This is a genomic window from Streptomyces kronopolitis, assembly GCF_014646275.1.
In the GTDB taxonomy this organism is placed as follows: Bacteria; Actinomycetota; Actinomycetes; order Streptomycetales; family Streptomycetaceae; genus Streptomyces; species Streptomyces kronopolitis.
The window spans coordinates 167,214-224,542 of the sequence record NZ_BMND01000006.1 but is presented as its reverse complement, the minus strand read 5'-3'; the positions used below and the strand labels follow the sequence as shown (position 1 = coordinate 224,542).

49 protein-coding genes and 2 pseudogenes (2 of these 51 cut by a window edge) are annotated in these 57,329 nt (G+C 70.2%); 28 read left to right on the top strand and 23 right to left on the bottom strand.

The annotated features are described in order from the left end of the window. The 6 genes from IEY78_RS10330 to IEY78_RS10305 form a co-directional block, all read right to left on the bottom strand. Positions 1–1,986: the 5' portion of a SpoIIE family protein phosphatase gene (locus IEY78_RS10330; RefSeq protein WP_229699845.1), read on the bottom strand. 678 nt of this gene lie to the left of the window's left edge; only the first 1,986 of its 2,664 coding nucleotides appear in the window; the start codon lies at positions 1,984–1,986; its stop codon lies beyond the left edge, outside the window. 171 nt (positions 1,987–2,157) lie between these two features. Next, a complete protein-coding gene (locus IEY78_RS10325) occupies positions 2,158–2,619 on the bottom strand; it encodes an ATP-binding protein (RefSeq protein WP_189097389.1) in 462 nt (153 codons plus the stop codon). Between the two features lie 243 nt (positions 2,620–2,862). Continuing rightward, positions 2,863–3,294 carry a (deoxy)nucleoside triphosphate pyrophosphohydrolase gene (locus IEY78_RS10320; RefSeq protein ID WP_189097329.1) on the bottom strand — a complete coding sequence of 144 codons (432 nt, stop codon included), beginning with the start codon at positions 3,292–3,294 and terminating at the stop codon, positions 2,863–2,865. Between the two features lie 51 nt (positions 3,295–3,345). Next, entirely contained in the window at positions 3,346–3,525 is a 180-nt protein-coding gene (locus IEY78_RS10315; protein ID WP_189097328.1) for an SPOR domain-containing protein, read from the bottom strand. A gap of 246 nt (positions 3,526–3,771) precedes the next feature. Beyond that, on the bottom strand, positions 3,772–5,520 hold the full coding sequence (locus tag IEY78_RS10310; protein ID WP_229699831.1) for an APC family permease: 1,749 nt from the start codon (positions 5,518–5,520) through the stop codon (positions 3,772–3,774). Positions 5,521–5,719: 199 nt separating this feature from the next. After that, a complete protein-coding gene (locus IEY78_RS10305) occupies positions 5,720–6,472 on the bottom strand; it encodes a GntR family transcriptional regulator (protein WP_189097327.1) in 753 nt (250 codons plus the stop codon). 335 nt (positions 6,473–6,807) lie between these two features. On the opposite strand from IEY78_RS10305, the gene IEY78_RS10300 reads away from it, so the two are divergent. The 3 genes from IEY78_RS10300 (at position 6,808) to IEY78_RS10290 (ending at position 9,332) form a co-directional block, all read left to right on the top strand. Beyond that, a complete protein-coding gene (locus IEY78_RS10300) occupies positions 6,808–7,554 on the top strand; it encodes a PIG-L deacetylase family protein (RefSeq protein WP_189097326.1) in 747 nt (248 codons plus the stop codon). Between the two features lie 181 nt (positions 7,555–7,735). Then, entirely contained in the window at positions 7,736–8,494 is a 759-nt protein-coding gene (locus IEY78_RS10295; protein ID WP_229699830.1) for a carbonic anhydrase, read from the top strand. A gap of 256 nt (positions 8,495–8,750) precedes the next feature. After that, positions 8,751–9,332: a Uma2 family endonuclease gene (locus IEY78_RS10290; protein WP_189097325.1), complete on the top strand. Its 582-nt coding sequence runs from the start codon at positions 8,751–8,753 to the stop codon at positions 9,330–9,332. 227 nt (positions 9,333–9,559) lie between these two features. On the opposite strand, the gene IEY78_RS10285 is transcribed toward IEY78_RS10290, so the two are convergent. Next, entirely contained in the window at positions 9,560–10,315 is a 756-nt protein-coding gene (locus IEY78_RS10285) for a tyrosine-type recombinase/integrase (RefSeq protein ID WP_229699829.1), read from the bottom strand. A 61-nt stretch (positions 10,316–10,376) separates the two neighbouring features. Between IEY78_RS10285 and IEY78_RS10280 the strand changes: the two are divergent. Together IEY78_RS10280 and IEY78_RS10275 are read left to right on the top strand one after the other, a co-directional pair. Continuing rightward, positions 10,377–10,796: pseudogene (locus IEY78_RS10280) on the top strand (aminoacyl--tRNA ligase-related protein); the annotation flags it as partial. Beyond that, positions 10,796–11,815: a glycosyltransferase gene (locus tag IEY78_RS10275; RefSeq protein WP_189097324.1), complete on the top strand. Its 1,020-nt coding sequence runs from the start codon at positions 10,796–10,798 to the stop codon at positions 11,813–11,815. The pseudogene IEY78_RS10280 and the gene IEY78_RS10275, both read left to right, overlap by 1 nt. Positions 11,816–12,841: 1,026 nt before the next feature. Here IEY78_RS10275 and IEY78_RS10270 read toward each other — a convergent pair. The 4 genes from IEY78_RS10270 to ychF all read right to left on the bottom strand — a co-directional run bounded on the left by IEY78_RS10270 (position 12,842) and on the right by ychF (position 19,540). Then, entirely contained in the window at positions 12,842–15,307 is a 2,466-nt protein-coding gene (locus IEY78_RS10270; RefSeq protein ID WP_189097323.1) for a DEAD/DEAH box helicase, read from the bottom strand. Further along, positions 15,304–16,935 (bottom strand): site-specific DNA-methyltransferase, encoded by a 1,632-nt coding sequence (locus IEY78_RS10265; protein WP_189097322.1) that lies wholly within the window; start codon positions 16,933–16,935, stop codon positions 15,304–15,306. The genes IEY78_RS10270 and IEY78_RS10265 overlap by 4 nt, the downstream gene beginning before the upstream one ends. A 103-nt stretch (positions 16,936–17,038) precedes the next feature. Then, positions 17,039–18,094 carry a hypothetical protein gene (locus tag IEY78_RS10260; protein WP_189097321.1) on the bottom strand — a complete coding sequence of 352 codons (1,056 nt, stop codon included), beginning with the start codon at positions 18,092–18,094 and terminating at the stop codon, positions 17,039–17,041. A gap of 357 nt (positions 18,095–18,451) precedes the next feature. Further along, positions 18,452–19,540, bottom strand: a complete 1,089-nt coding sequence (ychF, locus tag IEY78_RS10255; RefSeq protein ID WP_189097320.1) for a redox-regulated ATPase YchF — start codon at positions 19,538–19,540, stop codon at positions 18,452–18,454. Positions 19,541–19,914: 374 nt separating this feature from the next. Between ychF and IEY78_RS34965 the strand changes: the two are divergent. Next, positions 19,915–20,409, top strand: a pseudogene (locus IEY78_RS34965) (DUF6542 domain-containing protein); the annotation flags it as partial. Between the two features lie 61 nt (positions 20,410–20,470). Here IEY78_RS34965 and ppgK read toward each other — a convergent pair. Together ppgK and IEY78_RS10245 are read right to left on the bottom strand one after the other, a co-directional pair. After that, positions 20,471–21,364, bottom strand: coding sequence for a polyphosphate--glucose phosphotransferase (ppgK, locus tag IEY78_RS10250; RefSeq protein WP_189097319.1), 894 nt, complete (start codon positions 21,362–21,364; stop codon positions 20,471–20,473). A gap of 85 nt (positions 21,365–21,449) precedes the next feature. Further along, positions 21,450–22,481, bottom strand: coding sequence for a 4-hydroxy-3-methylbut-2-enyl diphosphate reductase (locus tag IEY78_RS10245; protein WP_189097318.1), 1,032 nt, complete (start codon positions 22,479–22,481; stop codon positions 21,450–21,452). Between the two features lie 85 nt (positions 22,482–22,566). On the opposite strand from IEY78_RS10245, the gene IEY78_RS10240 reads away from it, so the two are divergent. The 4 genes from IEY78_RS10240 (at position 22,567) to IEY78_RS10225 (ending at position 26,513) form a co-directional block, all read left to right on the top strand. Then, entirely contained in the window at positions 22,567–24,051 is a 1,485-nt protein-coding gene (locus IEY78_RS10240) for an APC family permease (protein WP_189097317.1), read from the top strand. A gap of 94 nt (positions 24,052–24,145) precedes the next feature. Further along, positions 24,146–25,381, top strand: coding sequence for an exodeoxyribonuclease VII large subunit (xseA, locus tag IEY78_RS10235; RefSeq protein WP_189097316.1), 1,236 nt, complete (start codon positions 24,146–24,148; stop codon positions 25,379–25,381). Positions 25,382–25,410: 29 nt separating this feature from the next. Next, positions 25,411–25,719, top strand: a complete 309-nt coding sequence (locus IEY78_RS10230; protein WP_189097315.1) for an exodeoxyribonuclease VII small subunit — start codon at positions 25,411–25,413, stop codon at positions 25,717–25,719. A gap of 200 nt (positions 25,720–25,919) precedes the next feature. Next, entirely contained in the window at positions 25,920–26,513 is a 594-nt protein-coding gene (locus IEY78_RS10225; protein WP_189097314.1) for a malonic semialdehyde reductase, read from the top strand. A gap of 161 nt (positions 26,514–26,674) precedes the next feature. On the opposite strand, the gene IEY78_RS10220 is transcribed toward IEY78_RS10225, so the two are convergent. Further along, positions 26,675–27,211: a DUF4245 domain-containing protein gene (locus IEY78_RS10220; protein WP_189097385.1), complete on the bottom strand. Its 537-nt coding sequence runs from the start codon at positions 27,209–27,211 to the stop codon at positions 26,675–26,677. 226 nt (positions 27,212–27,437) lie between these two features. Between IEY78_RS10220 and glpX the strand changes: the two genes are divergently transcribed. Continuing rightward, positions 27,438–28,469: a class II fructose-bisphosphatase gene (gene glpX, locus IEY78_RS10215; RefSeq protein ID WP_189097313.1), complete on the top strand. Its 1,032-nt coding sequence runs from the start codon at positions 27,438–27,440 to the stop codon at positions 28,467–28,469. Positions 28,470–28,591: 122 nt separating this feature from the next. Here the strand turns inward: glpX and IEY78_RS10210 are convergent, their stop codons facing one another. Next, positions 28,592–28,951 carry a WhiB family transcriptional regulator gene (locus tag IEY78_RS10210; protein WP_189097312.1) on the bottom strand — a complete coding sequence of 120 codons (360 nt, stop codon included), beginning with the start codon at positions 28,949–28,951 and terminating at the stop codon, positions 28,592–28,594. A gap of 235 nt (positions 28,952–29,186) precedes the next feature. Next, positions 29,187–30,077, bottom strand: coding sequence for a DUF1707 SHOCT-like domain-containing protein (locus IEY78_RS10205; RefSeq protein ID WP_373294106.1), 891 nt, complete (start codon positions 30,075–30,077; stop codon positions 29,187–29,189). Between the two features lie 240 nt (positions 30,078–30,317). Here IEY78_RS10205 and IEY78_RS10200 point away from each other — a divergent pair, with 240 nt between their 5' ends. The 9 genes from IEY78_RS10200 to IEY78_RS10160 all read left to right on the top strand — a co-directional run bounded on the left by IEY78_RS10200 (position 30,318) and on the right by IEY78_RS10160 (position 41,743). Next, on the top strand, positions 30,318–31,991 hold the full coding sequence (locus tag IEY78_RS10200; protein WP_189097311.1) for a fumarate hydratase: 1,674 nt from the start codon (positions 30,318–30,320) through the stop codon (positions 31,989–31,991). Positions 31,992–32,181: 190 nt separating this feature from the next. Further along, positions 32,182–32,379 carry a hypothetical protein gene (locus IEY78_RS10195; protein WP_189097310.1) on the top strand — a complete coding sequence of 66 codons (198 nt, stop codon included), beginning with the start codon at positions 32,182–32,184 and terminating at the stop codon, positions 32,377–32,379. Continuing rightward, positions 32,369–32,887 carry a DUF6879 family protein gene (locus tag IEY78_RS10190; RefSeq protein ID WP_189097309.1) on the top strand — a complete coding sequence of 173 codons (519 nt, stop codon included), beginning with the start codon at positions 32,369–32,371 and terminating at the stop codon, positions 32,885–32,887. Before IEY78_RS10195 ends, IEY78_RS10190 begins: the two co-directional genes overlap by 11 nt. Then, a complete protein-coding gene (locus tag IEY78_RS10185; protein ID WP_229699828.1) occupies positions 32,884–33,714 on the top strand; it encodes a helix-turn-helix domain-containing protein in 831 nt (276 codons plus the stop codon). Before IEY78_RS10190 ends, IEY78_RS10185 begins: the two co-directional genes overlap by 4 nt. A gap of 570 nt (positions 33,715–34,284) precedes the next feature. Beyond that, positions 34,285–35,706: a class II fumarate hydratase gene (locus tag IEY78_RS10180; RefSeq protein ID WP_189097307.1), complete on the top strand. Its 1,422-nt coding sequence runs from the start codon at positions 34,285–34,287 to the stop codon at positions 35,704–35,706. A gap of 107 nt (positions 35,707–35,813) precedes the next feature. Then, the gene (gene fomD / locus IEY78_RS10175; protein ID WP_189097306.1) at positions 35,814–36,560 is read left to right on the top strand and encodes a cytidylyl-2-hydroxypropylphosphonate hydrolase; all 747 of its coding nucleotides are present in this window, start codon (positions 35,814–35,816) and stop codon (positions 36,558–36,560) included. A gap of 211 nt (positions 36,561–36,771) precedes the next feature. Further along, entirely contained in the window at positions 36,772–37,455 is a 684-nt protein-coding gene (locus IEY78_RS10170; RefSeq protein WP_189097305.1) for a class I SAM-dependent DNA methyltransferase, read from the top strand. 89 nt (positions 37,456–37,544) lie between these two features. After that, on the top strand, positions 37,545–40,097 hold the full coding sequence (locus tag IEY78_RS10165) for a SpoIIE family protein phosphatase (RefSeq protein ID WP_189097304.1): 2,553 nt from the start codon (positions 37,545–37,547) through the stop codon (positions 40,095–40,097). A gap of 185 nt (positions 40,098–40,282) precedes the next feature. Then, positions 40,283–41,743, top strand: coding sequence for a catalase (locus IEY78_RS10160; protein ID WP_189097303.1), 1,461 nt, complete (start codon positions 40,283–40,285; stop codon positions 41,741–41,743). A 99-nt stretch (positions 41,744–41,842) separates the two neighbouring features. On the opposite strand, the gene IEY78_RS10155 is transcribed toward IEY78_RS10160, so the two are convergent. Beyond that, entirely contained in the window at positions 41,843–44,131 is a 2,289-nt protein-coding gene (locus tag IEY78_RS10155; protein WP_189097302.1) for a transglycosylase domain-containing protein, read from the bottom strand. 309 nt (positions 44,132–44,440) lie between these two features. Between IEY78_RS10155 and IEY78_RS10150 the strand changes: the two genes are divergently transcribed. The 4 genes from IEY78_RS10150 to IEY78_RS10135 all read left to right on the top strand — a co-directional run bounded on the left by IEY78_RS10150 (position 44,441) and on the right by IEY78_RS10135 (position 47,314). Beyond that, positions 44,441–45,412, top strand: coding sequence for an SPFH domain-containing protein (locus tag IEY78_RS10150; RefSeq protein ID WP_189097301.1), 972 nt, complete (start codon positions 44,441–44,443; stop codon positions 45,410–45,412). 97 nt (positions 45,413–45,509) lie between these two features. Then, the gene (locus IEY78_RS10145; RefSeq protein ID WP_189097300.1) at positions 45,510–45,773 is read left to right on the top strand and encodes a type II toxin-antitoxin system antitoxin; all 264 of its coding nucleotides are present in this window, start codon (positions 45,510–45,512) and stop codon (positions 45,771–45,773) included. Between the two features lie 68 nt (positions 45,774–45,841). Next, positions 45,842–46,366, top strand: a complete 525-nt coding sequence (locus tag IEY78_RS10140) for a PadR family transcriptional regulator (protein WP_189097299.1) — start codon at positions 45,842–45,844, stop codon at positions 46,364–46,366. A 348-nt stretch (positions 46,367–46,714) separates the two neighbouring features. After that, positions 46,715–47,314 (top strand): dihydrofolate reductase family protein, encoded by a 600-nt coding sequence (locus IEY78_RS10135; RefSeq protein ID WP_189097298.1) that lies wholly within the window; start codon positions 46,715–46,717, stop codon positions 47,312–47,314. 12 nt (positions 47,315–47,326) lie between these two features. On the opposite strand, the gene IEY78_RS10130 is transcribed toward IEY78_RS10135, so the two are convergent. Further along, the gene (locus IEY78_RS10130) at positions 47,327–48,286 is read right to left on the bottom strand and encodes a LysR substrate-binding domain-containing protein (protein WP_189097297.1); all 960 of its coding nucleotides are present in this window, start codon (positions 48,284–48,286) and stop codon (positions 47,327–47,329) included. A gap of 132 nt (positions 48,287–48,418) precedes the next feature. Here IEY78_RS10130 and IEY78_RS10125 point away from each other — a divergent pair, with 132 nt between their 5' ends. Then, positions 48,419–48,973 (top strand): peroxiredoxin, encoded by a 555-nt coding sequence (locus IEY78_RS10125; RefSeq protein WP_189097296.1) that lies wholly within the window; start codon positions 48,419–48,421, stop codon positions 48,971–48,973. A gap of 32 nt (positions 48,974–49,005) precedes the next feature. Beyond that, entirely contained in the window at positions 49,006–49,539 is a 534-nt protein-coding gene (locus IEY78_RS10120; RefSeq protein ID WP_086718421.1) for an alkyl hydroperoxide reductase, read from the top strand. 95 nt (positions 49,540–49,634) lie between these two features. On the opposite strand, the gene IEY78_RS10115 is transcribed toward IEY78_RS10120, so the two are convergent. From IEY78_RS10115 to IEY78_RS10100, 4 genes are all read right to left on the bottom strand, one after another. Next, positions 49,635–51,173, bottom strand: coding sequence for an AI-2E family transporter (locus IEY78_RS10115; protein ID WP_189097295.1), 1,539 nt, complete (start codon positions 51,171–51,173; stop codon positions 49,635–49,637). Positions 51,174–51,300: 127 nt separating this feature from the next. Next, positions 51,301–52,002 (bottom strand): aggregation-promoting factor C-terminal-like domain-containing protein, encoded by a 702-nt coding sequence (locus tag IEY78_RS10110; RefSeq protein ID WP_189097294.1) that lies wholly within the window; start codon positions 52,000–52,002, stop codon positions 51,301–51,303. Positions 52,003–52,406: 404 nt separating this feature from the next. Then, entirely contained in the window at positions 52,407–53,729 is a 1,323-nt protein-coding gene (phoH2, locus tag IEY78_RS10105) for an RNA 5'-3' helicase PhoH2 (protein WP_189097293.1), read from the bottom strand. Between the two features lie 598 nt (positions 53,730–54,327). Beyond that, complete coding sequence (locus IEY78_RS10100) at positions 54,328–55,107, bottom strand: isoprenyl transferase (RefSeq protein ID WP_189097383.1); 780 nt, start codon at positions 55,105–55,107, stop codon at positions 54,328–54,330. Between the two features lie 140 nt (positions 55,108–55,247). Here IEY78_RS10100 and mgrA point away from each other — a divergent pair, with 140 nt between their 5' ends. Then, on the top strand, positions 55,248–56,279 hold the full coding sequence (gene mgrA / locus IEY78_RS10095; RefSeq protein WP_189097292.1) for an L-glyceraldehyde 3-phosphate reductase: 1,032 nt from the start codon (positions 55,248–55,250) through the stop codon (positions 56,277–56,279). 193 nt (positions 56,280–56,472) lie between these two features. Here the strand turns inward: mgrA and IEY78_RS10090 are convergent, their stop codons facing one another. Next, on the bottom strand, positions 56,473–57,207 hold the full coding sequence (locus IEY78_RS10090) for a prepilin peptidase (RefSeq protein ID WP_189097291.1): 735 nt from the start codon (positions 57,205–57,207) through the stop codon (positions 56,473–56,475). A gap of 62 nt (positions 57,208–57,269) precedes the next feature. Between IEY78_RS10090 and IEY78_RS10085 the strand changes: the two genes are divergently transcribed. Beyond that, a protein-coding gene (locus IEY78_RS10085; RefSeq protein ID WP_189097290.1) for a DUF192 domain-containing protein crosses the window boundary here: on the top strand, positions 57,270–57,329 show its 5' portion. Its footprint extends 294 nt past the window's final position; the window shows 60 of its 354 coding nt (coding positions 1–60); its start codon is at positions 57,270–57,272; its stop codon lies off the right edge, out of view.

The window sequence follows — 57,329 nt, the reverse complement described above, 5'->3', positions numbered from 1 at the left end:
CGGCATCCCCGGGGGCACGTCGAGCAGCAGCGCGTCCTCGCCGTCCTCGACCAGCACCGGCGGCAGATGCCCGGCGTTGGCGAACGTGCAGCGCCGGGTGATCGGGTCGTAGACGGCGTAGACGCAGGTGGCGAGGTAGACCTCGGAGAGATCGGCGGTCCGCGCCGAGCGCCCCGGCTCGGCGCCCTCCGGGGCCCCGGACCGGCCGCGGGCGCCACGGGCGGTGGACCGGCCCTCGCCGTCGCCGCCGAGCCCGCGGGCGATCTCGTCCAGCGCCGAGAGCACCTCGGCGGGCTCCAGGTCCAGCAGCGCCAGGGTCCGCACGGCGGTGCGCAGCTCCCCCATGGCGACCGCGGCGCGCAGTCCGCGGCCCATCACGTCGCCGACCACCAGCGCGGTGCGGTGGCCGGGGAGTTCGATGACGTCGAACCAGTCGCCGCCGACCTCGGTCGCGGTGGTGCCGGGCAGATAGCGGCAGGCGATGTCCAGGCCGGCCGCCTCGGGGTCGCCGGGCGGCAGCAGGCTGCGCTGCAATATCAGCGCGCGCTCGTGCTCGCGGCGGTAGAGGCGGGCGTTGTCGATGCAGACGGCGGCGCGCGCGGCCAGCTCCACGGCGAGCGCGGTGTCCCGCTCGCCGAACGGCTCGCTGCCCTTGGTGCGGGAGAACTGCACCAGCCCGACGACGGTGTCCCGGGCGACCATCGGAACGGCGAGGGTGGACTGCACCACCGCGCCGAACTCCGGCCCCCCGTCGTCGCTCTCCCGGCCCGGGATGATCTGCGCGTGGCCGGTCCGCAGGGCGCCCGCGCAGGGGGAGTTGAAGGGGTAGCGGTGGACGGCGCCGACCGCGACCGGGCCCGGGGTGGCGCCGGGAGCGGTGGCGAGCGGGGCGTCCGAGACGGCGCTGGCGAAGGCGACCCGGCGCAGCTCCGCGCTGCCGTCGCTCATGCCGGGCGGGGCCTCGTCGCCGGCCAGCAGCCCCTGGTAGAGGTCCACCGAGGCCAGGTCGCAGAACTGCGGGACGGCGACGTCCAGGAGGGTGCGGGCGGTGGTCTCCAGGTCGAGGGAGTTGCCTATCCGGGCGCCGGCCTCGTTGAGCAGCGCGAGGTTGCGGCGGGCGTTGGCGGCCTCCCGCTCGGCACGGCGCCGGCCGGTCACGTCGGCGGCGAGCGCCGCGACGCCGATCGGCCGGCCGCTGGCGCCGTGCAGCCGGTAGAGCGACACCGACCAGCGGCGGCGGTCGCCCTCGCCGCCCGGCAGGCCGATCAGTTGCATCTCGGCGACCGGCTCGCCGGTGTCCAGGACGCGGCGCAGGGCGGCGGTCATCCGCTCGGCCTCGGTGCGCGGCAGGAAGTCGTGCGGGCCGCAGCCGCGGTACTTGCTGGCCGGGCCGCCGAAGACGGTGGCGAAGCGTTCGTTGACCCGCAGCAGCTTCAGGTCCGTGCCGAACAGGGTGAAGCCGATGGGAGATTGACCGAAAACGGCCTGCGAGGCGGCGAGATCGGTCTCGATGCCGCGCAGCGCCCGGACGTCGACGACCAGGCAGACCGCAGCACGCTCACCGTCCTCGTTGCGCGAGGGCATCACATAGATCTCGGCGAGTCCGTCGGTCGCGCCGTCCGCTTCCCTGCGGTAGGGCACCAGGCCGGTCCACTCCCGGCCGTCGAGTATCTCGGACACCTTGCGGTGGCCGGTGTCGCGCAACTCGCCGGGGACGAAGGCCTCCACGGGGTCCTTGCCGAGGGCGTAGCGGGCGGGGATGCCGAGCATCTGCGCGGCCCGCTCGCTCCACTGGTCGATCCGGCCGTCGGGACCGAGCGAGAAGGAGGCCACGCGGATGTAGTCGTAGATCGATCCGGGCCGGCTGCTCTGCCATACGGGCGCGCCCGCCGGCTCGCCCGCGCGCGGGCGGCCGGCCGGGTCCCCCGGGCGGTCCGCACCGCCCTGACCCCCGCTCTGTGCGGGTTCTTCCCCGCCAGATGACATCTCGCTCACGAGCCCCGTCCCCTCCAGCTCATCGTGCCCGGACCGGACCCGCCTGAGTATCCAGCACCTCGGCAATCCGGAACACGGTCTTCACGATCACAGCACAGTCTCGATCGCAGGCCATCGACAGAATGTCGATGAAATGGCAACGATCAGGACTTCATCTGTCTCCTAACCAGCCACCGACAGCTCGAACCACACAGTCTTGCCACTCTTTCCACGCCGGGTCCCCCAGCGCCGCGAACTGCACGCGACCAGCTGCAATCCTCGGCCCCCCTCGTCGTCGGGCGCGGCGTCGCGCTCCCGCGGCGGGTCGGGCAGCGGATCGGAGACCTCGACGAGCAGCCCGCCGGTGGTCAGCAGCACCATGCGGACCCCGATCGGCCCGCTGGCATGGCGCAGCGAGTTGGTGACGAGCTCGCTCACGAGTAGTACGGCCATGTCGGCGGCGCCGTTCAATCCCCAGTCGTCCAGCACCCGGCGGACCACGGTGCGGGCGGTGCGCACGGCACCGGGATCGGCGGGGAAGCTCCATTCGGCGGTGGGGGAACCGGTGGCCTTGCCGCGCCTGCGGGCATTGCCGGAGACCGGCTCCGGGACCTCTGCCGCTGCGCTCTCGCTCACGCCGATCACATCCCAGCCCGATGACTCCCCCGTCACATTCCACGGATGGAAGGGGTCATTCAGGACATACCCGATATCCCGCGCGAAGTACCGCATGCGGCGGTGCACTGTGCCGTAAATGAAACATATCGGCGCACTCGGCCGGGGCGCCGAGAAGGGCTGCCACAGGCGCGGGAGCGGCCCGGGGCGCACGGGTGCGCGCGGCGGGCCGGACGGGCGGTGCGGGGGCGGCCAGGGCCCGACGGCGGGGCACTACGGGCGCGCCGGGGCGGCGGGCGGCACCCCGTTCTTCGCAGCCAGTCTGCGCATCACCTCGGCGACCGCGGGGCGGTCCTGATCCAGCCAGTCGACCTGGCTCTCCTCGCCGGGCCGCAGCCAGCGCAGCTCGTCGTGGTCCTCCAGGGGCTGCGGCACCCCGGACACCAGCCGGGCCGTCCACACCTGCAGGACATAGCCGGGCCGCAGCACCCACTCCCCCGGAATCCGGTCCAGGACCGCGGCCTCGACCCCCAGCTCCTCGCGCAGCTCACGCTCCAGCGCCCGCTCGGGGGTTTCGTCGTCCTCCACCTTGCCGCCGGGCAGCTCCCAGCGGCCGGCCAGCGCGGGCGGCGCGCTGCGCCGGGCGGCCAGCAGCCGCCCGCGCTCGCACACCGCTCCGCCCACCACTACGCGCACGGTCGTCATGCGCGGCAGCCTACGTCCCCCGCCCCCGTCCCGCCTGCCGCTCGCGAGCTCTCAGGTGGCCGCCCGATCGGCCTTCTCGACCACGTAAAGCTGCTGGTGGCCGCGTGTGCCAAGCCGGTCGGCCACCCGCTCCGCCTCCGCTCGGGTGGCATAGCGGCCCACGCGATAGCGGTTGCCGCCTTCGTCCTGGCGGATGACGAGCCAGGGGAGCACCGCTCCGCCGTCGGTCATTGCGCCCCTCCGTCCGCCGCGTGGCGCTCCCTTGCGCGCCCCTGGTCCGCTGATGCCGAAATCGCAATCCGCATATGCCCGAGCCTACGCCCGACCTTCACTCAGCGGATATGGCTTTTCACAAAGAGATACCGAACCGGCCACCCGCGGGCCTCCGGTGTACCGGAGACGGCCTGCGGATGGCCGGCTGGTGGCCCGATGCGCTCGGGCGGGCGGACAGCTGTCGCGCGGACGGCGCGGGCGGATTCAGGACCCGACGGACGCCTTGGCGCCGTCGGTCTCGGCGGCCTCCTTCGCGGCGGCCTCCTCCTCGGCGCGGAGCTCGGCCTCGACCGTGAGCAGCGAGGGGTTGCGCCAGGAGCTGCGCACGCCCCAGTAGTAGAAGGCCAGGCCGATCGCGGCGACCAGGACGATGTCCCAGCCCTGCGGAAGGTAGCCCTTGCCGCCGAACTCCTTGCCGCCCAGGTACGACACCGCGGCCATGACCAGCAGGTACGCCACCATCCAGGCACCGGCCTTGAGATGCGGGCGCAGCTCGGCCCACGGCTTACGGCCCTGGGTCAGCGGCTTGCCGATCTCGTACCAGGCCCAGACCGGCAGTCCGACGGCCATGATCAGGATGACCTTGCCGGTCAGCGGCCAGCGGCCCCAGTAGAGCACCAGCGAGCCGAAGATCATGGCGATCGGCGCGACGATCGGCATCGCGCGCAGCTTGACCGGGCGCGTGAGGTTCGGCGAGATCCGGCGCAGCGACATCACCGCGACCGGCCCGGTGATGTACGAGATGACCGTGGCCACCGAGACGATCTCGGCCAGCGAGCCCCAGCCGCGGAAGACCGCGAGGAAGAGGAAGGCGATCACGAGGTTGAGCACCAGCGCCGGACGCGGCACACCGGTCTTCTTGTCCACCTTGCCGAAGATGCCGGGCAGGTGACCGTTCTCCTGCACACCGTGGATCATGCGCGAGGTGGTGGCCGCGTAGATCATGCCCGTGCCGGACGGCGAGACGAAGGCGTCCGCGTACAGCAGCAGCGCCAGCCAGTTCAGGCCCCAGGCCACGGCGAGGTCGGCGAGCGGCGAGTTGAAGCCGAGGGAGGCCCAGCCGCCGCCGGCGGTCAGCTTGTCACCGGGCACCGCCATCAGGAACGCGATCTGCAGCGCGACATAGATGACCAGGGCGATCAGGATCGACCAGACGACGGCCTTCGGCAGCGACTTGCCGGGGTTGCGGGCCTCACCGGCGAGGTTCAGCGGGGACTGGAAGCCGTTGTAGGCCCAGACGATGCCCGAGACGGCGACGGCGGTGAAGACCGAGCTCCAGCCGTTGGGCGTGAAGCCGCCGTGGTGGACGATGTTGCCGGTGTCGAAGTGCGCCATCATCAGCGCGGTCGCGGTCAGCGCCGGGACGACGACCTTGAAGACCGTGATCGCGGTGTTCGTCTTGGCGAACAGCGAGATCGCGAACCAGTTGAGGAAGAAGTAGAAGATCAGCAGGATGCTGGCCAGCCCGACGCCGGTGCCGGTCAGCTCCTTGCCGTCGTAGAGCGCGTGCGTCCAGCCGAAGTCCCAGGAGCTCATGTACTGGACGGAGGCGGTGGCCTCACCCGGGATCACCGAGACGATCGCGATCCAGTTCGCCCAGGCCGCGAGGTAGCCGGCGAGCGAGCCGTGGGAGTACTGGCCGTAGCGGACCATGCCGCCGGCCTTCGGGAACATCGCGCCCAGCTCGCTGTACGTGAGGGCGATGGTGAGCGCGACGAGCGCACCGATGACCCAGGCGAGGATCGCGGCCGGGCCGGCGATGGCGGCGGCCCGTTCGGCTCCGAAGAGCCAGCCGGAGCCGATGATGGACCCGAGACCAGTGGCGGTCAGGGCGATGGTCCCGAGGGACCGACGGTAATTCGAGTGCGAGCCCTGCTCCGCGCTCGGGTTCTTCGTCGTGCTCACGTGCTTGGTCTCCTGGTCTTCCCCCGTGCCGTGCACAAACTTCGCCATCGTAAGAGCGAATCGAGGCGTCGGCTTCCCACAGCTGCCAAAAAAAGCCGCCCAGTTGAGGGTCTGTGACTTATCCAACACAAGGTTTCGGCCAAATTTTGCGCACAAACCAGCCCAAAACGGTCCCCTGGCCGAGAACCGCAGGCGAACACTTGGCGTCTCGCGCACGCGCACAGGAGGGACGGGAGCGTCTCCGCGGCTACTTCACCGGCAGGTGGTAGGTCACCCGGTGGCGGTCGGCGAGGGTGACCACATCGGCCGTCTCGACCGGCCGGCCGCCCGCGAAATACGTCCGCGACACGACCAGCACCGCATGCCCCGGCACTCCGCCCAGCGTCATGGCCTCCTCGGCCAGCGCCGGCCGGGCACCGACCTCCTCGACGACGTTGTCCACCACGACGTCGATGGCCGCCATCCGCTCGACCACCCCGCGCCCCGCCAGCGGCCCCTCCTCCGGCAGCATCACCGGCGTCCGCCCGGTCACCTCCAGGGGCTCCCAGGACGTCGAGAGCATGGCCGGCTCCCCCTCGGCCCGGAAGACATAGCGCGTCCGCATCACCTTGGCCCCCTGCTCGATCCGCAGCCGGCCGGCGACGGCCGGTCCGGCCGCCTCCTGCTCGCTGCTGGACTCCCAGGTGCCCCGCACCCGCTCGTCCGTCTGCTCCTGCCGGAACGGCGTGCAGCCGCCCGACGAGTGGAAGCCGACGCGGGCGATGCGGCGCGGCACGGGCTGCTCGCGCACATAGGTACCCGACCCCGAGCGGCCCTCGACCAGCCCCTCGGCCATCAGGACCTTCCTGGCCTCCAGCGCGACGGTGTCCGAGACGCCGTACTCCTCGCGGATACGCGCCTGGGAAGGGAGACGGGTGTGCGGCGGCAGTAAGCCGTCGACGATTTTCTGGCGCAGGTCGCCGGCGACTCGGAGGTACGCGGGCTGCTCACCGAAAGGCACATGCCCCTCCCAACAGCTTGACAGTCAGCAACAGCGTGGCAACCGCCTGTCGCCGACCGCAAGCTTGGGCCAGATATTCGCCTGATGTGATGAATCCCAGCTCAGCCCGTGTAAAACCCGAGATCGGGGGCCGGCGCCGCCGCCCGGCCCACCCCGCGCCACCCCTCCCCTTCTCCCCACCCACCCGGTAGCCGTCTCCCAGGCGTGTCACGATCGAAGCGGGGCCACCCGCGCACCCGGGACGCGACCGGAGAACGCCGGCGACAACGGCGTACGGAGAATCCGGCGCACCCCAAGGCGGGCGGCGCCACCCGGACGGGAAAGGAAGGGACCCCATGCCCGCCGAACACCTCTCCCCCATGCCCAAGGACTGGCAGCGCGCACTCGCCGTCGTCGCCCACCCCGACGACCTCGAATACGGCGCCGCGGCCGCCATCGCCGAATGGACCGCCGCCGGGCGCGAGGTCAGCTACCTCCTGGTCACCCGTGGTGAGGCCGGTATCGACGGGCTCGCGCCGGCGGAGAGCGCCGCGGTCCGCGAGGAGGAGCAGCGGGCCGGCGCGGCACTCGTCGGCGTGCACACCGTCGAGTTCCTCGACCACCACCACGACGGCGTCATCGAGCCCGGCCGGACGCTGCGCCGCGATCTGTCCGCGGCCATCCGCCGCCACCGCCCCGAGCTGCTGGTGACCCTCAACCACCACGACACCTGGGGCGGCGGCCGCTGGAACACCCCCGACCACCGGGTGGTCGGCCGCGCGGTCCTCGACGCGGCAGGCGACGCCGGCAACCGCTGGATCTTCCGCGACCTGACCGCGGCGAAGGGCCTGGCGCCCTGGAACGGCGTCCGCTGGGTGGCCGTGGCGGGCTCCCCGCACCCCACCCACGCCGCCGAGGTCGGCCCCGGCATCGACCGCGCGGTCGCTTCTCTGGCGGCCCACGCCACCTACATCAAGGGCCTGCGCGGCGCCGGCCAGGACCCGCACACCTACGCCCGGACCTTCATCGAGCAGATGCTGCGCAACGGCGGCGAGCGCTACCGGGGCCACCCGGCCACGCTCTTCCAGGTCTTCCCCCGCTGACGCGGGTGCGGGGCGGCGCCGCTCCCCGCACCCGATGCGCCGACCGGGCCGGTTCTGTGGGCCGTCGGTGGCACACCGGACCGCGTCCGCTGGCGCCTCCCCCCGAGTGCCCGCCTCGCGCTGAACAATCCCCCTGGCCACGACCCACGCACCCGTCTCAGCCGACCGAGGGGAACGACCGATGGACTCAGCCGCACACCCGGACCGCAGGGCCATGCTCGCCGGGGGCCTCGTCGTCGCCACGGCCGCCCTCACGGGCTGTTCGTCGAAGCGTGCCGCCCCGCTGCCGGCCGGCGCGTCGCCACAAGGCCGGGCCGCTTCGCCGCAGGCCCGGCCGACCACCCCCGCCGCGGCCTTCGCACGGCTGATGGCCGGCAACCAGCGCTGGGTGAGCGGCAACCTCCAGCACCCCGACCGGGACCCGAGCCGCCGCGAGTTCGTGGCCGAGAAGCAGCAGCCCTTCGGCTCGGTCCTCTCGTGCATCGACTCCCGGGTGCCGCCGGAGCTCCTCTTCGACACCGGGCTCGGCGACCTCTACGTCATGCGCACGGGCGGCGAGGCGGTCGGCCCGGTGGTCACCGGTTCCGTCGAGTACGGCCCCATGACCAGCGGCACCCCGCTCATCGTCGTCCTCGGCCACCAGCGCTGCGGCGCCGTCGAGGCCTCGTACAACTCCCTGCGCGACGGCAAGCCGCTGCCCGGCAACCTGGAAGCGATCGCCAGGGCCCTGCGCCCCGCATACGAAGAAACGGTCCGCCAGGGCGGCGCCGCCGACCCCGTCGACACCATGGCCCGCAACCAGGTCACCCTCACCGCCGCCGCCCTACGCACCAACCAGGACCTCTCCCCCCTCGTCAAAAAAGGCACCCTCGCCGTCATCGGCGCCTACTACTCCCTCGACACCGGCAAGGTCGAGGTCTTGTCGGGGGCGCCTTCCTGATCGTCGCGGCGGGCGGGGCTGTGCGACGGCGGCAACTCCCGCACGGGCGCCGGTTTTCAGGCAAGGGCCCACAACGCGGCCGTCGTCGAGAAGACGAGAGCCGCCACGGCGGTGACCACCGCGGCGACCTGGACCGATGAGTCACTCATGGCCGGATGCCAGGCGTGTGGGCGGTTATGGTGCGACGGGTTCCGAAAACTCCCGGACCGGGATCGTTGACTCTCCAGCTTGAGCCGCGGCCCGCTACCGTGAAGCCATGACCGCACTGCCCGACTGGATGCGCCCGCCCCGCGCGGAAGGCTGGTTCGCGGAGGATCTCGACCGCCTCCCCGAGGCACCCCGCCACACCGAGCTCATCGACGGAGCCCTCGTCTTCATGATGTCGCCCCAGCGGTCCTGGCACGGCCGCCTCGTCACCGCCCTGACCACCGCGCTCATGGCGCAGGCGCCAGCAGACCTCGAGGTCGAGCGCGAGATGACGATCCGCCTCGATGCCCGCAACCGTCCCGAGCCGGACCTCCTGCTGACAGATCTGCCCTACGACCCCGACCGGACCTGGTACGCCCCGGAGAACGTGAAACTCGTCGTCGAGGCCGTATCGCCCGAGTCTGCGCACCGCGATCGCACAGTAAAACTCCGCAAGTACGCGGAGGCCGGCATCCCGCACTACTGGTGCATCGAGGACGAGGACGGGGAACCCGTCGTCCACGTCTACGAACTCGACGAACCCACCGGCGCATACGCGCCCGCCGGGATCTTCCGGGGCACCCTCCAGCGCCCGGCGCCCTTCGAGATCAACCTGGACCTCGACAAGCTGACGCCGCCCCGCAGCAGCTGAAAGTCAGCACCAAGTCGGCACGGAAGGCAGAAGGGGTCGGGCTCACTTGAACCCGACCCCTTCTGACCCGTAGGTCTGGTGAAACCAGCTAGCGTGCGGCGATGGGGCGCTTACACGTTGAACCGGAATCCGTAGTGCAGAGCTGTCACCTGCGGAAACGCACTCTGCGAAGGTCGCATCCAGCACAGATCCAGTACGGTCAGAACTTAACCAGCACATCCAGCACGTCAGGCTGCCGGACCGTACTCGGAGGGCTCCTCCGAGGCGTCGCTCTGGACCTCGACGGGGACCGGGCCCATGGCCTTCTGCATGATCGCGCGGCACCGGTCCCATGCCTCGGGAACGAGGTGTCCGTAAATGTCGACGGTGGTCTTGATCGACTTGTGGCCGAGCCAACGCGAGACCTCGTGGATCGGGATGCCTGCGGCCAGTGCGGTCGAGGCGAAGAAGTGGCGAAGGCTGTGCGGGTGGTACTTCGGCTTGCCTTCGGCGTCGACCAGCCCGGCCGCCTTGCACGCCTTCCTGAAGTGGTAGCTGTACGTGTTGGCAGTGGGCATGATGCCCTTCCCGCGCTCGCGGGGCGCGAAGTACACCTCGACCTGCCGCGTCTTCCCCGCCGCGTTCCGGAAGGTTAGCGGGATCGGTTCCCACTGCTCCACGTGGGCGTCGATCTCCTCGCAGACGAACGGCGCGGCCGGCACGTCGCGGTACTCGCCCTCTTCGCGGTGCTTGAGCGGCACGAGGCGGGTCTTGCAGTCCTCGCGATGGGCCTTCGAGCTGATCTGCCAGCGCACGCGGATGACGTCGTCGCGGAGGCATCCGGCGTGGAAGGCGAGGGCCTCGCTGACCCGCAGGCCAGCCCCGGCCTGGAGCCAGACGGTCAGCTTGTACTGCGGCGACATGTGCTCGTGCAGGAGGCGAACCTCGGGGAGGGTGGGAATCTCGTCCTCGTCGACCGCATGGCTGGCGGGGGCGTTCTTCACATCCTTGGTCGGGTCCTCCTGGATGATCGTCTCTTCCTTGGCGGACCAGAAGATGTGCTGCGACCCCGAGGATGCCGACGCTGAGCTGGAGAAGATGATCGGCCACGCCGAGGCGTGTCTGAAGGAGCTCGGTCTCGCGTACCGCGTGGTCACCCTTGCCGCTGGCGACACCGGCTTCTCCGCCCAACTCACGTACGACCTTGAGGTGTGGCTGCCCAGCCAGAACACCTACCGCGAGATCTCGTCCGTCTCGAACTTCGGCACCTTCCAGGCGCGCCGCGCGAACATCCGCACCCGTGGCGCGGACGGCAAGCCCAAGCTGGTGGCCACGCTCAACGGCTCGGGTCTTCCGATCGGCCGCACCCTGGCCGCGGTGCTCGAACAGGGCCAGCAACAGGACGGCTCGATTGTCCTGCCTGAATCACTCGTCCCTTACCTCGGCTTCCGCCGTATCTCGGCGGACGGAACCCCGGAGGCATAGTGCTCGTCGGCGTCTGCGACTTTCCTGGTAGCTACGCTTTTCCCCCAGCCGGATACGGCGGGATCGAACGATGGCTTTGGGCGGTCGCAGTAGGCGCCCGTGCCGCAGGCGCCGACGTGCATCTCCTCGGGCCGGGCTGGCTCACGGACCTGGAAGCCGAATGGGTCCGCAAGCCAGTCCGTCTTGAGGACGTCACGCCAGGATCTCAAGCAGAGCGTGACCTGCGCAGCGCGGGATACGACCTCCTGGTGGTCGGCCACGGGTACCCCTCACTCGCCGCTTGGACACGCACGTGGAGCGAGCTCGATTGCGACGTGGCGACATTCCAGCACTCGCCGATCTTTCAGCACACTGAGACGGCGTTCGACGGTAGGCGGTCGCGGCTGTACTGCTACTCGCCCGAGATGATCGAGCGGTACGCAGCTCACCAGCCGATACCGGAACTCGCCGTCCACCTCGGGCTCAACGAGGAGGAGCCGCCCTCGGTTGGCGGGCGTGACCTGGTGTGGCTTGGCCGAATAGATGAGGAGAAGGCCCCGCATCTAGCTCTGAGAGCAGCACAGATACTCGGCCGCCGGATACGCGTCGTGGGGCCTGTTTTCGACGAGGACTACGTACGCCGACACGAGAAGCTCTTCACCGCCGATCACGTCGAGCTGGTGGGCGAGCTTGGCGGCCCCGCCAAGACCGCCGCTCTCCGTGACGCATCCGTGTTCGTCTACACGTACGCGCGCACCTACGTGGAGGCCGGAGCCGCAGTGTTCGGCGAGTCCCTGCGGGCCGGCACCCCCATGGCGGCGCTGACCTGGCGCAGGGGAACGTGCGCCGAGGCCGCCCTGTGCGACCAGACCGGGTCAATCGCCGTCCTCGATCCCGAAGTGGACGACGAGAAGGCAGCGGTCGAACTCGCTGAGGCAGTCGAACAAGCCGAGGCCCTCAACCACCGACAGGTGCAGGAGATCGGCCAGCTACGGTTCGACCCCGCGCGGCACTTTAAGGGGATGGCGGCCCGGCCGTGATCGACGGGGCAGTGAGTGAGCAGCTACCCGGACTACTGCGCCAAGCGTTGGGAGTTCATTGGGAGTTCTCCCTCAACGGGGACTTCTTAGAGATCCAGCACCCTCATCGCGGGTCCCCATACTGCCCGCCCCGTCGTCCCCCTTCGTGGGCAGAGCTGCTCGGAGCGCTCAAAGAGGGCTTCGCTGCTCAAGGAATCAAGCGGGACGCCTGCCTGCCCCTGCGTTGGGGGCGGGAGACGGAACTGACCATTTCGGCTGTCCAGGCCCTCGACCCGCTCCTCAAGGAAGGCCGCTTAGAGACCTACCGCCGCGGTTTCATCCCTCAACCCGTGGTGCGATTCACCGGCCAACGCACCGCCTCCGGAGAGCTGTGTGACGGGTTTCTGACCTCCTTCGTCAACGTCTCCTGTGTCCAACCAGTCGGCAGCATCGACGAATACGGAGCAATACTCGACGCCTGGCTATCCGTGCTATCCCAACTCGGCTTCCACGTCCGACACATAAGCATCTACGGCCGACTCGCGGTGTGGCAGCGTCGCCAAGTCAAGGGAATCACCCTCCGGTTCCGGCACTTGGACCTCACCCTGGGCGACATTGTTCTCCTCTGGAACGCGGAGAATCCACTGCGCATGGGCGTCGACCTCGGCACCAGCCTTGAACGCTTGGCCTGGGCTCGGACACTGCGAAGCTGGCACGAGCTCATATTTGGACCGCTTGCCGGAGCGGCGCCTCCTTCCGCATTGGATGCCATACGCACGGCGACGCTTCTCCTCGGCCACGGCATCACCCCTTCGGCACGTAGTGCCGGCGGGGTGACCCGCCGAGTGCTCGGGACACTCACGCCAGAATCAGTACGCCTTGGAGTAAGCGCCGCAGTTCGGTCATCCCACCAATACTGGACGACGGTCACGGCGCTAGCCGTTCCGTGGCCCACCGTTGCCTCCATCGTCGAGACCGAGGTCAACCGCCGATAACGTCATCAGGCCCCAGCCTGGCGACTGGGGCCCGCGTCATAATGCCTACTTCCTATCCACGGGCACCTGTGACTGTCAGTAGGGTGTCCCAACTGTTCGACTGGCTCAGGTGAGCCTCCGTAGCGAACAGGTACTTCCACGTCCCGAACTGCCCGAGTTCAGTCACTTCCTTTGCCCACGCCACGGCGGCGGCCTTCTTAGCCAGGACCGACTCGCTCGTGGCCTCCGCGTTCGACTTCCCCTCGACGAGCCAGCGCACGCCGTCCTTGTCGATGGCGATGAAGTCCGGGTAGTAGCAGGACCCGTTGTCCAACTGGATGTACGTGCCCCCACGCGATTCGAGACGCAGCCACCACTCGACCTTCGGGCTGACGTCCATCATGTTGGCGAGCTTGACCTCGGTGGACAGAGCATCGAAGTGCACCACGGGGAGAATTGAGCTGCCCCAGTCCGTGTACCCCATGCCGCGGATCACCTTGTCCGTGATCTGCATCTTCGACATCGTCGGCTGCGGCCACGACTGAATGGGAGGCGGAACAGTGACCGTCACGATCTCGTGCTCAGTCTCCACGAGCTTCAGCTTGAAGCTGGAGACCACGAGCTTCTCCAGCTGAGTCAGCGCGAGCTCCGCCCGAGCCTCCTCCCAAGGAGTGCTGTCTTCGCCGTCGGCTTCGATGGCTTCGCCGAGGAACGCGTGCACGAGGCGCTGCGCATGTTCGACTTCATCGTGCGTGAGCTTCAACTGCGGCAGGTTGAGAATCCGATCTTCGAGGTCTTCCCTGACTTTTGCGATCGGCCAACTCCGTTGCGTAGCCACACCGGACTTCTGATCCTGAGCGTGCACGGTGACGTTGCCGTCCAGATCTCGCGAGGCGTTCAGGGCCTTGCGCTTCAGCTCAACCTCTATTTCGTGCTTGAACTGCTTCCCCTTCTCCGCGACAGAATCGGAGCTCACGAAGGACAGGCTGTAGGTGTCCGGCTTTTCGAGCAGCCGCTTGCTGGGGAACTTGATGGCCGGCGCGCCGTCCGCAGGTTTCATGACCTGCTGGATCTGCTTCTTCTCGACACCGGCTTCGGCGAGCCGATGCTCCATGTCAGCCATACCGATGTACGCAGCTTCAGGCACGTCCGTGCCAAACCCGTCATCCCTAACCGGAGCATCGGCGGTGAAGACCAACATTCCCTGCGTCTGTACTTCATTGTACGCAGGTAGCGGGCGAGTGCCGCCAGCTTTGCCCGCCAGGCTCGATCCGCTGTCCTGTGTGCCCTTCTGAGGAAGGACGTGTTCCAACAGGGCTTCCTTCTCAGCCAACAGCTTCCGATACGAGTCGTGCGCGATGATGTCGACGGTGTCAACCATCGAGAATCCGACGCGCTCACCGTACGGCAAGCGAAGGCCACGGCCGAGGATCTGCTCGGTGAGGGTCTTGGAGGCGAGAGTACGCAGCGCGACGATCACGCTGATGTTCTTTACGTCCCAACCTTCCTTGAGCATATTCACCGAGACCACGGCGCGGACGGGAGAATCGGGCTGCTCGATACCCGCAAGGGCTTCGAGAGCATCGTCCTTGCTTCCAGACGTAACCTGCAACACCGCGCCAGGCTCGTCTATGAAACCTGGGCCAGCCAGGGTGTTCGCAACGTCGGTCGCTTCTTCGACGCTCTGGCAAACCACAAAGAGGACAGGGTTGACCATCGGCCGCCCATTCCTCTCGGCCCATTCCCGAGTGGTCTCCTCTTTTACCTTCCGGAGGTGACAGGCGTCTGCGAGCTGGGTATTGACGTCCGTATGGCCATCTTCCCGGTAGACAATAACGGGAATCTTCACGAGTTCGTCAGCGATAGCCTCGGCGAGAGAATATTGAAATACAACCCGCCCGGGGGCATTATAGTCGGCCTCGTCGGGGGTCGCCGTCAGACCCACGAGCGCCCGCGGACCGAGGTCTCGGACCGCTTCAAAGAACTTCTTAGCCTCGCTGCGGTACACATGGTGCTCATCGGCGATGATGACCAGGTCATCGGCATCACGAAGGTGGTCGTAAAGAGCCGTACCAATGGACTCATCGGTCTTGTGAGCTGCCCGGGAAGCCTTAGCTGTCGGCTTGGTCAACAGTTGGACGTTGAAGATGAATACCTTCAAGGCATCCGGATCATGGAGGGCATCACCGACGCGCCCACCCGCGTAGTCGTCTGGCGTGATGACGACCGGTTTATAATTTCCTCCAGGCACAAACTTTGGTTGCCCAGGAGTAAAGTTCGCAACTGTCTTGTTCTGGATGGTCCGGCCGGGTGTAACGATGAGGATATTGCGAACGCCTTGCTCGGCAAGATAGTCGATCAAGGCCCGGCAAATATAGGTCTTTCCGACGCCAGTGGCAAGGTCGCAGACGATCTCGCGACCATCGCCAGTCTGAATCTCGTCGACGACCTTAGACACGGCACGTCGATTAGGGTCCCGCAATTGCATACGTGCAGCCAGGTCAATAATCGACGCCTGGTCATGCTCGATCCAGCTCAACGCAGTACACGTCCCTTCATGTCCAGAAGATCATGGGGTGCCTTCTTGATGCGGGACCCCGGGCTGATGGAGGCCAGGAGCTGAGATGCTTCACGCAGATAGCTCTTACCGATGATCACCACCCGCTCGTCTTCTTCGAGACGGTCGACGATCGCTTGGACTGAACTCTCCGTGACGAGACCGTCGATCACCGCCAAGCGCTGTCGCCCCTTGCGCCCCACGAATGGCGGCTCAGGAGCCAGGTCCATCGCGAAGCCGGGCATCTGAGCGCAAGCCGCTTCACAGAAGGAGGCTTCAACAACCCAAGGCGCCAGGAGTACCCGGCCAGCAGCGTATTCGTACATGGAAGGTGAGACTTGCAAATGCCGGAACCCCCCGCCCTTCTCCCAGCCGACCGATTCTGAGATCCCGCCCGAATCTTCGCCGTTCACGACCTTTTCCAGGCGTGGGCGAATGAATGCTTGAACCGTCTCGACTTCTCGCTCGACCGTTACCCAACGGCGCTCCATCTTGTGCGCCACGGCAGCCGTGGTGCCAGATCCACCAAAACAGTCAAGGACAATATCTCCGGGCTCGGTAGCCAGATGAATCACCCGCTGTAGCAGGCGTTCGGGTTTCGGCGTAGTGAACGGAGTCCCTCCGTCGAAAAGCTTCTTGCTCTCCGCCTTAGCCGTTCGCGACTGGTCAACCTCGGACGTCGGCCAGAGAGTTCGCGGCGGCGTTCCATCCGCTCTGCGATCAGTCAGAAATTTCTTCAGCTTCGGGAAGGAGTAGTTCCCCGTTTTCCCCCAAAAAAGGAGCCCTTCCGCGACATGACGTTCGTACTCATCTTTGCCGTACGCCCAGACACGCTCACGGCGGGGCCACACTTCCTTTCCGGTAAATGGGTGGACAATGGGATAGTAGAGGTTCGGCCTCTCATCCGCCGTCTTCGGGCACTTGTAGTCGACTTCACGCCACGGGCCGCGAGGGTCGTTGTCCTGATTCTTGTACGCCTTATCTGCCGCAGCAGTGTGGGCGACCTTTCGGGGCTTAAACGAGTCCGGATTTCGCGAATAGACGAGAAGGTAGTCCTGATCAGTGGAGAACAACCTCGCATCATTTCGAGCGCTGGTCGTCTTTTCCCAAACCACAGTGGACACGAAGTTGGGGCGGCCAAAAACTTCATCCATCAAGACTTTGCAATAGGCCATCTCCGCGTCATCGAGATGCACCCACACACTTCCATCCGGAGCCAGCAGGTCTCGGATCAGCAGCAGACGGTCTCGCATCATCGTGAGCCAGACCGAGTGCTCCAGGCCATCGTCATAGTGAGTAAATGCCTGCCCCGTGTTAAAGGGCGGGTCGATGTACACGAGCTTAACTTTGCCCTGATACACATCGGCGAACTCGGGCAGGCGGGTGAGCGAACGAAGTGCATCAGCGCTATCGCCAGCGATCAGGAGATTGTCCTGCGCCCGCTTCCCTTCGTCGTTCACCTCTCCGACTGAGGCAACGTTCTGCAAGAGGCGAGTTTCAGTAACCCGGAAGTCGTCGCGGTCGATCCACTCGTAGCCGCCGTTTGGTGCACTGATCAGCGACCGGTCCTTGTTGATCCAGGACAGGCCGAGACGCCCCGAGTTACCCATGATCTTCCTTCCAGCATCGTGACATTGAGAAGCGTACCGGGGCGGACTGACAACGGGGGCCGCTTCACACCTCGCCCCGCATGACCGCCTCAGCCGCGCAACCTCAACCGCTCTCGGTGCCAGGGACGCCGTCCCCCTGCCTTGCGGAAATGACTGCCTCGACAACCTCGCCTATGGCGACACGAGGGACCTCTTCCGCGGCGACAGCAGTCTCCGTGTCCGTGGCAACCGTCACCTCGTCCGTCTGTGGGTTCGTGACAGTCACCGAGACCGTGGAGAGCGGGGCGTCGGGTGTCTGCTCGACAGGCGCCGTGACCTCCACGGTGACGGTCATGCTGTCGGCCATCTGCGACTCGGCGGTGACCGTGACCGTGTCCTCTTCCGGGTCGTGCTCCACGCCCCAGGTCGGCTCGGTACCCGGCTCTGCGACATGCGCCATCCAGAGACGGAACGGCAGCAGATCGCCCACCAATTCTTCCACCGGGTCGGGTATCACCGCGTCCAGCTTGTCGGTGAGCTTGTGCTTCCCTTCGCCGTTTCTGGACGGCGCCGCATGCTTGCCCTTCGCCTGGTTTCCCTTTGACTCTCGTGCCGCAGCCGAGCCGCGACTCTTCGCCCCCTTCTTGATCTCCTGATCTTCCGTGGGGGCAACCTCGCGATACATGGGTCCGCTGGCGAGGACATGCGCCTCTTTCCCGTCAGACTCCTTGGGCGGCGTCACGCTCAGAGAGCGCGGCTTGGACTTGGGCTTGGTGGCTTCGGTCGGCTCGGCCTCGCCGTAAGCGAGGTCATGGGCCTGCTCTTTGGTCATTCCTCGCCGGAGGGCTTCCTTGGTGACGGCCTTGCGCTGCTCCTCGGTCAGCTCGACGCCGGCAATGCCACCTTGGCCGTCGAAGAAGGTCGGCACACGGCCTTCGCCGGGGGTTTCGGTCACAACGTCGTTGTGCACGGGCTCGACTTCGCGAGGAGCCGCGTCGGGCGTCGTGCGGGCCGGACCCCGACCGGACTCGTGCGCGGTTGGGCGCTGCATGGCGAAGGTGCCCGTGAAGACGACCGCACTGGCCAGCATCCCGTACCCAAGCATCGCGGCCTTCCTCTGCGGCTCGCCCTTGTCGGGCAGGTCCAGGGCACGAGACACAAGCGGACGGCGTACGGGCATGGCAGAACCCCCTGTCGCGGAATGGCAGCTTCCGGGCCAAGTAGAATATGGCACGCTTGTTCGATTCGAAGGAGTATTTACGCTCATTCCGAAGTCATCCTCCGGTTGCAGGAGGAACCCTCCCGAAGGATGATGTAGACCGTGTTACCGACGAGTTGCCAGACGCCGACGGGTCAGCACGGGAGCCCCTCCGGCAATCCAGCACCCCCAGCACGGTGCGGGTGATCAGGGGTGATGACGGGTGACGAGGTGTCAGATTATCCAGCACGGGAAAAACCTAAGGGCCCGACTTCGAAGAGTCGGACCCTTTCTGACCTGCATGTTTGCCAGATCAGCGACGTGGTGATAAGTCAGCCGCTACACGTTGAACCGGAACTCCACCACATCCCCGTCCTGCATGACGTACTCCTTGCCCTCCATGCGGGCCTTGCCGGCGGCGCGGGCTTCGGCTACGGAGCCGGTTTCCACCAGGTCGGTGAAGGAGATGACCTCGGCCTTGATGAAGCCCTTTTGGAAGTCGGTGTGGATGACTCCGGCGGCCTCGGGGGCGGTGGCGCCCTTCTTGATGGTCCAGGCGCGGGTTTCCTTGGGGCCGGCCGTCAGGTAGGTCTGCAGGCCGAGGGTGTCGAAGCCGACGTGGGCGAGGGTGGCGAGGCCGGGCTGGTCCTGGCCGACGGACTGGAGGAGTTCCAGGGCCTCGTCCTCGTCGAGCTCGGCGAGGTCGGCCTCGAGCTTGGCGTTGAGGAAGATGGCCTCGGCGGGGGCGACCAGGGCGCGCTGCTCGTTCTTGAAGTCCTCGTCGGTCAGTTCGTCCTCGTCGACGTTGAAGACGTAGAGGAAGGGCTTGGTGGTGAGGAGGTGGAGGTCGTGGAGGAGCTCCTCCTTGCCGGAGCCCTGGACGATGCCCGCCGAGAAGAGGGTGTCGCCCCGCTCCAGGATCTCCTTGGCCGCCTCGACCGCCTTGACCTTCGGCGCCACGTCCTTCTTGATCCGCGACTCCTTCTGGAGGCGCGGCAGGACCTTCTCGATCGTCTGGAGGTCGGCGAGGATCAGCTCGGTGTTGATCGTCTCGATGTCGTCCCGGGGCGAGATCTTGCCGTCGACGTGGACCACGTTCTCGTCCTTGAAGGCGCGGATGACCTGGCAGATCGCGTCGGACTCGCGGATGTTCGCGAGGAACTTGTTGCCCAGGCCCTCGCCCTCGGAGGCGCCGCGGACGATGCCCGCGATATCGACGAAATCGACGGTCGCCGGGAGGACCTTCTGCGAGGAGAAGATGCCGGCCAGGGTGGCCAGGCGCGGGTCGGGCACGCCGACGACGCCGACGTTCGGCTCGATGGTGGCGAACGGGTAGTTGGCCGCCAGCACGTCGTTCTTGGTCAGGGCGTTGAACATGGTCGACTTGCCGACATTCGGCAGACCGACGATTCCGATCGTGAGCGACACGGTGGCGACTCGACTTCCGAAGGGGAGGTGGTGGGGTGGGCAGCCGCTCCGGGAGTGCTCCCTGGAGGGCCGATCCACCAGTCTACGGGGCGGGCGGGCGCGCGTGGCCGCCACCGGGACCGGCCGCACCCCGGTCCGCGCCCCCGGTCCGCGCCACCGGTCGCGAACTCGGCCGCAAGCTCGGCCAAAGCGCGTGTCCCGTAACCGGTTAATCCCACTTAGCGGCCTACCGTGGCCGGGTGGAGCAACACGAAGCGCGCACGCCCCAGTACAGTCCGCCGCGGTCCGCACGGCCGCCCGTGGACTCCGACGCCCGGCTCCCGCGCCCCGCGGAGGCCGTGGCACCCGACCCCGACGACGCCTTTCTCTCCGCGATGCGGGCCTCCGGGTTCGCCTCGGTGCCCGCCTCCGCGCCGGCGGCCGTGCCCGCCTCGGCGCGCGGGCGCGCGTCGGCCGGGACCACGTGGGCCCCCGCCCGGCCCGCCCAGGCCCCCGCCCCGTCACCGCCCGAATCCTCGGCCGTCCACCAGGCACAGCCCCGGCGCCTGCCCGCCCCGCCGCCCGGGCGGCCGGGCCGGATCCCGGCCGCCCGGCTCACCGGTCTCGGCTGCTGGCTGCTGGCGACGCTGGCGCTGCTGGGGTTCGCCTTCCTGGACCGCCTGCTGCTGGACGGCGCACCGGGCGCGTACGGCGTCTGCTACCTGCTCGTGGGCATCGCCGCGGCGGTGTGGGTGCGGCCCTACGACCTGGTCTGTGCGCCGGTCACGCTGCCGATCGCGTTCACCCTCGGCGCGCTGCCGATCCAGCGCGGCGGGGACGGCTTCGAGGGCCTGCTGATGGGCCTGTTCACCGTCCTCGCGCTGAGCGCCGGCTGGCTCTACGCGGGCACACTGATCTGCGCGCTGCTCGCGCTGGTGCGCCGGGTGCTGATCATCGCCCGCCGTCGGGCCAACCGACCGGCGAATCGACCGCGGAGCGCACCGCTCGGGCAGCCGGGGCGGCCGACGGCGCGGCCTGCGAACCGGGAGCGGCCGCGGCCGGGGAACCGTCCACGGCAGGTGGCCCGCCAGCCCGAACGGCGTGCGCAGCCATCGCGGCCCCCACAATCCCCGCGTTGTTCTGAAGCTGAGCCGGCACGATCTCGGCCCTGATGCCCTCGATCAGCGGCAGGAACTTGTCCGCCTTGCGGCTGACCCCGCCGCCGATCACGAACAGCTCGGGCGAGAAGAGCATCTCCACATGGGCGAGGTACTTCTGGACCCGGTGCGCCCAGTGGTGCCAGCCGAGCGACTCGTCCTCCTTGGCCTTGGTGGAGGCGCGCTTCTCGGCGTCGTGCCCGTGCAGCTCCAGATGGCCCAGCTCCGTATTGGGGACGAGGCGGCCGTCGGTGAAGACGGCGCTGCCGATGCCGGTGCCGAGGGTGAGCAGGATGACCGTGCCGGCCCGGCCGCGGCCCGCGCCGTAGCGCATCTCGGCCAGGCCGGCGGCGTCCGCGTCGTTGAGGAGGGTGACGGGGCGGCCGCCGGCCTCGCCGCCCAGGCTGCGGGTGAGCAGCGCGCCGGCGTCCGTGCCGATCCATGCCTTGTCGACATTCGCGGCGGTACGGGTCGTCCCGTCGGTGACCACCCCGGGGAACGTCGCGCCGACCGGCCCGGACCAGCCGAAGTGGTCCACGACCTCTCTGACCCCGTCCGCGACCGCGTCCGGGGTGGCCGGATGCGGGGTCAGTACCTTGTAGCGCTCCTCCGTGAGATCGCCGCGTTCCAGATCCACCGGGGCACCTTTGATGCCCGATCCGCCGATGTCCACACCGAAGACCTTCATGGGAAAAGGCTAGGCGCCGACAGGGCGGCGCGCCCCCGGGATGGGCACACGCCCGGTCCCGGAAGCACGGCGGAGTGGACCGGGGTCAGCCCTCGGTGGCGGCCTTCGCCTCGGCGCGCAGGTCGCGGCGCAGCTCCTTGGGCAGCGAGAAGGCGATGGACTCCTCGGCGGCCGTGAGGGTCTCGACGTCCTCGTAGCCGCGCTCGGCGAGCCAGTCCAGGACGCCGTGGACGAGGATCTCGGGGACCGAGGCACCGGAGGTGACGCCGACCGTGCCGACGCCCTCCAGCCAGGCCTCGTCGATCTCGTCAGCGCTGTCGACGAGGTACGAGGCGCTCGCGCCGGCGCCCAGCGCCACCTCGACCAGGCGCACGGAGTTCGAGGAGTTCTTGGAGCCGACGACGATGACCAGGTCGGCCTCGGCGCCCATCTGCTTGACCGCGGTCTGGCGGTTCTGGGTGGCGTAGCAGATGTCGTCGCTGGGCGGCGAGAGGAGGTTGGGGTAGCGGCCCTTGAGGGCGTCCACGGTCTCCATGGTCTCGTCGACCGACAGGGTGGTCTGGGAGAGCCAGACGACCCGGTCCGGGTCGCGGACCTCGACGTTGGCGACGTCCCCGGGGCCGTCGACCAGGGTGATGTGCTCGGGGGCCTCGCCGCTGGTGCCGATGACCTCTTCGTGGCCCTCGTGGCCGATCAGGAGGATGTCGTAGTCCTCCTTGGCGTAGCGGACGGCTTCCTTGTGGACCTTGGTGACGAGGGGGCAGGTGGCGTCGATGGTGGCGAGCTTGCCGCGCTTGGCCTCGTCGTGGACGACGGGCGCCACGCCGTGGGCGGAGAAGATGACGATGTTGCCCTCGGGCACCTCTTCGGTCTCCTCGACGAAGATGGCGCCCTTCTTCTCCAGGGTCTTGACGACGTACTTGTTGTGCACGATCTCGTGGCGCACGTAGACGGGGGCGCCGTACTGCTCCAGTGCCTTCTCCACGGCGATCACGGCGCGGTCCACGCCCGCGCAGTAGCCGCGGGGGGCGGCGAGCAGGACCTTGCGCCGGCCGCTGCGGGGCGATGCGTCGTCGCCCGGGGTGGTGGCGGGCTTCGGGCTGGGCGAGGAAGTCATGCGTCCCATCGTAAGGGCGTGCCACCGCCCCGGAAGATCGCGCCGTGGCCGCAGACTGGGTGCGCGACGCGGGCGAGGAGGCACGATGCCGGGCAGGGACGGTGGTGGAGCGGGCGATGCCACAGGCCGTGCCGCGCGGGAGGAGGGCGGGGGCGAGCTGCGGCGGACGCTCGGCTCCCGGGATCTGATCGTCTACGGGCTGCTGTTCATCGCCCCGATGGCGCCGGTGGGGATCTTCGGCACCCTCCAGGCCACCTCGCACGGGGCGGTGACGGCCGTCTATGCCGTCGCGACCGTCGCCATGGGGTTCACCGCGTACTCGTACGCCCAGATGGTGCGGGTCGCCCCGCGGGCCGGGTCGGTCTACGCGTACGCCCGGGCGGGTCTGAACGAGAGCGCCGGGTTCCTCGCCGGGTGGATGGCGCTGCTGGACTATCTGCTGGTGCCGGCGGTGGCGTATCTGTTCTCCGGGATCGCGCTGCACGCGGTGGTGCCGTCGGTGCACGCGTGGGTGTGGACGGCGCTGGCGGTGGTCGTGACGACGCTGCTGAACCTGTGGGGGGTGCGGACCGCGGCCCGGGTCGGCTTCGCGGTGCTGGCGATGGAGATCGTGGTGCTCGGGGTGTTCGTGGTGTCGGCGCTCGTCGAGCTGCTGTCCCACGGGGCGCGGCGGGGCTGGGCCGAGCCGCTGACCGGTGCGGGCGGCTTCGCGGCCGGGGCGGTGCTGTCCGCGGTGTCGGTGGCGGTGCTGTCGTATCTGGGCTTCGACGCCATCGCCTCGTTCGCGGAGGAGGCCGCGGGGCGGCCCGCGGGCGGCGGCGGTGCGGACGCCGGGGGCGGCGACCGGCGGGACGGCGGGCCGGAGCGGGTGGCGCGGGCGGTGCTGACGTGCCTGGTGGTGGCGGGGGTGCTGTTCGCCGCGCAGACGTACCTGGCGGCGCTGCTGATGCCGATGAGCGCGGCGGAGCTGGCGGCGCACCCGGCACAGCAGGGCAACGCCTTCTACGCCACGGTCGACGCGACGCTCGGCCGCCCGCTGCACGGTCTGGTGGCGGCGAGCAAGGCGGTCGGGGCGGCGTTCGCGGCGCTGGCGGGGCAGGCGGCGGCCGGGCGGCTGCTGTTCGCGATGGCCCGGGACCGGCGGCTGCCGCCGGGCATGGCGAAGGTGGCCGCGGGCAGCGGGGTGCCGCGCCGGGCGCTGCTGGGCGCGGCCCTGGTGACGCTGGTGGCGGCGGTGGGGGCGGCGCGCCGGGACGACGGACTGGCGCTGCTGTCGTCGATCGTGAGCGTGGGGGCGCTGACCGCGTTCGGGCTGCTGCACGCGTCGGTGATCGGCTGGTTCCGCTTCCGGACCCGCGAACGGGCCGGGCTGCCGGGCGTGCTGCGGCACGTGGTGGCGCCGTCGCTGGGCCTGGCCGTGGTGGCCGCGGTCCTGGCCGAGGCGTCCGTTACCGCGCAGCTCGTCGGCGGGTGCTGGCTGGTGGTGGGGGCGGTGGTGCTGGTGGTGCAGCACCGTCGGGGCGGCCGAACCGGTGGTGGAGGGGCGGGGGACGACGCCGGGCGGGACTGAGCGCCGGGGGACGGGGCGGCAGGGCGGGCTCCGGGCCCGGCCGCCGCCCGCGCGGCCGCGGCCGCTGTCGGTGGCCGCCGCTACTCTCGCTCGTATGGCTGTCTCCACGTCCCCCGAAACGCCGATCCCGGTCGGCGAGGTGTCCCGGCTCATCGGCGGCTGGATCGACCGGCTCGGCGCCGTATGGGTCGAGGGGCAGATCACCCAGCTCTCCCGGCGGCCCGGCGCGGGCGTGGTCTTCCTGACGCTGCGCGACCCGTCGCACGACATCTCGGTGAGCGTGACGTGCTACCGCCAGGTCTTCGACAGGGTCGCCGAGGTGGTGAGCGAGGGCGCCCGGGTGGTGGTGCACGCCAAACCGGAGTGGTACGCCCCGCGCGGCCAGCTGTCCCTGCGGGCCGCCGAGATCAAGCCGGTCGGGGTCGGCGAACTCCTCGCCCGGCTGGAGCAGTTGAAGAAGTCGCTGGCGGCGGAGGGGCTGTTCGCGGCGGACCGCAAGAAGCCGCTGCCGTTCCTTCCGCAGCTGATCGGCCTGGTCTGCGGCCGGGCGAGCGCGGCGGAGCGGGACGTCCTGGAGAACGCCCGGCACCGCTGGCCGGCCGTCCGCTTCGCGGTGCGCAACGTCCCGGTGCAGGGGGTCCATGCCGTCCCCCAGGTGATCGGCGCCGTCCAGGAGCTGGACGCGCTGCCCGAGGTGGACGTGATCATCGTGGCGCGCGGCGGCGGCAGCGTGGAGGATCTGCTGCCGTTCTCCGACGAGCAGCTGATCCGGGCGGTGGGCGCGGCCGCGACCCCCGTCGTCTCGGCGATCGGCCATGAGCCGGACACCCCGCTGCTCGACCTGGTCGCCGATCTGCGCGCCTCGACGCCGACGGACGCGGCGAAGAAGGTCGTGCCGGACGTGGGCGAGGAGCTGGCCCGGATCGGCCAGCTGCGGGAGCGGGCGTGGCGCGCCATCGACGGCTTCGTGCAGCGCGAGGAGCGGGGGCTGCACGCCGCGCTCCAGCGGCCGTGCATACAGCGGCCGCAGCGGATGATCGAGGACCGCGAGGAGCAGGTCACGGCGCTGCTGGAGCGCGGCCGGCGGACCCTGGGGCATCTGCTGGACCGTGCCGACTCCGAGCTGGCGCACACCCTGGCCCGGGTGGTCGCGCTCTCCCCGAAGGCGACGCTGGAGCGCGGCTACGCGGTGCTGCAGAAGCCGGACGGGTCGGCGGTGCGCGGCCCCGGCGAGGTGGGCGCGGACGAGGAACTGCGGGCCCGGGTGGCCGAGGGCGCGTTCCGGGTGCGGGTGAGCGGCGATCCGGGCGCCGACGCGGCCCCGGCATAGGACGACGACGGACTCTTAGGGTGGGACACATGGCGAAGGCGAAGACGGACGGCGCGGCGGACGCGGAGCAGGGCGCGGCGGTGGGCGCGGGCCCCGGCGCGGCGGCGGCCGTGGAGCCGGTGGACTCCACGCTCGGCTACGAGCAGGCGCGGGACGAGCTGATCGAGGTCGTCCGCAGCCTGGAGGCGGGCGGCACGACGCTGGAAGAGTCGCTCGCACTGTGGGAGCGCGGCGAGGCGCTGGCGAAGGTCTGCCGCCGCTGGCTGGACGGTGCCCGGGAGCGGCTGGACGCGGCGCTGGCGGAGTCGCCGGACGGGGCGGAGGCGGGGCGCGCCTGACCTCGGCGCGCAGCCGGCCCTCTCCCCCCTCGCCGCGAGCGGCTGTGTGAAGCACCTCACAATGCCGCAGATTTAGTTGAAACTTAACCTATCTGCCTTAGAGTAAAAGACGATAGAACCCCGGAGTGGGTGCGGCGGCCGTACGGTCCGCCGCGCCGCTGACGGCCGACCGCTTACCACGCTGACCACGAGGTGCCCCTATGTCTCTCGCCCTTGACGCCGCCGCGCAGGACCTCCTCTTCCGCGAGGCCCAGACCGCCAACACGTTCACGGACGAGCCGGTGACGGACGAGCAGGTCCAGGCCGTCTACGACCTGGTGAAGTTCGGCCCGACCGCCTTCAACCAGTCGCCGCTGCGGATCACCCTGGTCCGCTCCCAGGAGGCCCGTCAGCGCCTGGTCACGCACGCCATGGGTGCCAACGGCCCGAAGACCCTCAGCGCGCCGCTGACCGCGATCCTCTCCGTGGACCTGGAGTTCCACGAGAAGCTGCCGCACCTCTTCCCGCACGCCCCGGGCGTCAAGGACGCGTTCTTCTCAGAGGCCGCGCCCCGCGAGGCCGCCGGCACCCAGAACGCCACCCTCCAGGCCGGCTACTTCATCGTCGGCGTCCGCGCCGCGGGCCTCGCCGCCGGCCCGATGACCGGCTTCGACTTCACCGGCATCGACAAGGAGTTCTTCGGCGACGGCAAGCAGAAGTCCTTCCTCGTGATCAACATGGGCAAGCCGGGCGCCGAGGCGTTCTTCCCGCGCTCGCCGCGGCTCACCTTCGACGAGGCCGTCACCACCGTCTGAGCCCCGCCGGGGCCCCACCGGGGCCCCTCATGACGAGGAGGCCGCCGCATCCCTGCCGGGTGCGGCGGCCTCCTCGTACGCCAGGGCCCCACCGGCGATTTCCCGCCGGTGGGGCCCTGTGTTCACGTCATTCGCGGGCCGCGGCCGCGCGGCCCGGGGGCTCAGCCCTTCTTCGCCACCAGCGCGGCGGCCAGGTCGGCGAGCCGGCCGTACGGCGCGGTGCCCGTGACGACCGTGGTCACCCCGGGCTCCTCGCGGACCAGCGCCCGGTACTTGTCGCCCTGGTAGCGGTCCCACTTCTTGCTGCCGACGGCCTGCTTGCCCTCGACCTTGGTCGCGCCGAGCGTGACGCCCTTGATGAACGCGCGCGGCGCGGCGTCGCTCTGCTCGACGGAGGCGTACTGCTGCTCCGGGTCGAGCATGCCCAGATGCCAGGCGCCGCCCTTGCCGTCCTCGCTCGCCCGGTAGGACACGGAGGTGGCGCGCCAGGTCCCGGGCAGCCCCTGGGGTGCGGCGACCGCGTACGGCGCCGCCCGCCGGGCCGTGATCAGCTCCACGCGGTAGTCGACCGCCTTGACCGCGGTGCGCTCCGCGTCGGCGCTCTCGTCGTGCGGGATGAAGACGTAGATCACCCCGACGAGAATGCCGATCACCGCCAGTGACAGGACCATGTCCCGCACCGTCTGCCTGCCTCGCATACCTGCCACGCCCCTATCGTCCCCCATCCCCCGGGCGGCTCCGACACACCCCCCGGCAAAGCCCGCCACCTGCGCGAACGTCCCGGATCCCGGCCCCCGGGCGGCCGCTCATGCGTAGGGCCCTCTGCTCATTTTGGCGACCGGAAGATAATGTGAGCCTCTGGGGGAAACCCCCGCACCGCCGCCCTCCTCCTTCACGGCCGTCGCCGTACAGAAAGGTCGCTCGATGACCGAGCATCATCTCCCGTCCCCGCTCGAGGTCAGCCCCGAGGCCCCGGACCGCAACCTCGCCCTGGAGCTCGTCCGGGTCACCGAGGCCGGTGCCATGGCCTCGGGCCGCTGGGTGGGACGAGGTGACAAGAACGGCGCGGACGGCGCGGCGGTCAAGGCCATGCGCGCCCTGATCCACACGGTGTCGATGAACGGCGTCGTGGTCATCGGCGAGGGCGAGAAGGACAACGCCCCGATGCTCTACAACGGCGAGCGCGTGGGCGACGGCACCGGCGCCGAGTGCGACGTGGCCGTGGACCCGGTGGACGGCACGACGCTGACCGCCAAGGGCATGGCCAACGCCGTGTCCGTGATGGCGGTGGCCGAGCGCGGCTCGATGTTCGACCCGTCCGCGGTCTTCTACATGGACAAGATCGCCACGGGCCCGGAGGCGGCGGACTTCGTCGACATCACGGCGCCGGTGGCGGTGAACATCAAGCGGATCGCGAAGGCGAAGAAGTCCTCGGTCGAGGACGTCACCGTGGTCATCCTGGACCGGCCCCGCCACGACGGCCTGGTCAAGGAGGTCCGGGAGGCCGGGGCCCGGATCAAGTTCATCGCCGACGGCGACGTCGCCGGCGCGATCATGGCGGCCCGCGAGGGCACCGGCGTGGACCTGCTGCTGGGCATCGGCGGCACGCCCGAGGGCATCATCGCGGCCTGTGCGCTGAAGTGCCTGGGCGGCGCCTTCCAGGGCAAGCTGTGGCCCAAGGACGACGAGGAGCGCCAGCGCGCGCTGGACGCCGGGCACGACCTGGACAAGGTGCTGGAGATCGGCGACCTGGTCCGCGGGGACAACGTCTTCTTCGTCGCCACCGGCATCACCGACGGCGAACTGCTGCGCGGGGTGCGCTACCGCGCCGAGAACGCCTACACCCAGTCCCTGGTGATGCGGTCGAAGTCCGGCACCATCCGCCAGATCGACTCCCAGCACCGGCTGTCCAAGCTGCGCGCCTACAGCTCGGTGGACTTCGAGCGCCCCAGCTAGCGACGACCCCGCGGCCCCGCCGGTCGCGCACGCGCCTCGCCCCCGCCGGGGAGTCCCCGGCGGGGGCGAGGCGGCCCGGACGCCCGGTGGCGCCCGACGAGCCGAAGCCGATGTCGCGGTGGTCAGCCTGCCGCGGGCATCGGGGCCGCACGCGGGAGTTCGGCCTCCCGGCGCCGGCGCCGGGTCAGCACGACCCGCCGCTCGGCCGCGGTCAGTCCGCCCCAGACGCCGTACGGCTCGGGCTGGAGCAGTGCGTGCTCCCGGCACTCGACCATCACCGGACAGCGGGCGCACACCCGCTTGGCGGCCTCCTCCCTGGCCAGCCGCGCGGCGGTCGGCTCCTTCGACGGAGCGAAGAACAACCCGGCCTCGTCCCGCCGGCACACCGCCTCCGCATGCCAGGGGCCGGCCTCGTCACGATCAGGCACTTGCGGGGGCGGAACGACAGCGGCATCCTGCAGAGTCTGATGCGGTAGCAGCACGGTCTACTCCTGACGACGGCTTCGGCGAGAGAATCACCCTTGCCCGTCTCGCTGCGCACGGCCTTTTCGCACCCCGCAGCCGCACGAGAGACGATGCACCAGCCCTACCCGCTGTGCGCACGCTTATGCACACCGTGGCGATCGTGCGACTACAGGAAGAACGCCGCCGACGGCCGCACCCGCACGGGCAGTTGGCCCGCGGCCCGGGGAAGCGGCTCCGCCCCGGGCCGTACGGTCAGCCGTCGAAGCGGTCCCGGCGTGCGCGGCGCGCGGAGCGCAGCTGGTCGTGCAGGTCGCGCCGCTCCTCGCGCAGGTACTCGTGGCGCTCGCGGTGCTCCTCGAAGAGCCGCGCATGGCGATCGAGATGGTCCTCGCGCAGCTGCTGCCGCAGTTCCCGGCGGCCCTCGCGCAGCCGGTCGCGCAAATCGCGGATCCAGGCGCCCCGCTTGGGCCGGGCTTCCACACTGCCCAGCACGGCGAGGCCGTTGACCAGGACCTGCGGGGCGTCGGCGTCCTCCGCGTCGTGGGTCGTGACCTCGAAACTGCCCAGCACGCCGGAGCCGTTGCTGCGCAGCGTGACGTTCTCCGGCACCCGGATGTCGACGCTGCCGAAGATCGAGGTGGCGTTGATCTGGACCTGCTGCTGCGGGAAGACCGCCTCGGTCAGGTCGATCTCGACGGAGCCGAAGAACGCGAAGGCGTTGATCCGCGCGGGAACCCGCCAGCGGCCCTTGCGCACCGAGGCACTGAACACCGCGACGAGGTTCTGGTCCGGCACCGGGGCGCCGGAGCCGTGGAACTGACCCACGGAGTCCGGACGGCTGCCGGCCGCCGCGGGCAGATCCCGCAGGACGGGCTCCAGCTCGCCCATGGTCTTGGCGCGGTAGACCGTGTCGATCCGCTCGGCGTGCTCCTCGGGATCCAGCCGGCCCTCCGCGAGGGCCTCGCGGAGGATCTCGGCGACCCGGTCGCGGTCCGCGTCGGACGCGCGCAGGTCGCCCTCGGCCACCGCGGTCGGCGGCTGTTTGGTCAGTTTCACCGGCGGCCCGTCCGGCCGCCGGTCCGTCTTCTGCAGCGATCCGGGCGGGGTGTGTGAGCCCGGTCGTCCCCCGTTGTCTTCAGTCACCGCCCCAGAGTAGCGAAACGCGATAGATCGCGACCAGGGTCCGGGGCGGGAGAGGCGGGAATCAGGCCACGGCGGGCGGCGGGGCGACGGGACGGCCGGGGGCCCGTACCGGCGGCCGGACGGGGCCGCGCGCACCTACTGAGCCTTACCTCACAGCCGTGCCGGGCCGCCGGGGTTCTACGCTGTTCAGGCGCTGCCGTAGATGCCAGCCGGACCCCTCCGAGTAAGGAATGACCTTCGATGCCGGAATTCGCCTACACCGACCTTCTCCCCGTAGGTGAGGACACCACCCCGTACCGCCTCGTCACCGCGGAGGGCGTGAGCACCTTCGAGGCCGACGGCCGGACGTTCCTCAAGGTCGAGCCGGAGGCGCTGCGCAAGCTGGCCGCCGAGGCGATGCACGACATTTCGCACTATCTGCGCCCGGCCCACCTCGCCCAGCTCCGCAGGATCCTGGACGACCCCGAGGCCAGCGCCAACGACCGCTTCGTGGCGCTCGACCTGCTGAAGAACGCCAACATCGCCGCCGCGGGCGTCCTGCCCATGTGCCAGGACACCGGCACCGCGATCGTGATGGGCAAGCGCGGCCAGCAGGTCCTGACCGAGGGCGGCGACGAGGAGGCCCTCTCCCGCGGCATCTACGACGCCTACACCCAGCTGAACCTGCGGTACTCGCAGATGGCCCCGCTGACGATGTGGGACGAGAAGAACACCGGCTCCAACCTCCCGGCGCAGATCGAGCTGTACGCGACCGACGGCGGCGCCTACAAGTTCCTCTTCATGGCCAAGGGCGGCGGCAGCGCCAACAAGTCCTTCCTCTTCCAGGAGACCAAGGCGGTCCTCAACGAGGCCTCCATGATGAAGTTCCTGGAGCAGAAGATCCGTTCGCTGGGCACCGCGGCCTGCCCGCCGTACCACCTCGCCATCGTCGTCGGCGGCACCTCCGCCGAGTACGCGATGAAGACCGCCAAGTACGCCTCCGCGCACTACCTCGACGAGCTGCCCGCCGAGGGCTCGCCCACCGGCCACGGCTTCCGCGACAAGGAGCTGGAGGAGAAGGTCTTCGAGCTGACGCAGAAGATCGGCATCGGCGCCCAGTTCGGCGGCAAGTACTTCTGCCACGACGTCCGCGTGGTCCGCCTGCCCCGCCACGGCGCGTCCTGCCCGGTCGCCATCGCGGTGTCCTGCTCCGCCGACCGCCAGGCCGTCGCGAAGATCACCGCCGAGGGCGTCTTCCTGGAGCAGCTGGAGACCGACCCGGCGCGCTTCCTCCCGGAGACGACGCACCAGGAGCTGACCGAGGGCGCCGGCCCCGACCTCGATGCGGTCGCCATCGACCTCAACCGCCCCATGGACGACGTCCTGGCCGAGCTGACCCGGCACCCGGTCAAGACCCGCCTCTCCCTCACCGGCACCCTGGTCGTCGCCCGCGACATCGCCCACGCGAAGATCAAGGAACGCCTGGACGCCGGCGAGGAGATGCCGGAGTACCTCAAGAACCACCCCGTCTACTACGCGGGCCCGGCGAAGACCCCCGAGGGCTACGCGTCCGGCTCCTTCGGCCCCACCACGGCCGGCCGGATGGACGCCTACGTCGAGCAGTTCCAGGCGGCCGGCGGCTCCAAGGTGATGCTGGCCAAGGGCAACCGCTCGCAGCAGGTCACCGACGCCTGCCACGCCCACGGCGGCTTCTACCTCGGCTCCATCGGCGGCCCGGCCGCCCGCCTCGCCCAGGACTGCATCAAGAAGGTCGAGGTCCTGGAGTACGAGGAGCTCGGCATGGAAGCGGTCTGGAGGATCGAGGTCGAGGACTTCCCGGCCTTCATCGTCGTCGACGACAAGGGCAACGACTTCTTCCAGGACCCGGCCCCGGCCCCGACGTTCACCAGCATCCCGGTCCGCACCGCCAACTGAGCCACCACCTCCGAGAGAGCCCCCGGCGTGCGCCGGGGGCTCTCTCGTTGCCTTCCGCTCCCGAATCCGTACCGCCCCATGCCCGGAGTGCCTGGTTTCCTGTTCCCGAAACCGGAAACCCTTGCGCCGTTGGCCGGTTGCTCGCCAGCATCGACCGTGACACACGCTGAAGGCCGGGAAGGGAATTCCTGTGAAGGTCACCAAGCTGGTAAGCACCTGCGACTTGAAGGACTGCCCGACCATCTATGCCACCGACCGGGGAACTCTGCTGGTGCAGGGGGAGACGCCGGGCGATCACGAGCTCGATCTCCCCGCACATGAAACCGTCGTCGAGATCCCTGAGCAGCTCTTTTTCGATCTGATCCGGAAGGGGCTCCGTGGCGCCTAAGACCCTCAGCGAACTGTTCGACACCTTCGAGCAGGAGGCCTTCCGCCTGGAAACCCTGGACGACTACAGCAAGTCGGGAAATGTGGACGCCTATCGGGCGTTCCTTGCCGGGGAGCGCCAGCCGGCCGACTACAACGACGCATGGGTGACGGAACTCCGCTCGCACACCACCAAGGGCAAACGGATCTACCGGGTGCACATCGTCTCTCGCCCCCTCACCCCGTACCTGCGGTTCGAACTGGCATGGGGCTATCAAAAGAATGCGACAGGCGGTGAAGAGTTCTTCATCCTCGACATCACCGGTCGACCGAACCCCTTGGAGGGCGTTCCGGATTTCTGGTTGATGGACGGCCTGACACCAGGGGTCCTGAACTATACGGAGGACGGAGCGTTCCTCGGGGCTGACATCCTCACCTCGGAACGGGCGGAGGAATTCCGCGCGTACCGCGACTCGGCGATGGCTCGCGCCCAGCCGTTCTCCGAATGGTGGGCAGAGCACGCCGAGTGAAGAGAGAAGAACTGGGGGCGGCACTGCGGGCGCTACGGCAAGCTTCCGGGAAGGAAGCCAAGGCCGTCGCCCGCGGCGCCGTCATGTCCGCCAGCAAGTTGAGCAAGATCGAGACTGCGAAGGCCGCCCCGTCGGTCGTTGACGTGGAGCGCATCCTCACGGCCATCGGCGTGTCCGATGAGGTCAAGGCAGAGTACCTGGAGGCCGTCCGAGCAGCGGCAACCGAAGCCACAGCGTGGCGCCTCATCCGCCGCATGGGCGTGCACAAGGCTCAGCGGCAGACAAGGGCACTGGAAGCCCAGATGAGAGTGCTGCGGCTCTTCCAGCCGGCGTTGGTTCCCGGCCTCCTGCAAACGCCGGAGTACATCAGGGCCGTCCTCTCCCGCCACAGCCTCGGCGAGGATGTACTCACCAAGACCGTCAGCGCGCGCAGGGAACGTCAGCAGGTCCTCCATGACTCGGCCAAGGAATTTCATTTCGTAATCACGGAACCTGTACTGCGCTGGCGCATCGTGACGGCTTCCAGGATGGCCGAGCAGCTCGATCGGATCGCGTCTCTCTCGCGGCTGTCCCATATGGATGTCCGCATCGTGCCCCTGTCAGCGCGTCAGCATGACATCGCCAATCACTCCTTTGTCATCCGGGATGACCGTACTGTGTCCGTCGAGACCGTACACGCCGAAGTGCTGGTGACCGACCCCCGCGACGTCGCCCTCTATGCCCGCAAGTTCGAGGGGTTCGCAGCCTTGGCACTTTCCGGTGACGAGGCGCGCGAAATGCTGGAGAGCATCAGAGACGAGTTCGTGCGCGAACAGGAAAGCGGCTAGGCGAATCCCGCTCCCCGCCGGATCATGGCTTTCACCAAGCAGCCGAGCCGGGGAGGCGACGCCATGAGCGACGCACGTACGACGATGAAGTTACCTGTGCACCTTTCGCTTCCACCCGCGCCGCCCACGCCCACCGAGAATCGCGATGTCTGCATGGCGCCGGCCGAGCAGCGCGCAGAGGCTGAGGACGGGGACGACTTGTCGAGGGTCGCGGAATGCACCACGCAGCTGCGTAACCACCCGCACGTAAGAGGAGGTGGGCGGATGAACGCTGCTGCCGTGGATACGTATCACGCACGCGTTCCCGACGCTGAAGGGTGGCGTGGAATCCCCTTCCGGCATCCCCGGGACAAGGAGGCGACCGCTCAGGACGGTGGGAAGCACGACGGCGGGCCGATGCCACCCGGAAGCTCCTCGGGAGCCCTCCCCACAAGGCGGCGACGGCACGTAGGGCCCGGCAGGCCACCGCCGCGCCCCGGACGTCGCACGGGGCGCGGCGGATGCCCGTCGGGCAGGTGACTTCCGTGCGTGTCCGGGAACAGATCGCCGTTCGCGGGCACTGACATAGGTATGAGCGATCACAGCGACGCCGGTGGTGCCGGCGGGTTCAGGACCGAGCACGACTCCATGGGCGAGGTGCGGGTGCCGGCGCACGCCAAGTGGCGGGCGCAGACCCAGCGGGCGGTGGAGAACTTCCCGGTCTCCGGGCAGCGGCTGGAGCGGGCGCACATCGAGGCGCTGGCCCGGATCAAGGGCGCCGCCGCCCTGGTCAACGGCGAGCTGGGCGTGCTGGACAAGGACATCGCCGGGGCCGTCCAGGAGGCGGCCGCGGCCGTCGCCGCGGGGCAGTGGGACGAGCACTTCCCCGTCGACGTGTTCCAGACCGGGTCCGGGACCTCGTCGAACATGAACGCCAACGAGGTCATCGCGACGCTGGCGAGCGAGCGGCTGGGCCGCGAGGTGCACCCGAACGACCACGTCAACGCCAGCCAGTCGTCCAACGACGTCTTCCCGTCCTCGATCCACATCGCGGCGACCTCCGCGGTGCTGAACGACCTGATTCCGGCGCTGGAGCATCTCGCGGAGGCGCTGGAGCGCAAGGCCGAGGAGTTCACCGAGGTCGTGAAGTCGGGGCGGACGCATCTGATGGACGCCACACCGGTGACGCTGGGCCAGGAGTTCGGCGGCTACGCGGCGCAGGTGCGGTACGGCATCGAGCGGCTGCGGGCCTCGCTGCCGCGGCTGGCCGAACTCCCGCTGGGCGGCACGGCGGTGGGCACCGGCATCAACACCCCGCCCGGCTTCCCGGCCGCGGTGATCGCCGAGGTGGCGCGGGCGACCGGGCTGCCGCTGACCGAGGCGCGCGACCACTTCGAGGCGCAGGGGGCGCGCGACGGGATCGTGGAGACCAGCGGGCAGCTGCGGACGATCGGGGTCGGGCTGACGAAGATCGCCAATGATCTGCGGTGGATGGCGTCCGGCCCGCGGACCGGCCTCGCGGAGATCTCGCTGCCGGACCTCCAGCCGGGCTCGTCGATCATGCCGGGGAAGGTCAACCCGGTGGTCCCCGAGGCGGTGTTGATGGTCGCCGCGCAGGTCACCGGCAATGACGCGACGGTGGCGGCGGCCGGGGCGGCCGGCAACTTCGAGCTGAACGTGATGCTGCCGGTGATCGCGAAGAACGTGCTGGAGTCGGTGCGGCTGCTGGCCAATGTCTCGCGGCTGCTGGCGGACCGCACCATCGACGGGATCACCGCGCACGTCGATCGCGCCCGGGAGTACGCCGAGTCGTCGCCGTCGGTCGTCACCCCGCTCAACCGCTACCTGGGCTACGAGGAGGCCGCCAAGGTCGCGAAGGCGTCGCTGGCCGAGCGGAAGACCATCCGTCAGGTGGTCCTGGAGGGCGGCTACATCGAGCGGGGGCTGCTGAGCGAGGAGCAGCTGGACGAGGCGCTGGACGTCCTGCGGATGACCCGGCCGGCGCAGACGTAAGCGGTGTCGTTGCACACGGCAGACCTGGCGGCACACGTTACCCGCCCGTCACGCATGGTGCGGCTCAGGTCACGGCGCGCGTCATGCGGCGCCTCTAAGATCTGCGCATGACAGCGGACACGGTGGACACGGCGGAGGGCGGGGCGGGGACGGCCGGCGGGCGCGGGACGCCCCGGGCGCGGCGGGCGAACGGCGCGGCGGACGCGGGCCGCTGGGCGCCCGGGGACCACGTCCTGTGGCGCTATCGCGACAACGCCGACGCCCGCCGGTTCCACATCTGCCGTCCGATGACCGTCGTGCAGGACACCGCGGAGCTGCTGGCGGTGTGGATGGCGCCCGGCACCCCGTGCATCAAGCCGGTGCTCGCCGACGGCACGCCGGTGCACCGCGAGCCGCTGTCCACCCGCTACACCAAGCCCCGCCGCACCACCCGCGACCAGTGGTTCGGCACCGGCGTGCTGAAGCTGGCCCGGCCCGGCGACCCCTGGTCGGTGTGGCTGTTCTGGGAGCGCGGCTGGCAGTTCAAGAACTGGTACGTCAACCTGGAGGAGCCGCGCCGCCGTTGGTCGGGCGGCATTGACTCCGAGGACCACTTCCTCGACATCTGCGTCTATCCGGACCGGCACTGGGAGTGGCGCGACGAGGACGAGTTCGCCCAGGCGCAGCGGGACGGGCTGATGACGAAGGCGCGGGCCGCCGAGGTCAGATCGGCGGGCCGGGCCGCGATCGCGCAGATCACGGCCTGGCGCGGCCCCTACTCCGACGGCTGGGAGGACTGGCGGCCCGACCCGTCCTGGCGGATCCCGGCGCTCCCGGAGGAGTGGGACCGCGCGCCGGATCGTTTGCGGTCGTAAGGGAGTGAAGTGAACCGACGGGAGTGAAGGGGGCGAACCGTGGAAAGGTGCGCCTATGGGCAAAGCTGTTCCACGCGGGGCGCGGAGCGGGGCCGAGCCCCCTTGCTGCGCCCCCGGCCGTCAAACGTAGGATCGTCCTCCGCAAGACTGCACAGGCGCAACTCCAGAACTGGAAAACGAACTTGACCGCGGTCGCAGGAGGAGCGAGGTCGTGAGCGCGACGAGCTACGACGGATACGAGGGCCTGAACCGGTTAGCACTGGACCGGGCCGGCCAGGCCGAGGCGTTCGACGCGATCGGCGACCGGTACGACGAGGCCTTCCCGCACAAGGAGGGCCAGCTCGCCTCGGGCGCCTGGCTGTCCGAGGCGCTGCCGCCCGGCTCGCGCATCCTGGATCTGGGGTGCGGCACGGGCCTGCCGACCGCCCGTCAGCTCTCGGAGGCCGGGCACCGCGTGGTGGGTATCGATCTTTCCCCCTCGATGATCGCACTGGCCCGGGAGCACGTCCCGGGCGCCGAATTCCACCGGCTGGACATCGCCGACCTGCGCGGCGGCCGGCTCGGCGGCCCCGGCTCGTTCGACGGTGCCGCCGTCTATTTCTCGCTTCTGATGCTGCCCCGTGCCGAAATCCCTTACGCACTGGGCCTGCTGCATGATCTGCTACGTCCCGAGGGGCTGCTGGCCCTGTCGATGGTCGAGGCGGATGTGGACGACTTCACGATTCCGTTCCTGGGCAACTCGATCCGGGTATCGGGTTACCTGCGGGACGACCTGCGCCGGGTCGTGCACGACGCGGGTTTCGACGTCGTCGGGGAGGACGCCTACGCATACGCCCCGGCGAGTACGGACGTACCACCCGAGATCCAGCTCTTTCTGCACCTGCGACGCGCCTGAGACGCGGCGCGCCGGGCGCGGCCGCACAGGCGGCACGCCCGTGACGCGGCGCGTTCGGCGCACAGCCCCGGACGGATGGAATCCCACGCGTGACGGAGCACCCCACCTCCCACGAACCGCGGCAGCCGGCCCCGGCCGCCGCGCCCTCGCTGTCCCCTGCCCGCGGGCCGGCCGGCACGGCGCCGCTCGGCGCGGTCCCCGACCCGCGCAGCGCCCTGCACCGGCCGGCCGCGCCGGGGTTCGCCCCGGTGCCCGGCAGCGGGTTCGCGGTGCGCGGCGGTGACGACATAGGCCTCGCCGGTGCCGCCGTCACGGCGTCGGCGGGCACGCCGGGCGGCCGCTTCGACGACGAGCCGGCCGCGGACCACGGCGCGGCACGGCGGGACCCTTCGGCGGACGCGGACGGCGCCGCCGGCCACACCGGTGGGCGTGCCACCGGACACCGCGACGGCCGGGCCGTCGCACCGGACGCCTCGATCCCGTACGGGGAGGCGTATGGCGACGCGTACGGGGAGGTGCCGATGTCGGCGAGCGGACGGCCGGGCGGCGCGGCGGACGGGGGCCGCGAGGCGACCCGGGCCGGGCAGCGGGTGGCGCGGGGCGCGATGGGCCGCGCCGAGGCGTCCGGCCCGGAGGAGGACCCCCGGCACGAGCCGCATCCGCGGCACGGCGGCGAGGGCGTCGGGCGCCCGCGGGCGGGCGGCGCTCCGGACGGCGAGCGGCCGTGGCCGCGTGAGGGCGAGCCGGGCGGGACGGTGCCGGAGCAGGCGCCGCCGCACGACGGGCGGTCCGCGGTCCCCGCGGCCCCGCATGCCGAGGCGTCGCGGGCGGCCGCTGGGCAGGCTCCGGTGGGACCTGCGGGACCGCCGCCGGCCCGTTCGGCGCATCCGGGCGAGAGCGGCGAGGTGGCGGCGGCCCGGCAGGCCGGCGGGGACCGGCTGCGGTTCATCGGCGCGGCGACCCGGCGGATCGCCCGCGGCATAGACCTCGACGAGATCGTGCTCGGCCTGTGCCGGGCGACGGTCCCGACCTTCGCCGACGCGATCCTGGTGTATCTGCGCGATCCGCTGCCGGTGGGCGACGAGCGCCCGACCGGCCCGGTGGTGCTGCGGCTGCGCCGCACCGACCGGATCCCGGAGGAGCCGGACACCAACGGCGGCCGGCTGCCGATGCTGCCGGCCCAGCCCGATCTGGGCCCGGCGATGGGCGGCAGCGCGGCGGAGCTGGCCGAGGTGCAGCCCGGCGGCCCGCTGGCCGAGGTGCTGCGGGGCGTGCGGCCGCTGTTCGGCGAGGCCCAGGCGGCGCGGACGGCGCTGCCGGAGCTGCTGGGGCCGGACCCGCGGCTGCCCGGCGGCCACCGGGTGATCCTGGCGCCGCTGCGCGGGCGCCGGCGAGTGATCGGCGCGGCGGTGTTCCTGCGCCGCCCGGACCGGCCCGCGTTCGAGCCGGACGACCTGCTGGTGGCGGCGCAGCTGGCGACGCACACCGCGCTGGGCGTGGACAAGGCGGTGCTCTACGGCCGCGAGGCCTACATCGCCGACGCGCTGCAGCGCACGATGCTGCCGGACTCGCTGCCGCAGCCCACCGGCGTCCGGCTGGCCAGCCGCTATCTGCCGGCCGCCGAGACGGCGCGGGTGGGCGGCGACTGGTACGACGCGATCCCGCTGCCGGGCAGCCGGGTGGCGCTGGTCGTCGGCGACGTCATGGGGCACTCGATGACCTCGGCCGCGATCATGGGCCAGCTGCGCACCACCGCGCAGACCCTGGCGGGGCTGGACCTGCCGCCGCAGGAGGTGCTGCACCACCTCGACGAGCAGGCCCAGCGGCTGGGCACGGACCGCATGGCGACCTGCATGTACGCGGTCTACGACCCGGTCGCGCACCGCATCACCATCGCCAACGCGGGCCATCCGCCGCCGGTGATGCTGCACCGCGGCGGGCGCGCCGAGGTGCTGCGGGTGCCGTCGGGCGCGCCGATCGGCGTCGGCGGGGTGGACTTCGAGGCGGTGGAGCTGGACGCCCCGGCGGGCGCCACGCTGGTCCTCTACACGGACGGGCTGGTCGAGTCGCGGATCCGGGACGTGTGGACCGGCATCGAGCAGCTGCGGGAGCGGCTGGCGGAGACGGCCCGGCTGACGGGTCCCAATCCGCCGCCGCTGGAGCCGATGTGCGACGAGGTCCTCGACATGCTGGGCCCCGGCGACCGCGACGACGACATCGCGCTGCTGGCGGCCCGCTTCGACGGGATCGCGCCGAGCGATGTCGCCTACTGGTATCTGGACCCGAAGGCGCAGACGGCCGGGCAGGCCCGCCGGCTGGCCCGGCGGGCGCTGGCGCGCTGGGGCCTGGACGAGCTGACCGACCAGCTGGAGCTGCTGGTCAGCGAGGTGGTGACCAATGCGGTGCGGTACGCGGAGCGGCCGATCACGCTGCGGTTGCTGCGAACGGACGTACTGCGCTGCGAGGTCGGGGACGACGTCCCGCAGCTGCCGCGGCTGCGCCAGGCCCGGCCGTCGGACGAGGGCGGGCGGGGCCTCTACCTCGTCAACCGGATGGCGCGGCGCTGGGGCGCGACCCGTCTGAGCATGGGAAAGGTCGTCTGGTTCGAGCTGAGCATGCCGCCGGGGGCGCAGCAGCGCTGACGCCGCGCGGGGCGCCGGCGCCGCATCCCACATGTTGGACCCCGTCTGAGATCGGACGGGGTCCAACTCTTGCCGACATGCCGTCCGGGGAGTTGACTGCTTGGGTGGGCGTAAGGGACTGACCGGCCCAATACGGGACTGACCGACCCTCTACTCCCCGTCGTCGACCCAGGAGGCGCTCCTCCATGACCAGCTCCGCACACGTCCCGCACACCACGAACAACGCCGGCATTCCGGTCGAGAGCGACGAGCATTCGCTGACCGTCGGTCCGGACGGCCCGATCCTGCTCCAGGACCACTACCTGATCGAGAAGATGGCCCAGTTCAACCGCGAACGGGTCCCCGAGCGGGTGGTGCACGCCAAAGGCAGCGGCGCCTACGGCACCTTCGAGGTCACCAACGACGTCAGCCAGTTCACCAAGGCGGACCTCTTCCAGCCCGGAAAGACGACCGAGATGCTGGCGCGCTTCTCGACCGTCGCGGGCGAGCAGGGCTCCCCCGACACCTGGCGCGACCCCCGCGGCTTCGCGCTGAAGTTCTACACCGAGCACGGCAACTACGACCTGGTCGGCAACAACACCCCGGTCTTCTTCGTCCGGGACACGATCAAGTTCCAGGACTTCATCCGCTCCCAGAAGCGCCAGCCGGGCAGCGGGCTGCGCGACCACGACATGCAGTGGGACTTCTGGACGCTGTCGCCGGAGTCGGCCCACCAGGTCACCTGGCTGATGGGCGACCGCGGCATCCCCAAGACCTACCGCCACATGAACGGCTACGGCTCCCACACCTACATGTGGATCAACGCCGGCGGCGAGAAGTTCTGGATCAAGTACCACTTCAAGACGGACCAGGGCATCGACTTCCTCACCCAGGAGGACGCCGACCGGCTCGCGGGCGAGGACGCCGACTACCACCGCCGCGACCTCTACCGCGCCATCGACGGCGGGGACGCCCCGTCGTGGACGCTGTACGTCCAGGTCATGCCGTTCGACGACGCGCCGGACTACCGCTTCAACCCGTTCGACCTGACCAAGGTGTGGCCGCACGGCGACTACCCGCTGATCGAGGTCGGGCGGATGACGCTCAACAGGAACCCGGAAGATTTCTTCATCCACATCGAGCAGGCGGCCTTCGAGCCGTCCAACATGGTGCCGGGCATCGGCCCCTCGCCCGACAAGATGCTGCTGGGCCGGCTGTTCTCCTACCCGGACACCCACCGGTACCGGATCGGCCCGAACTACCTCCAGCTGCCGCCCAACCGGCCGCACGTCCCGGTCCGCTCGTACGCCAAGGACGGCCCGATGCGCTACGAGCCCGCCCGGGTGGCCCGGCCGTACGCCCCCAACTCCTACGGCGGGCCGGCGGCCGACACCGGGCAGTTCGGCGACCCGGCGGGCTGGGCGACGGCGGGCGAGATGGTGCGCGAGGCCACCCGGCCGCGGCGGGACGACGACGACTTCGTCCAGCCCGGCACGATGGTCCGCCAGGTCCTCGACGACGCGGCCCGCGACCGGCTGGTGAACAACGTCGCCGGCCACCTCTCCGAGGACGTCTCCAAGCCGGTCCTGGAGCGCGCGTTCCAGTACTGGCGCAACGTCGACAAGAACCTCGGCGACCGGATCGTCAAGAAGTTCAACGGCGGCTGAGCACGGCGGCGGCCGACGGCCCGCCGCACGCGGACGAGGGGCGCCCGGTCCTCCGGGCGCCCCTCGGCTCGTGTCGCTTCGTCGTGCCTGCCGGGCCGGCTAGTTGAAGCCGGGCAGGCTGTTGGGTTTGTTGCCGCCGGTGCCCTCGGTGCCGGCGCCCGCGGTGTCGCCGCCGGCGTCGCCGCCCTGCGTCCCGCCGTTGGGCGGGCCCGAGCTGGTGCCGCCCGTCGGGGTGGACGGGCCGCCCGAGGGGCGTCCGCTCTGGGAGGGGCTCGGCGGGCCGCTCGGCTTCGACGGCGTGGGCGAGGGCGACTTGCTCGGCTTGTCGCTCGGCGAGGGGCTGCTCGACGGGGTGTCGCTGGGCGTCGGGCTGGGCGTCGGAGCGACCCCGGCACCGAAGGTGGTGTCCAGGTCGAAGTCCGGGCCGGTGCTGCCGTTCAGCGCGGCCTGGGTGTAGTCCGCCCACACCCGGGCCGGGTAGCCGCCGCCGTTGACGCGGCCGCCGCCGCCGGCGCCCTTGAGGGTGACCTGGGCGCCGCCCTTGGGCGACTCGCCGAACATGCCGACCGCGGTGACCAGCTTGGGCGTGTAGCCCACGAACCAGGCCGACTTGTTGTCGTCGGAGGTGCCGGTCTTGCCGGCCGCGCTGTAGGCGGTGTTCTTCACGGCCTGCGAGGCGGTGCCGTCGTTGACCACGCCGGTCAGCACGGAGGTGAGGGTGTCGGCGGTCTTCCGCGACAGCACCTGGTCACCGATCGGCTTCTTGAGCGGGAGCTTGGTCTCCGCGCCGTTGACGCTGTGGGTGGCCTCGGTGACCAGCGTCGGGGTGACCTTCTTGCCGTGGTTGTCGAGGGTGGCGTAGGCCCCGGCCATCTGGAGCGGGCTGGCGCCCATGGTGCCCAGCGTCATGGCCGGCTTGACGTCCATCCTGGAGCCGTCCAGGCCCAGGCTGACCGCGGTCTTCTTGACGTTGTCCAGACCGACGTCCTGGCCCATCTGCGCGAAGACGGCGTTGACGGAGTTGTTCGTCGCCGTCTGGACGTTGATGTTGCCGTACTGCGCCTCGTCCTCGTTGGGCGGCGCGAAGGGGATGTCGCCGCCGACGACCGGACGGCGGTTGTGGCCGTCGTACACGGTGTTGGGGGTGATCGGCACGCCGCTCTGGGTGGTCGCGTTGTTCTCCATCGCGGAGGCGAGGATCAGCGGCTTGAACGTCGAGGCCGGCTGGTAGTCGGCGCGGGTGGCGTTGTTCGTGTAGTGCTTCGGGTAGCCCGCGCCGCCGTACATCGCCACGATGTGGCCGGTCTTGGGGTCCACCGAGGTGGCGCCGAGCTGGGCGTCCGCGTCGACCTTGCGGGTCTTGGGGTTCAGGTCGTCGGTGAGCTTGCGCTTGACGGCCTGCTCCAGGTCCTTCTGCTTCTTGCGGTCGATGCCGAGGGTGACCGTCCAGCCGCCGGCCTCGAACTGCTTCTCGTCGACGCCCTGGGCGAAGAGCTCCTTCTTCGCCTCGGTCACCAGATAGCTGGCCTGGCCGCTGAGTCCGGGCAGCGGCTTGGGGTCCTTGGGTATCTGGAACGTCTGCTTGGCCCGGTCCTGCGGGGAGAGCCAGTGCATCTCGACCATGTTGTTGAGCGTGTAGGCCCAGCGCTGCTTGACCCGCTCCTTGCCGGCCTTGCTCGCCAGGGTCCAGTCGTACTGGTTCGGCGCCTGGAGCAGCGAGGCCAGGTAGGCGCCCTCCGAGACGGTGAGCTTGTCGACGTCCTTGCGGTAGTACGCCTGGGCCGCGGCCTGGATGCCGTAGGCGCCGCGCCCGTAGTAGCTGGTGTTGATGTAGCCGGCGAGGATCTTGTCCTTGCCCAGCTTGTTGTCCACCTTGAGCGAGATGACGATCTCCTGGAGCTTGCGGCTGACCGTCTGCTCCTGGCTCAGGTAGTAGTTCTTGACGTACTGCTGGGTGATCGTCGAGCCACCCTGCTTGCCCTGTCCCCGCAGCGTGTTGAAGATGCCGCGCAGGGTGCCCTTCAGGTCGACGCCGGAGTCCTGGTAGAAGGTCTTGTTCTCGGCAGCGACGAAGCTGCGCTGGACGTCCTTGGGTATCCGGCTGAGCGGCACGTTCTCACGGTTGAGACGGCCCACGCGCGCCATGACCTTGCCGTCGGAGTACTTGTAGACGTTGCTCTGGAGCTTGGCGTCCGCGTTGCCGTCGGTCGGCACGTCCACGTACAGGTACAGCCCGACGAAGCCGAGGATGCCCAGCAGGCACATCCCGAGGAAGGCTCCGAGGATCTTCTTCCAGGTGAAGAAGCGGCGTATGCCGGACTTCTTCTCCGTACGTTTGGCGCGGCGGGCGCTCCCCTGCCGCGCCCGTCTCGCTTCCGCTCGGCCCATCGCTTCAGCAACTCCAGTCGTTCCGCCCCCAGCTAATTCAGCTGTTGAAGCTAACACCGCATCTCTTCACAAATACTCATCGATCAAGGCTTTTCCCGACGTGACAAACAGCACTGGGACAGACGGAACCTTTGGGTGGGTGTTCTGCATCGGCCGTCTCCCACCTGGGGTCTTGCCGCAGGCCGGGCTCCCTCGGACCACTGGACACCCCGGCGGCGCCAGGGCTAAAGTGCTATCACTTTGCTAGGCAAGTGACATCGCTTGATGCGGCAGACATCACGTACCGCATCCGCAGAAACGGGGATTCCCATGTCCGATCAGACACCGGCCGGCCGCGGCACCGGCCCCGACGGCGCACCGGCCGTCGACGCTCCCGAGATGCCCAGCCCGCAGGTCCGCGAGGTCACGGCGCACAGCATCCCGGGCGGCGTCGCCCTGCTGCTGACCGTGCTCGGCGTCGCGCTGGGCATCGCCGCGATCTCCATCGGCTCGGTCCTCGGCTCCGGCGGCCACGGCGCGGCCGTCGCGCCGATAGTCGTCGCGGGTGTCCTGATACTGCTCGGCTCGCTCTTCTGCATGACCGGCGTGAAGATGGTCGCGCCCGGCGAGGCCCGGGTCATCCAGCTCTTCGGGCGCTACGTCGGCACCATCCGCACCGACGGGCTGCGCTGGGTCAACCCGCTGACCACCGCCCGCCGGATCTCCACCCGGGTGCGCAACCACGAGACCGCGGTCCTGAAGGTCAACGACGCCTACGGCAACCCGATCGAGCTGGCCTCGATCGTGGTCTGGCAGGTCGAGGACACCGCCCAGGCGCTCTTCGAGGTCGACGACTTCCTGGAGTTCGTGGCCACCCAGACCGAGGCGGCCGTGCGGCACATCGCCATCGAGTACCCCTATGACGCGCACGACGAGGACGCCCTGTCGCTGCGCGGCAACGCCGAGGAGATCACCGAGAAGCTCGCCCTGGAGCTGACGGTCCGGGTCCAGGCCGCCGGCGTACGGATCATCGAGTCCCGCTTCAGCCACCTCGCCTACGCCCCCGAGATCGCCTCCGCGATGCTCCAGCGGCAGCAGGCCGGCGCGGTGGTCGCGGCCCGCCAGCAGATCGTCGAGGGTGCGGTGGGCATGGTCGAGCAGGCGCTGGACCGGATCAGCCAGCAGGGCATCGTCGAGCTGGACGAGGAGCGGAAGGCGGCCATGGTCAGCAATCTGATGGTGGTGCTGTGCGGCGACCGGGCCGCCCAGCCGGTCCTGAACACGGGCTCCCTCTACCAGTGAGCGGGCACGGCGTGCGGCCCTCCCCGGCCCCGGGCCGGGGGGCGGCCGCGGCACGGCGCGTGCCGGCCGGCGCGGCCGGCGGAAGGGAGGCTGCGGCATGAGCACCGGCACCCCCGAGGAGTCCGGCGCGGCGGGCGTGCCGCCGCCCGCGCGGCGGCCGCAGCGCAAGCAGATGCTGCTGCGGCTGGACCCGGCGGTCCACGACGCGCTGACCCGGTGGGCCGGCGACGAGCTGCGCAGCGCCAACGCGCAGATCGAATTCCTGCTGCGCAAGGCGCTGTCGGACGCGGGGCGACTGCCCCGGGGAACGGGGGGGATCCCCCGCCGGGGGCGTCCGCCGAAGGATCCGGGCGACGGGTAGCCGGCCCGCGCCCTGCGTATACCCCACATGTATACACAGGCGGAACACCCCCGCGTAAGCTGGCCGGCATGGCAATCGGTCACACGCTGCTGGGCCTCCTGGAGTCCGGTCCCCGCCACGGCTACGACCTCAAGCGGGCCTTCGACGCACGCTTCGGCCAGGACCGGCCGCTGCACTACGGGCAGGTCTACGCCACCCTGTCCCGGCTGCTGAAGAACGGCCTGGTCGAGGTGGACGGGGTGGAGGCCGGCGCCGGTCCGGAGCGCAAGCGGTACGCGATCACGGACGCCGGGATCACCGATGTCACCCAGTGGCTGGCCCGCCCGGAGAAGCCCGAGCCCTACCTCCAGTCGGTGCTCCACACCAAGGTCGTCATGGCGCTGCTGACCGGGCGCGACGCCACCGAACTCCTGGACTCCCAGCGCACCGAGCATCTGCGGCTGATGCGCGGGCTGACCGAGCGCAAGCACACCGGCGACCTCGCCGACCAGCTGATCTGCGACCACGCGCTGTTCCACCTCGAAGCCGACCTGCGCTGGCTGGAGTTGACCGCCACCCGGCTGGACAAGCTCGCGGAGACGGTCCGCGGTTGACGCCGGAGGGATCCTCCACCGGCTCCGCCGAGAGGTGCCCCCACCTCGCGGCGGAGGGGCTGTCCAAGGCCTACGGACGACCCCGGCACCGCGCGAGATCTCCGCGGCCGACGATCCGCATGACGCGCGGCTCTCCGGCATCCGCACGGGGCTGTTCGCCGGCGCCGTCCGCACCCTGCCGCTGATCGGCTCGGGCCCGGCCCACTCCATCGTCGAGCGTGGTGCCGGGCCCGGGCCCGGCGCCGGCGCTGTGGCGGCTGATGCGCCCGGATGGGCTGCGTACGGAGTGAAACTGCGAGATCATTTCCGGCACCGCAGTGCCCACCAACTGCCCCAGGGGGACCCTTCATGCGCAGGCTCGTCTACTGCATCGCGTCCACGCTCGACGGCTTCATCGCCGGGCCCGACGGCGCGGACCCCACCGGCCCGGACGGCTTCTGGACGGTCCCCGAGGACTACCTCGGGCACCTGGCCGCCGAACTCCCCGAGATCCTGCCCGCGCACGCCCGGTCGGCGCTCGGCATCAGCGCGGACAACATCCGCTTCGACACCGTCCTGGAGGGCCGGCGCAGCTACGAGATCGGCCTCAAGGCCGGACTGACCGACGCCTACCCCCATCTGCGGCACCTGGTCTTCTCCCGGACCATGGCGCAGAGCCCGGACCCGGCGGTGGAGCTGGTCGCCGACGACCCGGTGGCGACGGTCCGCGCGCTCAAGGCCGCGCCCGGCAAGGACATCTGGCTGCTGGGCGGCAGCGAACTGGCCGGCGTGCTCTACCCGGAGATCGACCAGCTGCTCCTCAAGCTGAGCCCGCTCACCGTCGGCCGCGGCATCCCGCTCTTCTCCCCCGACACCGCCTTCGACCCGCGCGGCTGGGAGCTGACCGAGCACACCCTCCTGCAGAGCGGCGCGGCCTTCTTGACGTACACCCGCCCCGCGGCGGCGTGACGCGCGGGGCGCTCAGTCCTTCGCTATCCGCACCGGCAGTCCGCGCAGCGCGCCGCGCAGCGCCCGGGCGAACTCCCCGAACTCCTCCTGCCGCGCCGCGCCCGCGCGCATGGCCAGCGCGATGGTCCGCGAGGGCGCCGGATCCGCGAAGTAGCCGGTGGTGAGCTGGTCGTTGCGGCCGGTCTCGACCCGCAGCGCGGTGCGCGGCAGCAGGGTCACCCCGAGGCCGCCGGCCACCAGCTGCACCAGCGTGGACAGGCCCGCCGCGCTGGTCGTCACGGGGGTGTTCTCGTCCCGGCCGGCCTCCCGGCAGATGTCCAGGGCCTGGTCGCGCAGGCAGTGCCCCTCGTCGAGCAGCAGCAGGTCCAGCTCCTGGAGCGCCTGGCGCGGGATGTCGCCGCGGCCGCCGAGCCAGTGCTCCTTGGGGGCGACCAGGACGAAGTCCTCGTCGAACAGCGGGAGTTCGGTGATCTGGGGCAGGCCGAGGGGCACGGCGAGCAGCAGCAGGTCGAGCCGCCCCTGGGCCAGGCCCTCCAGGAGGGAGGCGGTCTGCTCCTCGTGCACCTGGAGGTCCAGATCGGGATAGGTGTCGTGGACCAGCCGCAGCACGGCCGGCAGCAGATACGGCGCGACGGTCGGGATGACGCCGAGCCGCAGCACCCCCGTGAACGGCGCGCGGGCCGCCTCCGCCTCCTCCAGCAGATCCCCGACGGCCTCCAGGACCGCACGGGCCCGCGCGGCCACCCGCTCCCCCGCGGGCGACAGCAGCACCTTGCGCGTCGTACGCTCCAGCAGCTGCACCCCGAGGGTCTCCTCCAGCGCGGAGACCGCCCCGGACAGCGCGGGCTGGCTCATCCCGATCTCGGCCGCCGCCTCGCGGAAATGCAGATGCTCGGCCACCGCCGCGAACGCCCGCAGCTGGGCCAGGCTGGGCTGGCGGGCCCGGGCGCTCCCACTCGCCGGTGACGCCACTGATAACCACCTCCGATCAACATCAACCAGTCTAGCTATTTCACTGATCAATGCCTCCTGTGGCACTGTGAGACCCGTCCAAGCCTCAAAGAAAGACCTCAAAAGGGACTTTCTGCGCAACAAGGAGAGTACGTGCTCACTGTCGGTGACAAGTTCCCCGAGTTCGACCTGACCGCCTGCGTTTCGCTGGAGCAGGGCGCGGAGTTCGAGCAGATCAACCACAAGACCTACGAGGGCAAGTGGAAGATCGTCTTCGCGTGGCCCAAGGACTTCACCTTCGTGTGCCCCACCGAGATCGCCGCCTTCGGCAAGCTGAACGACGAGTTCGCCGACCGTGACGCGCAGATCCTCGGCTTCTCCGGCGACTCCGAGTTCGTGCACCACGCCTGGCGCAAGGACCACCCGGACCTGACCGACCTGCCCTTCCCCATGCTCGCCGACTCCAAGCACGAGCTCATGCGCGACCTGGGCATCGAGGGCGAGGACGGCTTCGCGCAGCGCGCCGTCTTCATCGTCGACCAGAACAACGAGATCCAGTTCACCATGGTGACCGCCGGTTCCGTCGGCCGTAACCCCAAGGAGGTCCTGCGGGTCCTCGACGCGCTGCAGACCGACGAGCTGTGCCCGTGCAACTGGTCCAAGGGCGACGAGACCCTCGACCCGGTCGCGCTGCTCTCGGGCGAGTGACACTCCGCTAGCGAACTGGAGGCTGATCTGACATGGCTCTCGACGAACTCAAGTCCGCCGTACCGGACTACGCCAAGGACCTGAAGCTGAACCTCGGCTCGGTCATCGGCAACAGCGACCTCCCGCAGCAGCAGCTGTGGGGCACCGTGCTGGCCTGCGCGATCGCCTCGCGCTCGCCGAAGGTGCTGCGCGAGCTGGAGCCGGAGGCGAAGGCGAACCTCTCCGCCGAGGCGTACGCCGCCGCCAAGTCGGCGGCCGCCATCATGGCGATGAACAACGTCTTCTACCGGACCCGGCACCTGCTGTCGGACCCGGAGTACGGCAACCTGCGCGCCGGTCTGCGGATGAACGTCATCGGCAACCCGGGCGTGGACAAGGTCGACTTCGAGCTGTGGTCGCTGGCCGTCTCGGCCATCAACGGCTGCGGCATGTGCCTGGACTCGCACGAGCAGGTGCTCCGCAAGGCCGGCGTGGACCGCGAGACGATCCAGGAGGCCGTGAAGATCGCGTCCGTCCTCCAGGCCGTCGGCGCCACGCTCGACGCCGAGGCCGCGCTCGCCGAGTAACTCCGGCCGCCGCGCGACACCCGCAGCACGGAACCCCGCAGACCTCTCAGGTCTGCGGGGTTCTGGCCGTTCCGGTCGTGCCGTGCGGCGGCGGGCTACTCCCGCTCCCCTTCCGGCGGTTGCGGCACGGGCGTGGGCGGCGGGGTCGGGGCGAGGGCCAGCGCCGTGGCGCCGCGCGGGGCCACCGACATCCGCAGCGCCTGCTCCCTGGAGTAGGAACGCAGATAGCCGACCACCGTGTTGGTGACCGCCACCAGCGGGACCGCGACGACCGCACCGCCGATCCCGGCGATCAGCCCGCCCGCGGCGACCGAGAGGATCACCGCCAGCGGGTGGACCCGCACCGCCCGGCCCAGGATGAACGGCTGCAGGACATGGCCCTCGATCTGCTGGACGGCCAGCACGACCGCCAGCACCATCAGCGCCGTGAACACCCCGTTGGCGACCAGCGCGATCACACACGCCAGCGCCCCCGACACCACCGCGCCGATCAGCGGGATGAACGCGAACAGGAAGATGAAGACGGCCAGCGGCACGGCCAGCGGCACATTGAGGAAGTAGAGCCCGATGCCGATGAAGATGGCGTCGATCAGGGCGACGACGACCGTGCCGCGCACATAGGCGGTCAGCGTCCGCCAGGCCCGCGGCCCGGCGCCCGCCACGCCCTCCCGGGCCGCGCTCGGGACCAGCTTGAGCAGCCAGTTCCAGATCCGGCGGCCGTCGTAGAGCAGGAAGAGCGTGGTGAACATCGCCAGCAGGATGCCGGTGAACACCTCCAGGACGACGGTGACGCCCTCCAATCCGGCCGAGGTGATCGCCTCGGTGTTGGCGCCGACCGCGTCCTGGAGGTTCTTGGCGATGTGGTTGATCTGGGACTCGGTCACATGGAACGGGCTCTTCAGCAGCCAGCCCTTGAGCTCGGTGATGCCCTCCTGGATGCGGCTGGACACCGAGTCGATGTTGTCCTGGACCTGCCAGACCACGAACCATCCGACCAGGCCCATGATGACGAACCCGCCGATGAAGGTCAGCGCGGTGGACGGCCCGCGCGGCAGCCCGCGCTGGCGCAGCCAGGCCACCGTGGGCTGCAGCAGCGCGGTGATCAGCGTCGCCGCGATGAAGGCCAGCACGACCAGTTCGATGGTGGTGATGACCCGCGCCAGCACCCAGAGGGTGGCGGCCAGCACCAGCAGCCGCCAGCCCGCCTCGGCGGCGACCCGCACGCCCCACGGCACCGCGTCGACCGGATCGGGGCGGGCCGCGACGGCCGGGGCGTAGGACGGCGGCGGAGGAACGGTCTCCGGCGGCGCCGGCTCCGGGGAGGACGGCGCGAGTTCGGTCGCCGGGTGCGGCACCCCGTCCGTCGCCTCCGGCAGCTGCGTACGGGGCACGGTGAGCGTGCCGGGCCCGCCCTCGCGCACCGCCGAGGTGTGTGCCGGGGCGTCGGCGGCGGCGCCCGCGTGCCCGGCAGGCCTCAGCCCTTCCGGATCGCCGGCGTCCTGCACGGAGTCCGACAGGCTCCCGCCATGGGGGACCCCCATGGCCTCCGCGCGGCGGCGCTGCTGCTCCATCCGCTGCGAGAGCCGTGTCAGACCGGCGCCGAGGCCACCGACCCACTGAGGCAATTTGGACATGTACCTTCCTCTTCCCCTCCCGCACGCCACAAACCTGACGGGCACGACGTTACCCGTGCCGACGCACGAAACCCCCGACGCGTGCGCGTTCGGGGGTTTCGGACGTACGGGGGAGGTACCGGCGGGCCTAGTACCAGCTGTTGGCCTGCCAGAACGACCAGGCGCCGCAGGGGCTGCCGTAGCGGTCGTTCATGTAGTTCAGGCCCCACTTGATCTGGGTGGCCGGGTTGGTCTGCCAGTCGGAGCCCGCCGAGGACATCTTGGAGCCCGGGAGCGCCTGGACGAGTCCGTAGGCACCCGAGCCGGCGTTGGTGGCGCGGTAGTTCCAGCCGGACTCGTGGTCCACGATGTTGCTGAAGCACTGGAACTGGTCGCCGGCCATCATCTGGCGCGCGATGGCCTGGGTCTCGGAGACGGAGTACGAGCTCTTGCCGAGCAGGTCGCTGACGTCACGCGAGGAGGAGCGGGACGCGGCCAGCTCCTTCTTCTTGCGCGCGTCGGCGTCCTTCTTGGCCTTCGCCTCGTCCGCGGCGTCCTTCTTGCTCTTCGCCGTCTCAGCGGCGGCCTTGCGAGCCGACTCCTGTGCGGACTTCAGGGCTGCCGTGTCCGCCTGGGTGGACTGGTCGTCCGCCTGCTGCGTCAGGGAAGCCGTCTGCACCTGTGCCTGAGCGCCTGCGGGGATGTCAGCGATCGTCGCGTCGGCAGCGGTCGCCTCGGTGTTGCCGACCGAGGCGGGCTCGTTGCCCGCGGCGACGCCGACCACGGCGCCGACGGTGGTGACCGCGGTGGCGGATGCCACGGCGAATCCCCGGACCGAGATCCGGCTCACACGTTTTCCTTCCAGCATCGCCCGCATAGGTGACCTCGCGGGCGCAATCGTGCCCCTGACGCTGGTCTCCCCTTGTTCCGGACCCAATTGAGCGGGCGGGACCGGCTGGTCACGGGAGGCACTGGCCCGGTACGTCCCCCTCGGGGTCCGCGTGGTGCTCGGGCGGCATACGGCGACTCGCTATGAAGTTCGATCGTTCTACACCGCTGGGGGTGTTGGGTGCCGTATGCGGGGCCTGACAGGACCCAGACTCTGCCCGAACGGCACGCCGGGAATCAATTCCCCGCTGGGTGTGAAAGCTCACACCTCGTTTACCGTCAAGGATTTTCGGATAACCAGGCGCAGCACAACGCCGCCCGGCTAAGCTCCTTCGCTTTGCCGGGCGGCGCGGTGTTCACAACGGGTCAGATCCTGCCGTCCTCCAGCATTTCGGTCACCAGCGCCGCGATCGGCGAGCGCTCCGAGCGGTTCAGCGTGACGTGGGCGAACAGCGGATGCCCCTTCAGCTTCTCGACCACGGCGACGACGCCGTCGTACCGCCCGACGCGGAGGTTGTCGCGCTGGGCGACGTCATGGGTCAGCACCACCCGGGAGTTGGCCCCGATACGGGACAGAACCGTCAAAAGGACGTTCCGTTCGAGTGACTGGGCCTCGTCCACGATGACGAACGCGTCGTGCAGCGACCGCCCGCGGATGTGGGTCAGCGGCAGCACCTCCAACATGCCGCGCCCCACCACCTCTTCGATGACCTCCTTGCTGGTCACCGCGGACAGCGTGTCGAAGACGGCCTGGGCCCAGGGGCTCATCTTCTCCGCCTCGCTGCCCGGCAGATAGCCCAGCTCCTGTCCGCCGACGGCGTACAGCGGGCGGAACACCATCACCTTGCGGTGCTGCCGGCGCTCCAGGACGGCCTCCAGACCCGCGCACAGCGCCAGCGCCGACTTGCCGGTCCCGGCCCGCCCGCCCATCGAGACGATGCCGACGTCCGGGTCGAGCAGCAGGTCCAGCGCGATCCGCTGCTCGGCGCTGCGGCCGTGGATCCCGAAGGCCTCCCGGTCGCCCCGCACGAGGCGGACCCCGCCCTCGGCGGTGACCCGCCCGAGCGCCTTGCCGCGCTCGGACTGCAGAACGAGTCCGGTATGCACCGGAAGTTCGGACACTTCCGGCATCTCGGCGGTCTCCGCGGCGAACAGCGCGTCGACCTGCTCCGCGGGGACGGTCAACTCGGCCATCCCCGTCCAGCCGGAGTCGGTGATCGCGAGTTCGGCGCGGTACTCCTCGGCCAGCAGGCCGACCGAGGACGCCTTGATGCGCAGCGGCAGATCCTTGGAGACGACCGTCACGTCATGCCCCTCGGCCTGCAGATTGCGCGCCACCGCGAGGATCCGCGAGTCGTTGTCCCCGAGCCGGAAGCCCGCGGGCAGGATCCCGGGGTCGGAGTGGTTCAGCTCGACCCGGAGCGATCCGCCGAGGTCTCCGATGGGGATGGGCGCATCCAGCCTCCCGAACTGCACCCGGTACTCGTCCAGCAGGCGCAGCGCCTGCCGCGCGAAGTAGCCGAGCTCCGGATGGTGTCTCTTGGCTTCCAGTTCCGTGACCACGACGACCGGCAGCACGACCTCGTGCTCGTCGAAGCGGGACATGGCGCCTGGATCCGCCAGCAGGACACTGGTGTCGAGGACATAAGTACGCCGGTCGTTGTCACGGCGCTGTTTGCTGTTCACCACGGTGGGACGAACCCCCTCGGATGAGGTCGGGGTGCGACGGCGTCGCGGGGCGGTGTGCTCCTGGGGCCGCCGGGCCACCGGCTACCGCTGGACGGCGTCCTCAGGACCCCCGGCCATCTCGTGACCGGACCGGGCTCGGACCACATTGCGCGGGCCGAGCGCCGGCCCTCCGCGTCGACCGTGCGGTGCGCACGGACCTCCGTGATGTGCAAAGGGCCTCCCGGGCGGACGGCTCCATGTCGTCCGCTGAGATGCGGCGCCCGATGGCTTGTTCCGGACGCCGACCTGGAAGGGATATTCCCTCGAACGCCCGCCGCCATGCCACGGCATATGACGCACGGTCGGTGAACCTTTGGCAACGCCTCTCCCCCGGGGCGGCCGACCGCGGACCGGCCCGCCCCGGGGAATGCGGTGTCAGAAGAGGCCCCGCCGGGGGTTCGTGGTGCCGGCGGGGCGGGGGACACCTCACGGGACTACCGGCGCGTAAGGGTCATACAGGACAGAAGGGAGATATGACTCGAATGGCCCAACTCGCCGCCGGTCACCCCTGTGCCGGGACGGGGCCGGGCCGGACGGTACAGGCCCCGCCCGGCGGTGGCTAGAAGCCGTAGCGCCGGTGCCGGGCGGCGTAGTCGCGCAGCGCCCGCAGGAAGTCGACCTTCCGGAACGCCGGCCAGAAGACCTCGCAGAAGTAGTACTCCGAATGGGCGCTCTGCCACAGCATGAAGCCCGACAGCCGCTGCTCGCCGCTGGTACGGATCACCAGGTCCGGGTCGGGCTGGCCGCGGGTGTAGAGGTGCTCGGAGATCAGGTCGATGTCGACGATCTCGGCGAGCTGCTCGAAGGAGGTGCCGCGCGCGGCGTGGTCCAGCAGCAGCGAGCGCACCGCGTCGGCGATCTCCTGCCGGCCGCCGTAGCCGACCGCGACGTTCACCAGGACGCCCTTGTTGTCCGCGGTGGCCTGCTCGGACTCCTTGAGCACCTGCTGGGTGGCGGTGGGCAGCAGATCGCGGTTGCCGACGTGGTGGACCCGCCAGCGGCCGTCGGCGGCCAGGCCGCGGACGGTGTTCTCGATGATGCCCAGCAGCGGCCTCAGCTCTTCCTCGGGCCGGTCGAGGTTGTCCGTCGACAGCATCCAGAGCGTGACGACCTCGACATCGGTCTCCTCGCACCAGCCGAGCAGCTCACCGATCTTGTCCGCGCCGGCCTGGTGGCCCTGCTCGGTCGTGCGCCCGTCGGCCCGCGCCCAGCGCCGGTTGCCGTCCAGGATGACGCCGATGTGCTTGGGCACCTGGGTGTGATCCAGGCGACCCTCCACCCTGCGCGCATACAGCCGGTAGACCAGATTGCGCAGCGCGGGCGGATAAGGGATGCGCATCCCGGAAGATCGCAGCATGTGTGGTCCAACCCCTCCGTACCAATGGCGGTCACCCCCGTCGCCTCAAGGGAGCAACTTTACTTCTCGGCTGTCTCGGCAGCCCAATCAGGTGGTCACAAGTACGTGATAGGGAGATGAGCATGACTGGCACCGACTACCACGCCGCGGATTCCCGCTACGACTCGATGAAGTACCGGCGAACAGGCCGCAGCGGACTCAAACTCCCGGCTATCTCCCTTGGACTCTGGCACAACTTCGGTGACGACCGCACCCTGAGCTCCCAGCGCGCCATCCTGCGCCGCGCCTTCGACCTGGGCGTCACCCACTTCGATCTGGCCAACAACTACGGTCCGCCGCCCGGGTCCGCCGAACTGAACTTCGGAAAGATCTTCGCGCAGGACTTCCGGGGCTACCGCGACGAGATGATTCTGTCGACGAAGGCCGGATATCTGATGCACCCGGGTCCCTACGGCGAATGGGGTTCGCGGAAATATCTCCTCTCGTCGCTGGATGCGTCACTGCGGCGGATGGGCGTCGATTACGTCGATATCTTCTACTCGCACCGCTTCGATCCCGATACTCCGCTCGAGGAGACGATGGGCGCGCTGGCGTCCGCCGTCCAGCAGGGCAAGGCACTTTATGCCGGTATCTCCTCCTATAACGCCGAGCAGACCCGGAAGGCGGCCGGAATCCTGCGCGCCATGGGCGTACCGGCGCTGATCCACCAGCCCTCGTACTCGATGATCAACCGCTGGACCGAGGACGACCTGCTGCTGGACACCCTGGAGGCCGAGGGCATGGGCTGCATCTCTTTTGCGCCACTGGCACAGGGCCTGCTGACGGACAAATACCTGCACGGCATCCCCGAGGGCTCGCGCGCCGCCCAGGGCAAGTCCCTGGACCCGGGCCTGCTGTCCGACGAGGTCGTCCGCCGGCTGCGCGGCCTGCACGACATCGCCGCCCGCCGCGGCCAGTCGCTGGCCCAGCTCGCCCTGCGCTGGGTGCTGCGTGACGGGCGGATGACCTCCGCGCTGATCGGTGCCAGCAGCGTCGAGCAGCTGGAGGCCAACATCGCGGCCCTGGACGCCCCGGCGATCACGGACGCGGAACTGGCCGAGATCGACGAGTTCGCCAGGACCACGGACGGCGTGAACATCTGGGCCCGGCGGTAGCGGGCAACAAAAAGCGGGCCGGTCCGTGGGGGGGATACGGACCGGCCCGAGGGGGGGTTTCCACCATAACCCCGCGGGCGGGGTGCTGTGTGCACCGGCGCGCGCCGCGGCGTGGCTCGCGGGGGTGCGGGCGTACGGACGGGTTCCTCCCGCACGCGGGGCCGGCCCCTTCCCGGCCCGGGCGGGGGCCCGGTCAGGCGGCGGCAGCGGCCCCCAGAACCAGTCCGCAGAACGCCCCGAAGATCATGAAAGGCCCGAGCGGCATGGCCGTGTCCCGCCCGCCGCGCCGCGAGAGCAGCAGCCCGGCGCCGTAGAGCGCCCCGCTGAACACCCCCGCCGCCCCGCCGGCGACCAGGGTGCGCCAGCCGTACCACCCCAGCGCGATCCCCAGCCCGACCGCCAGCTTGGCGTCACCCAGCCCGAGCCCGCGGGGGTTGACGGCGTGGAGCAGGAGGTAGCAGACGCCGAGCACCAGGCCGCCCAGCAGCGCCCGGTGCCAGGCCCCGGTCTCCCCCGTCAGCCGGGCGGCGAGCCCCAGCGCCCCCGCGCCCACCGCGGCCAGCGACAGCGTCAGCGCGTCCGGGAGGCGCCGGACCCGCCGGTCGACGGCCGTCAGCAGCACCGCGAGCGGCGTCATCAGCAGCCAGGCGGCGAGTTCCGGGCGGGGGCCGGTGGCCGCCGCCAGCGCCGCGCAGGCCAGCGCGGTGACCGCCGCCGTCGCCGGCGCACCCGGGCCGTACGCCCCGCAGTCCGGGCAGTGCCCGCGCCCCAGCCAGCCCCGGGCCGGGCCCGTGATCGCGTGGCCCCCGGGACAGGCCGTGCGCCACTCCTCCCCGGGGCCGACGGCCATCCGGTGGGCGGGCCGCGGCAGCAGCAGCCCGGCCGCGGCCCCGTAGGCGGCGGCGAGCACGATCAGTGTCAGTGCCACGGGCCGGCCCCGAATCCTCGTGGGCGGGACCCCGGGGCCCGGGAGCTGATAGAACGCTGGGCATGGCGCGCTGGAAGAACGGTCCGGGGACCCTGCACGGGGCACAGCTGGGGATACCGCTG

Bases quoted from the DNA above. Each gene is read 5' to 3' on its own strand.
- IEY78_RS10230 (WP_189097315.1), top strand. From the start codon at position 25,411: ATGGCGAAGGCGAAGACGGACGGCGCGGCGGACGCGGAGCAGGGCGCG.
- IEY78_RS10200 (WP_189097311.1), top strand. From the start codon at position 30,318: ATGCCGGAATTCGCCTACACCGACCTTCTCCCCGTAGGTGAGGACACC.
- IEY78_RS10145 (WP_189097300.1), top strand. From the start codon at position 45,510: ATGAGCACCGGCACCCCCGAGGAGTCCGGCGCGGCGGGCGTGCCGCCG.
- IEY78_RS10115 (WP_189097295.1), bottom strand. From the start codon at position 51,173: ATGTCCAAATTGCCTCAGTGGGTCGGTGGCCTCGGCGCCGGTCTGACA.
- IEY78_RS10135 (WP_189097298.1), top strand. From the start codon at position 46,715: ATGCGCAGGCTCGTCTACTGCATCGCGTCCACGCTCGACGGCTTCATC.
- IEY78_RS10290 (WP_189097325.1), top strand. From the start codon at position 8,751: ATGACCGCACTGCCCGACTGGATGCGCCCGCCCCGCGCGGAAGGCTGG.
- IEY78_RS10260 (WP_189097321.1), bottom strand. From the start codon at position 18,094: ATGCCCGTACGCCGTCCGCTTGTGTCTCGTGCCCTGGACCTGCCCGAC.
- IEY78_RS10155 (WP_189097302.1), bottom strand. From the start codon at position 44,131: ATGGGCCGAGCGGAAGCGAGACGGGCGCGGCAGGGGAGCGCCCGCCGC.
- IEY78_RS10225 (WP_189097314.1), top strand. From the start codon at position 25,920: ATGTCTCTCGCCCTTGACGCCGCCGCGCAGGACCTCCTCTTCCGCGAG.
- IEY78_RS10300 (WP_189097326.1), top strand. From the start codon at position 6,808: ATGCCCGCCGAACACCTCTCCCCCATGCCCAAGGACTGGCAGCGCGCA.
- IEY78_RS10295 (WP_229699830.1), top strand. From the start codon at position 7,736: ATGGACTCAGCCGCACACCCGGACCGCAGGGCCATGCTCGCCGGGGGC.
- IEY78_RS10180 (WP_189097307.1), top strand. From the start codon at position 34,285: ATGAGCGATCACAGCGACGCCGGTGGTGCCGGCGGGTTCAGGACCGAG.
- xseA (WP_189097316.1), top strand. From the start codon at position 24,146: ATGGCTGTCTCCACGTCCCCCGAAACGCCGATCCCGGTCGGCGAGGTG.
- IEY78_RS10150 (WP_189097301.1), top strand. From the start codon at position 44,441: ATGTCCGATCAGACACCGGCCGGCCGCGGCACCGGCCCCGACGGCGCA.
- IEY78_RS10315 (WP_189097328.1), bottom strand. From the start codon at position 3,525: ATGACCGACGGCGGAGCGGTGCTCCCCTGGCTCGTCATCCGCCAGGAC.
- IEY78_RS10265 (WP_189097322.1), bottom strand. From the start codon at position 16,935: ATGGGTAACTCGGGGCGTCTCGGCCTGTCCTGGATCAACAAGGACCGG.
- IEY78_RS10100 (WP_189097383.1), bottom strand. From the start codon at position 55,107: ATGCGCATCCCTTATCCGCCCGCGCTGCGCAATCTGGTCTACCGGCTG.
- IEY78_RS10240 (WP_189097317.1), top strand. From the start codon at position 22,567: ATGCCGGGCAGGGACGGTGGTGGAGCGGGCGATGCCACAGGCCGTGCC.
- ppgK (WP_189097319.1), bottom strand. From the start codon at position 21,364: ATGAAGGTCTTCGGTGTGGACATCGGCGGATCGGGCATCAAAGGTGCC.
- mgrA (WP_189097292.1), top strand. From the start codon at position 55,248: ATGACTGGCACCGACTACCACGCCGCGGATTCCCGCTACGACTCGATG.
- IEY78_RS10140 (WP_189097299.1), top strand. From the start codon at position 45,842: ATGGCAATCGGTCACACGCTGCTGGGCCTCCTGGAGTCCGGTCCCCGC.
- IEY78_RS10220 (WP_189097385.1), bottom strand. From the start codon at position 27,211: ATGCGAGGCAGGCAGACGGTGCGGGACATGGTCCTGTCACTGGCGGTG.
- IEY78_RS10310 (WP_229699831.1), bottom strand. From the start codon at position 5,520: ATGGCGAAGTTTGTGCACGGCACGGGGGAAGACCAGGAGACCAAGCAC.
- fomD (WP_189097306.1), top strand. From the start codon at position 35,814: ATGACAGCGGACACGGTGGACACGGCGGAGGGCGGGGCGGGGACGGCC.
- IEY78_RS10120 (WP_086718421.1), top strand. From the start codon at position 49,006: ATGGCTCTCGACGAACTCAAGTCCGCCGTACCGGACTACGCCAAGGAC.
- glpX (WP_189097313.1), top strand. From the start codon at position 27,438: ATGACCGAGCATCATCTCCCGTCCCCGCTCGAGGTCAGCCCCGAGGCC.
- IEY78_RS10320 (WP_189097329.1), bottom strand. From the start codon at position 3,294: ATGACGACCGTGCGCGTAGTGGTGGGCGGAGCGGTGTGCGAGCGCGGG.
- IEY78_RS10245 (WP_189097318.1), bottom strand. From the start codon at position 22,481: ATGACTTCCTCGCCCAGCCCGAAGCCCGCCACCACCCCGGGCGACGAC.
- IEY78_RS10160 (WP_189097303.1), top strand. From the start codon at position 40,283: ATGACCAGCTCCGCACACGTCCCGCACACCACGAACAACGCCGGCATT.